The sequence below is a fragment of the Buttiauxella gaviniae ATCC 51604 genome (assembly GCF_001654835.1).
Lineage (GTDB): Bacteria > Pseudomonadota > Gammaproteobacteria > Enterobacterales > Enterobacteriaceae > Buttiauxella > Buttiauxella gaviniae.
On record NZ_LXEP01000007.1, the window covers coordinates 115,344 to 173,014 of the forward strand.

A 57,671-nucleotide genomic window follows, 5' to 3' on the forward strand; every position below is an offset into this window, starting at 1 on the left:
TCTTACGGGGGATTTACCAACGCCGGTGAAGTATTTCAACACGCAAATTGCTCATGAATACAAAGCTATCGAGAAAATAGCCCAACAGAAATTGATCGATATGGTGCCTGAAGAGTTACGTGACATCTGGGCACCACTGATTGATGAGCATCAGAGCAGCGACGAGGAGCGCGCCATCGTCAAGCAAGCCGATGCGTTATGCGCCTATCTAAAATGTCTGGAAGAGCTCTCTGCCGGTAACAATGAATTTTTACTGGCTAAAAGCAGGCTCGAGAAAACGCTGGCTGACCGTCACAGCGAAGAGATGGACTATTTTATGAATGTCTTTGTGCCAAGCTTCCAGCTTTCACTCGATGAGATTAGCCAGGATTCACCGCTTTAACCTATACCCAAAATAATTGGAGCTGCTTTGAGGCGGCAAGAGAGCAAATCCCCAGTCACTTATCAAAGTAAGTGACTGGGGTTTGTAAACGCTGCCAACAAAGATGCGGCTTCAAGTATGAAGGGTATTAAAACGGGAATAACATCGGCACCATCACCACACTCACCACCATCACAATCACGGTAAATGGCACGCCCATCTTCACAAAATCGCTGAACTTATAATTTCCCGGCCCCAGAACAAGCGTATTAACCGGCGATGATACTGGTGTCATGAATGCAGCGGATGCGGCTAGTGCAACGATCATCGCAAATGGATAAGGGGAAACACCCATCGATTTTGCCGCGGCTAACGCAATAGGCGCCATTAACACCGCAGTCGCCGTATTTGAAATAAACAAGCCAATCGCGGCGCACATCACAAACAGGCAAATCAGCATCATGTGCGGACCGTAGCCGCCACCCAGGCTCATTAACCCATTAACAATTAAATCCACCCCGCCCGTTTTTTGCAATGCAAGGGCGAAAGGCATCATGCCGACAATCAAAATAATACTCGGCCAGTGCACTGCTTTATACGCACTTTCCATATCAATACAGCGGAACTTGCCCATCAGCAAACAGGCAATAATAGCCGCGATGGTGTTAGGAATTTCATCGGTCAGCATCAGTGCAACCATCAACGCCAGGCAGAAAATAGCGTGCGGAGCCTGGCTATGCGCAGGCGAGGCTTCGCCCTCTTCCACGGGTAAGTTAAGCACCAGGAAATCGCGGCCTTTGAGTTGCAACTGGCTGATCAGTTTCCAGTCACCCACCACCAGCAAGATATCGCCAAGTTGCAAGGCTTCATCCACCAGCAAGCCTTCCATCGCTTCGCCATTACGGCGTAACCCGACGACATTCAGGCCGTAGCGCGTACGGAAGCCGATTTCGCGCAGCGTTTGTCCGATTAGCTCAGACTCAGGGATCAGCGAGACTTCGGCCATCCCCACATCCAGCGCCTGGTCTGAAAAATACTCACCGCGCAAAACCATCGGCTCAAGCATCTGCTCGCTACAAAACTCGCGTAAATCAACTTCAGAAGCTGACATATCAATCAACAGCACGTCACGAACGCGAAATTCAGTGACGCCAGTGACATTGACGATAACCCGGCGGAATTTGCGCCAGCGCTCAAGTCCTATGACGTTTGCACCATAACGCTCTCGCAGTTTTAAATCATCAAGACGGCGCCCAACCATCGGTGAACCTGGGCGAATTGCGAGACGACGCGCACGGCCAGTCAGCCGGTAATCTTTAATTAGATCGCGAAACGTACGGCGGCGCCAGTCTTGCTTGCCATCGTCTTTGTTCTGCCCTTTTAGTGCAAAACGCGCAATCAGCATATAGCCGATACCCAGCAATAAGATGACCAGGCCAATAGGCGTAACGCTAAAGAAATGGAAGCCCTGCAACCCTTCACGCAGCAATTCGCTATTTACGACCAGATTGGGTGGTGTTGCGACTAGCGTCATCATGCCGCTAATTAACCCGGCAAAACTGAGAGGCATCATTAAACGCGATGGCGAGGTTTTCATGCGCATTGAAACACTGAGTACCACTGGGATAAATATTGCGACCACACCCGTTGAACTCATAAATGCGCCAAGCCCCGCAACGGTAAGCATCAGCAAAACCAGCATTTTGGTTTCGCTGCTACCCGCAACATCCACCAGCCACGAACCCATTTTTGTGGCTACACCCGTGCGTACAAGGCCATCGCCAATAATAAAGAGTGCGGCAATAAGAATAACGTTGGGATCGCTAAAACCTGAGAAGGCTTCGTTGAGAGTAAGTGTGCCACTGAGGACAAACGCAATAATGACAAGTAAAGCGATCGCATCCATACGCACTTTTCCAGTGGCGAATAACACCACCGCAATTGCTAATAGTGATAAGACCCAAATCAATTCTGAGTTCAAAACAAATCCTTTGTGGTTGTCTCAGGGGGAAAAATTTTGCCATAAAAAAGCCCCGCAATCGCGGGGCTAAATCATGTGTTTAGTGTTTTCTAAGCACTTCGACTGTGCCATCTGGCAGCTTCTGAACCAGAAGCTCAGTCAACGAATGCAGAGCATAGTCGACATGCTCAAGCCGTGGTGTATCGGCCGGTGCATTGACTGCGATAACATGGCAACCTGCAGCCAGACCAGAAAGTACACCAGCTGGCGCATCTTCTACGACAGCGCATTCTTCAGGCTCTAAACCTAATAATTGCGCACCGAGTAAGTAGGCATCCGGTTCAGGTTTGCCTCGGGCGACACGTTCAGCCGTAACAAGCACTTCAGGCTCTGGCAATCCGCCTGCAGCACGACGAGCTGAAGCCACAGGTAATGAACCAGAGGTCACGATAGCCCATGGAATGCCCGCTTCGTTCAGATGAGTCAACAGCTCAACAGCCCCTGGCAATGCCACAATACCGTCGGTATCTTCAGACTCGATTTTCTCAAGACGGAAAAACTCCTGCTGGATCTCTTCTTCAGACGCTCCCGCCATAAAATGACGCAGCGAAGTTATCGCCTGCTTACCATGAATGAAGCCTAATACTTCTTGCGGCGAAATATCGAAACGCTTAGCCCAGTTAATCCATGCACGCTCAACCGCTGGCAGGGAGTCAACCAGAGTCCCATCCAAATCAAACAAGAAACCTTTGCACTTCACGACGCGTCTCCCCTCAGGCATTAATAATCTGCGCGATCTCATTCACACTTAAATGATACTGACGTGGGCAGGACTGCCACACTTTCAACATACGCTGATATTTTTCCCACATTGGAGTCTGCGCGTTAAAGCCATGAGTACCCGCGTCAAAATGCGCGTAACGGCCTTCAATATTGACCATAAATCGAACATATCCCAGGAACCGAGCTTCAGTTGCTGCATCGAAGCCGAGGAATGTGACACGGCGTTCGTCAATTTCCTGGTTATCCTTCAGGTTCGTCCAAGAGACATGCAGCGCGTGGTACATCTCCATAATGTCGATGACAGTACGGCAAGTTTCTTCCGTCAACTCACCGAACTCACGGTCCAGCTCGCGCATTTGCAGGCCGTAACCGCGCTCAATGATCGTTTGCAGGCGACGATAACGCTCGGCGTTGTCTGGATCGAGCATGGTCATCATTTTGTACTGATTAGATAAAATCAGACGCTGGGCGTTAGTCATTTCCATTTCTTAGCTCCTGTTGCGCAGAATCACTCCTGCGAAAAAATATCCTTCTATATATGCGTAACGGCAGGGATTTTACAAATCATCAAGAAAAGTTTTATCCAACTGCTTAAACGCACGTTTCAGTACTTCAGCGAGCGCCTGGTAATCTGGCTTGCCTTCAATCGGTGTTAGCGCCTGCCCTGCTTCCTGTAATTTGCCGCGCACTTCGTAGAACCAGCTCAAAATGGTCGGCGGCAGTGGCGTAACTGAGCGCTTTCCTAGCCACCATAAACCCTGCATTGGTAAGCTACAGGCGAATAATGCGGTTGCGACTGCGGGGCCAAGTTGGCCGCCAAGGGCAATCTGCCAGGTAAGCGTAAACACAGCAAGTGGGGGCATAAAGCGGATGGCAAAACGTGTGGCGCGGATAACACGATTTTCTACAAAGACTGGCGCGAGGCGTTTATCGACAGGCCAGGTCTTAGAATAGTGTTGCCCACGGCTGAATATGCTAAACCAGCTGGCGTGGCTTTTTAGGGGTGTCGACATGGCTTTACCTCAACTTCACATATAAAAAATAAAATTTTTGTGCAAAACAACAACTCTAAATTACATGGTTCAAAATCTTTTGTCTTTAGCTGCTGCAATCGGGTATCCTGTGCCGGCCTTGATGGCCGTAGAAGGGAAACCGCAGGTTGTCAATTTTTTGCTCAGTCAGCCGTTGCCGAAAAATCGCGCAACATGGCGTAAACTCTAGAGTATTTATTCGTCATGCCAAAAAAACGCTTCTGGCATGACGTTAATCATAAATGTCAGGCTCATCATGCGCTACGCTGAGAGACTAACTGACGTTTTTTTAGCCACATATTAATAGTAGGTACTTCCATGTCGAGTAAGTTAGTACTGGTTCTGAACTGCGGTAGCTCTTCACTGAAATTTGCAATCATTGATGCAGTAAACGGTGACGAGTACCTTTCTGGTTTAGCCGAATGTTTCCATCTTCCTGAAGCACGTATCAAATGGAAAATGGATGGCGGTAAACAAGAAGCGGCTTTGGGTGCAGGCGCCGCTCACAGCGAAGCTCTTAACTTTATGGTTAATACCATTCTGGCACAAAAACCTGAATTGTCCGAGCAGCTGACTGCTATCGGCCACCGTGTTGTTCACGGCGGCGAGAAGTACACCAGCTCCGTCGTTATCGACGAGACCGTGATTCAGGGTATCAAAGATACTGCTTCTTTTGCACCACTGCATAACCCGGCACACCTGATCGGTATTGCTGAAGCACTGAAATCTTTCCCTAAACTGGCTGATAAAAACGTTGCTGTGTTTGACACCGCGTTCCATCAGACCATGCCAGAAGAATCTTACCTCTATGCTCTGCCGTACAACCTGTACAGAGAGCATGGCGTTCGTCGTTACGGCGCACACGGCACCAGCCACTTCTATGTGACTCAAGAAGCCGCGAAAATGCTGAACAAGCCAGTGGAAGAAGTGAACCTGATCACTTGCCACCTGGGCAACGGCGGTTCTGTTTCTGCTATCCGTAACGGCAAGTGTGTTGACACCTCTATGGGTCTGACTCCGCTGGAAGGTCTGGTAATGGGCACCCGTTCTGGTGACATCGATCCAGCTATCATCTTCCACCTGCACGATTCCCTGGGCATGAGCGTTGACGATATCAACAAAATGCTGACTAAAGAGTCTGGCCTGTTGGGTCTGACTGAAGTCACCAGCGACTGCCGTTATGTCGAAGACAACTACACCACTAAAGAAGATGCTAAACGTGCAATGGACGTGTTCTGCCATCGTCTGGCGAAATACATCGGTTCTTACACTGCACTGATGGAAGGTCGTTTGGACGGCGTTGTGTTCACTGGTGGTATCGGTGAAAACGCTGCAATGGTACGTGAACTGTCTCTGGGCAAACTGGGTGTTCTGGGCTTTGAAGTTGACCACGAACGCAACCTGGCTGCTCGTTTCGGCAAATCAGGCTACATCAACAAAGAGGGTACCGTTCCTGCGATGGTCATTCCGACCAACGAAGAACTGGTTATCGCTCAGGATGCATCTCGCCTGACCGCTTGATTCTCCTTACCGCCAGCCTTCGCTGGCGGTGTTGTTTTCTGAGCCCTGAAAAGGGCTGTACCCAAAATAATTCGAGTTGCTGCAATCCTCTGCGACCCGAACTATGCCGGGTATATACAAAGAGGTTATACCGTGTCCCGTACTATTATGTTGATCCCTACCGGAACCAGCGTCGGCCTGACCAGCGTCAGCCTTGGTGTTATCCGTGCTATGGAACAAAAAGGCGTTCGCCTTAGCGTTTTCAAACCTATCGCCCAACCGCGTACCGGTGACGATACTCCAGATCAAACCACCAGCATTGTGCGTGCTAACTCCAACATCCCAACGGCTGAGCCGCTGCACATGAATCACGTTGAGTCGCTGCTGTCGAGCAACCAACAAGACGTGCTGATGGAAGAGATCATTGCCAACTTCCACGCCAGCAGCAAAGACGCTGAAGTGGTTCTGGTTGAAGGTCTGGTTCCTACTCGTAAACATCAGTTTGCGCAGTCTCTGAACTACGAAATCGCAAAAACGCTGAACGCTGAAATCGTCTTCGTTATGTCGCTGGGCAACAACTCCCCAGAGCAGATGAAAGAGCGTATCGAGCTGGCACGTAGCAGCTTCGGCGGCAGCAAGAACACCAACATCACTGGCGTAATCATTAACAAACTGAATGCCCCAGTTGATGAGCAAGGTCGTACTCGCCCTGACCTGTCCGAGATTTTTGATGACTCCACTAAAGCGAGCATCGCTAACATCGATCCTAAAGCACTGTTTGCCGACAGCCCGCTGCCAGTTCTGGGCTGTGTGCCATGGAGCTTTGATCTGATTGCTACTCGTGCAATTGATATGGCGCGTCACCTGAACGCAACCATCATCAACGAAGGCGACATCAAAACTCGTCGCGTGAAGTCTGTGACTTTCTGTGCGCGTAGCATTCCGCACATGCTGGAACACTTCCGTCCAGGTTCTTTGCTGGTGACTTCAGCAGACCGTCCAGACGTGCTGGTTGCAGCGTGCCTGGCTGCAATGAACGGTGTGGACATCGGTGCAGTTCTGCTGACCGGCGGTTACGAAATGGACCCACGCGTGACCAAACTGTGTGAGCGTGCATTCGCAACTGGCCTGCCGCTGTTCATGGTTGACACTAACACCTGGCAGACTTCCCTGAGCCTGCAAAGCTTCAACCTGGAAGTCCCAACTGACGACCATCAGCGTATCGAGAAAGTGCAGGAATATGTGGCAAGCCACATTGATGCAAACTGGATTGAATCTCTGACCGCTACTTCCGAGCGTAGCCGTCGTCTGTCTCCTCCAGCGTTCCGTTATCAGCTCACTGAGCTGGCACGTAAAGCGGGCAAACGCGTTGTTCTGCCAGAAGGCGAAGAGCCACGTACCGTGAAAGCGGCATCTATCTGTGCTGAACGCGGTATCGCAACTTGCGTACTTTTGGGTAACCCGGATGAAATCACCCGTGTTGCTGCGGCACAAGGTGTTGAGTTGAGTGCTGGCATCGAAATCGTTGACCCGGAAGTGGTTCGCGAGAGCTACGTTGCACGTTTGGTTGAGCTGCGTAAGAGCAAAGGCATGACCGAAGCCGTTGCGCGTGAGCAACTGGAAGACAACGTTGTGCTGGGTACTTTGATGCTTGAGCAAGACGAAGTTGACGGTCTGGTTTCTGGTGCTGTTCACACTACCGCGAACACCATTCGTCCACCGTTACAGCTGATCAAAACTGCACCAGGCAGCTCTTTGGTTTCTTCCGTGTTCTTCATGCTGCTGCCAGAACAGGTTTATGTTTACGGCGACTGCGCGATCAACCCGGATCCAACTGCTGAGCAACTGGCAGAAATCGCTATTCAGTCTGCGGATTCCGCTGCTGCATTCGGTATCGATCCACGCGTTGCAATGCTGTCCTACTCCACCGGCACTTCTGGTGCAGGTAGCGACGTTGAGAAAGTACGTGAAGCTACACGTATTGCTCAAGAAAAACGTCCTGACCTGGTCATCGATGGTCCGTTGCAGTACGACGCCGCAGTTATGGCTGACGTTGCTAAATCCAAAGCGCCAAACTCACCGGTTGCGGGTCGCGCTACCGTGTTCATCTTCCCAGACCTGAACACCGGTAACACCACCTATAAAGCGGTACAGCGCTCAGCAGACCTGATCTCCATCGGGCCAATGCTGCAAGGTATGCGTAAACCAGTCAACGACCTGTCTCGTGGCGCACTGGTAGACGATATCGTTTACACCATCGCTCTGACTGCGATTCAGTCTTCTCAACAAGACTAAGTTCTTCTGAGAAGCAACAAGGCCGCATTTATATGCGGCCTTTTTTATTATCTTTCACCCCTCCCGATCCAGCTTATCGTCGTACCCTCCCCACTCTTCTATTCTGCTGTTAATCACAAAAATCACATCGCTTTTCTGAGTTATCTTGACAACCTAAATGAGTAGTGGCAATTCTGCTTCACCGATTGAGCAAATGTAAATCAGATGATAAATAAAAGTTTAATTTCTGGTTTCACGGTAGCAAGATGGGGATGTTCAGCATAATTCTTGAGTGAAACAGTGATAAAGGAAATTTACCTTATATTGCAATAAGTTAAAACATACCCTTCGCCTCAGCGATGCCGTACAGAGGCGATTATCGTGTTCGGATCAGCGAGGAGCAGAAAGATGCAATATCGTACTATGTTCAAAGCAACCCTTATGGTCGTATTAGGTTTTACTGGCGCAGTTCATGCTCAGGAAGCGGCAACCGTCGCCTTTTTAATGCCTGACCAGGCCTCGACCCGTTACGAACAACATGATTTCCCCGGCTTTAAAACCGAGCTAAATAAGATTTGCCAGCAGTGCAAAGTTATCTACCAAAACGCCAACGCCAATGCCTCGTTGCAACAACAGCAATTCAACTCAGCGATTGCCCAGGGCGCGAAAGTCATTGTGCTTGATCCTGTTGATTCATCCGCCGCCGCGGGCCTGGTAGAAATTGCGCACTCCCAAGGCGTCAAAGTGATTGCCTACGATCGCCCTATCCCCGCAAAACCTGCCGATTTTTATATTTCGTTTGATAACGAAGGAATCGGATATGCCATTTCCAAATCGCTGGTTGAGCACATGAAAACATCCGGCGTTCCCGCAGGCGCAGGCGTGCTTGAAATCAACGGTTCGCCGACGGATGCCGCGGCGGGTCTGATTCGCGATGGTATTCATCGTGGGCTTAAAGACTCGGGCTATAAAACACTGGCAGAATTTGACACGCCAGAGTGGGCTCCGCCAAAAGCGCAGGAGTGGACCGCAGGCCAAATCACGCGTTTTAGTGACCAGATTAAAGGCGTTGTGGCGGCAAACGACGGCACTGGCGGCGGTGCCATTGCCGCATTCAAAGCGGGTGGCGTGCAGCCGATTCCACCGGTTACCGGTAATGATGCGACCATTGCCGCACTACAGTTAATTATCGCAGGCGATCAATACAACACTATTTCTAAACCATCGGAAATTGTCGCCGCGGCTGCCGCCAATGTTGCCGTGCAATTAATTAACGGGCAGACACCGAAAGCGACTTCGACTCTCTATAACACGCCTTCGCAGCTATTTGTCCCGGCAGTTATTACGTCCAAAAATATCAAAGCAGAAATTTTTGATAAGAAAATCCAGACCCCGGAACAGGTTTGTACGGGTGAATATCAAGAGGCCTGTAAGAAATTAGGTATTACTCACTAAGTCACGACTCATGCGTCCGTAAATCTTCTTACGGACGCACTGACGATATTAAGGTTCTGGCTATGTTAATTGAAAATGACCTCGCGCCTCGCACTGATAAGCCGCTGCTTAAATTAAGTAAAATCTCTAAAAACTTTGGTGCAGTTTCTGCGCTAACCGATATTGATCTTGATGTTTACGCCGGGGAAGTCGTCGCCCTGGTGGGTGATAACGGCGCGGGAAAATCAACGCTAGTAAAAATATTAGCGGGGGTTCATCAACCCACTTCCGGCACGGTTGAATTCGAGGGGGAATTAATCTCTCTCGATACGCCAGGAAAGGCGCTGGAATATGGTATTTCAACCGTCTTTCAGGATTTGGCGTTATGTGAAAATTTAGATGTGGTGGCGAATTTGTTTCTCGGGCACGAATTATCGGCCTGGCAGCTTGATGAAGTGACGATGGAAGTCCGCGCCTGGACGCTTTTAAAAGAGCTGGCTGCGCGCATTCCTTCGGTACGCGAGCCGGTCGCTTCGTTGTCCGGCGGCCAGCGCCAAACTGTGGCGATTGCCCGTTCGCTTCTGCTTAACCCGAAAATCATCATGCTGGATGAACCAACTGCGGCACTTGGCGTGGCGCAAACAGCCGAAGTACTTAACCTGATTGAACGCGTTCGCGAGCGCGGTCTGGGGGTCATTATCATCAGTCATAATATGGAAGATGTGCGGGCCGTCGCAGACAGAATTGTCGTATTACGTCTGGGCCGCAATAAAGGCATTTTCACACCCGAATCTACCAATCAGGAATTAGTGGCGGCCATTACCGGAGCGACAGAAAATTCCGTCTCACGTCGGGTGGAAAGAAAAACAACCGAACATACGTTGGGGGCGAATTAAGCGATGACGACCAATAAACCACTGCTTCCCGAAACCCGGTTAGATCGCAGCGATGAGCGCGTCGACCATCAGGATAATATCTTTGGCTTGCTGCGCGCTTATATTACCCGGATTAAAACGGGCGATTTAGGGATGATTCCCGTGGTGCTAGGGCTGATTATAATTTCGATTGTTTTCACCCTTCTCAACCCGATTTATATGGCCCCGAATAATCTCGTTAATATGTTATTTGACTGTGCGACCGTCGGGTTTATTTCGCTGGGGATTGTTTGTGTATTGCTGTTAGGTGAGATCGATCTCTCGGTCGGTTCGATGAGCGGCCTGGCGTCGGCAATTATTGGCGTGCTGTGGGTGAATCAGGGTTGGTCCGTAGTTGGCGCTATCGCCGTTGCACTCGCGGTTGGCGCAGTGGTTGGCCTGATTTATGCCGAGCTTTACAGCCGTTTAGGGATGCCGAGTTTTGTGGCGACGTTGGCCGGGCTTCTGGCGCTGCTCGGGATGCAACTTTATATTCTCGGGCCATCAGGCAGTATCAACCTCCCCTATGTTTCGCCGCTGGTGCGTTTCGGCCAGGTCTTAGTTATGCCCGGCTGGATGGCGCATATTTTTGCGCTGTTACCCGGTATCGTGATGCTCGCCCAGGGTTTTCGCACCCGCACACGCCGTGCCGCAGCAAATTTGTCTTGCGAACCGCTCAGCTCTTTGTGGGCTCGCAGTCTGTTTATGACCGCTGTTTTTGAATTTATGGTGTTTTATCTCAACATCGGTCGCGGTGTGCCATGGGTTTTCGGCTTGTTTATCCTCGTGGTCGTCGTGCTTAACTACGCGCTCAAAAGAACAAAATGGGGCCGGTCGATGTTTGCCGTGGGTGGCAACCGTGAAGCCGCTCGCCGTTCAGGTATTAACGTGCGCGGTATTTATATTAGTGCATTTATGATTTGCTCTGTGCTGGCAACCACCGGCGGCATTCTTGCCGCATCACGCCTGGCGTCCGCCAGCCAACAAGCCGGTACCGGAGATGTCAATTTAAACGCCATTGCGGCGGCGGTTATTGGCGGTACGAGTCTGTTTGGCGGCCGAGGAAGCGCCTATTCCGCCCTGCTGGGTATTATTGTTATTCAGTGTATTTCTAACGGGCTGACGCTACTTAATTTGCCTTCGTCGCTGCGATATATGATTACAGGCGGCGTACTTGCGATTGCCGTCATCGTCGACTCCGTGGCCAGACGTTCACGCGTAACCCATGGGCGCGCCTGACAGACGTTAGATTAAGAAAGTTAAAGGAAGCGCAGAAACCAGGATGTCAGACCGTTCACTCCCCTGGATGATTTCTGCGCTTCCGTATTAGTCAGCAACTGGCTCTTAGCGCCGGTTCGCTGTGAAGATTTAGAGCATGACTAAGTTCAGTTAGCGTTGAGTAATGCCCAGCTGCCGAAGCGAATTTTGGTTCATGGCAATCAGGGGCAACAACAAAGGTTTTAATCTCAGCCCGCCGGGCGGCGGTAAAGCCATTAAGGCTGTCTTCAATGACCCGACATTGAGCGGCTTGCAGGCCCAGTTTTCGCATTACGGTCAGGTAAACGGCGGGATGCGGTTTACCAAAGCTCTCTTCATCAGCGCTACAAATCACGCCAAACCATTGCCAGAGATCTAATTTATCAAATACAGCCTCGATAACTTCCGGGCTGGATGACGTTGCCAGCGCAAGGCGATAACCCTTGCGATGAAAACATTCTAACACCTGATATAACCCATTCATTGCCATCCCTTTTTCCCGAATAGCATTACAGACTCGCGCAATGATTTGTTTCTCAAGCCATTGTGGTTCAACCGTCAGAAATTGCTTTTCACACCAGATGCGCGCAATTTCATCAATGCGCTTTCCTTTGGTGAGTTCTTCGCATTCTGCGGCGGTTATAGCAACGCCCTGGTCTGCCAGCATTTCGATTTGCGCATCCTGCCAAAAACCTTCGGAATCAATAATGACGCCATCCATATCAAAAATAATCGCTTGCAAGCTCATTGCTGTTCCATTTGGATTAGGCTGGCGCAGCACGCCAGCCGTAATGTATTAAGATGCCCTTACCGTCACGTCATCAGCGACGCGAACCGCGCTTTCAAAGCCTGGCTGTTCGACACGGATAAAGTGGCAAAGGAAGAAGGCGATAATATAAAGCGTGGTATACGCAATAACGACGCCGATAGTGCTGAAGTAAGGCAGCAGCACCACCGCAATGGCCGGAGCCAGAAAGTTGGACAAGCCCGCAGAGAGGTTGTAAACCGAAATCGCTGCCCCTTTGTGGCGAGGCTCCAGCGCCGGGAATACCGCCGCCATTGGCACAAACGCTGCCACAAAAATACCTAAAGCAATTGCCGGGATCAGCGCCATACCGAAGTTATGGCCAAAGTATTGCGGTACGTAGTAAAACGCCAGGCTTGATGCCGCCATACCCAGACATCCAAACCAACGCACCACGCGCATCCAACCTAGCTTTTCCGCGACGATACCCCAGAAAATATTGGAGAAAATGGTGGTAAAGAAAAACGCCGCCCATATCTGTAACCATTCAGATGTCGTAAAGCCCAGCTCGTCCACAAACATCAGCGGCATAATCACGGCAAAACCGAATAAAGAAAGAGTGTTGATGATACGAACCATGCTCGAATACATAATGCTGCGGTTGGTATAGAGCAAAGTGATTGCACGACCTAGCTCATTGAACTTCTCTTTGGTGGTCAGGTTATGCATGTGCGTTGGGGTCTGTACCTTACGCAGCGAAATCATCGCTATCAACCCGCCAGCCAGGCAGAAGAACAGCGCCATCCATAACGTCCCTAACTCCCCAACAAGTGGAATAGTAAAACTTGGAATATAGCTACCCGCTACACCGATGCCGATGGAATATACTGCCCAGTACCAGCCAAGTGCTGAACTGGCATTTTCACTCTTAACGTTATGAATAATCACCACAATGAAAGAGTAAAGGAACAGTGGGTAAGCAAACCCACGGATTCCGTAAAACAGCAGGATCAGCGGATAGTTTGCGTGCCCCAGACCAAAAACCAGGAAAAGGACATGGAATACGCACCACAGCACAAAACCGATAAACATGGTTTTCTGCGGTGTAATAATTTCAGCAACTACGCCAGATACCCACGCAGACAGTGCTGCGGCAAGGCCATAAAGCGTAAAGGCAAAAGAGGCTTGAGCGGGAGAGAATCCCAACTCTTTGATGTAGTGGGATAAGAATGCCAGCTCAAAACCGTCTCCGGTCATAAACACAGCAATAGCGATGTAACCCCACAGCAGGTGTAGCGGTAACCCAAACCACTGTTTATTAGTAATAGACATAGTGACCTCATTTTTGTGTACAGGGTATCCCCCGGCCTTCGCCGGGGTGTTTTTTTATTATAAAAATCAGTGAGTTCTAAAATGCAGATCGTTCAGATATAGAGACTTAAATTGTGTGTATCTTTTCATCAAACTCGTGTGTTGCTCAGGGCGAGCAATCCATGTCTGGTAGATTTCTGGTTTCTTGCAAACCGTTTCCAAATCTTTACCTGTAGCCAGGCATGCCAGCCGGGCAGCACCGAGTGCACCACCCGTTTCCCCTCCCTTATGTGTCACGACGGGCATATTGAGGACATCCGCCAGTAACTGTGCCCAAAGCGGGCTACGCGCACCGCCACCTACTAAAGAACATTGGTCGATATGGGTGCCACTTTCCTGCAACACACGCAGACCATCGGCGAGACCAAAACTGACACCTTCCAGCACGGCATAGCCCATAGTGGCGCGATTGCTGGCATGGGTCAGACCGTGGAACATTCCTCTTGCATTCGGGTCGTTATGGGGCGTTCGTTCGCCAGACAGATAAGGTAAAAACATCGGCGCGTTAGCTTTTTCGCTGTCGCTTAATTGCGCCACTTCTTCCAGTAATGCCAATTCAGTTACGCCCACCAGTCGGCAGAACCATTGCAGGCAACTTGCAGCACTGAGCATCACGCTCATCTGGTGCCAGCGTTCAGGCAAAACGTGGCAAAATGCGTGTACGGCAGAAGCTGGTGCCGGGCGATAAGCCTCATTCACCACAAATAAAACCCCGGAAGTACCGAGAGAAATAAACGCATCACCTGGGCTTACAGCCCCTACGCCAATAGCACTGACTGCGTTATCACCCCCACCACCGGCTACGACTACCGACGGGTTTAATCCCCAGCGTTTCGCTATTTCTGGAGCAAGCGTTGCGGATACTTCGCAGCCTTCAACCAGCGCAGGCATGTTGCGTCTTGAAAGCCCACATTTTTCCAGCAGGGCGTCGGACCAGTCGCGTTTCGCCACATCAAGCCAGAGCGTGCCTGCGGAGTCAGACATGTCAGAGATTTTTTTATCTGTCATGCGAAAGCGCAGGTAATCTTTCGGCAGTAGAACCGTGTCGATACGTTTGAAATTCTCAGGTTCATGGCGGCGAACCCACAACAGTTTCGGTGCGGTGAAACCAGGCATGGCGAGGTTCCCGGCGATCGAATGTAGTTCTGGAGCGATCTCTTCCAGCTCAGCACATTCAAGTGCGCTGCGGGTGTCGTTCCATAAAATCGCCGGACGGATGACCACGCCCGCAGCGTCGAGCAACACTGCGCCGTGCATTTGCCCAGAAAGACCGACCGCTTTGATCGCAGACCAATGCTTTTCACATTTGTCTTTAAGCGTGGTCATCAAATAATCGGTGGCATCCCACCATGCCTGAGGGCTTTGTTCTGACCAGTGTGGATGAGGCCGCTGAATGGTCAGCGGCACGCTGTGGCTAGTGACTATCTCGCCATCTTCATTGATAACCAGCGCCTTAACTTCAGAAGTTCCAAGATCGATGCCTAAAAACATGGTTCACCTCTTAGCGAATCAGTGTGTAAACAGCCTGAATTTTTTCACGCAGCAGCGCGGCGAAATCATCACGAGTCGCTAATTCCCCAAACAGGGCTTTGTCGCTGGCAAAAAGCGCAATCGGGTCTTCGGCGTTAAACATGGCATGAACCGCGTCGGCATCCAGAATGCCGTCCTGGTATTCATAAGGCAGTTGGCCTTTGTGCCACTGTTCCATATAGACAAAGAACAGCGCAGGCAACATTGCCGTGGCATGCGGGACGGCACCGCGCTGGTAGCATTCAAGCATCGTTGGGGTAATCATCGCCGGGATTTTGGAGAAACCATCGGCGGCGACGCGCTGGTTGGTATCTTCGATATACGGGTTGGTGAAGCGCTTGAGCACCACGTCACGGTATGTCGGTAAATCGATGCCGTTATTCCCAAGGCTTGGGATCACATCTTCGGTGACATAGCGGTCAGCAATAGCGTAGATAGCGTCGGTCAGGGTGCTTTCATGGATAAACTGTTTACCCATCAGTGTTCCGGCCCAGGCAATGCAGCTGTGGGAGGCGTTAAGAATGCGGATTTTTGCCTCTTCGTAAGGAATAACCGATTCGACCATCTCCACGCCGACCGCTTCCAGATCGGGGCGCACATCGCGGAAATTGTCTTCGACGACCCACTGAATAAAGGTTTCACCCATCACCGGAGCTTTGTCGTCAGTACCGGTTTTCTCTTTAATACGCGCCGGCAAATCTGCCGCCGGGCGTGGAGTGATACGGTCCACCATGGTATTCGGGCAAGTAGCATTGGCCTTCAGCCATTCAATTACCGCCTGCTTTCCGGTCAGAGTCAGGAACTCAACAAGACCATCATGGAAGCGTTCGCCGTTGTGACGCACGTTATCGCAGTTGAGCAGCGTTAACGGTCCGGCATTGTTGGCCATGCGTTGCTCAAGAATGCGGGTAATCACGCCGTAAATCGTTTTATTACCACCCTGCAAATCACAGGCTAAATCTGCGTTATTCACTTCTAATTGATGAGTGGTATTCAGGTAGTAACCCCCTTCCGTGACGGTAAAGGCGATCACTTTCGTTTCAGGCTTCGCGCCCTCTGTAATCAGCGGTTGTAAATCAGCCTGCCATGGCAACAACTTCTGAATAGATGTTATTTCTTCGTATACACGCTCACCTTCTGGGCTGACGGTTTCTAACACGTAGCGGCCCTTTTGCGCGGTGAGTGCGGCAACCACATGTTCTGCATCATTACGGATGTTACCTGCGGCGATATGCCAGCGAGCATCACCCTGCGCAATCAAGCGGTGTAAGTACCAGGCCTGATGAGCGCGGTGAAAAGATCCCAGACCAATGTGTAACCAGGTATTTTGCGTAGCCATAACGTTGCTCTCCATTTCAGTTTGTGGTGAAGAATGTAATGGAACAATTAACCAAATTAAGAGCTTTACGTCACAAAAGAGCAAATGACCGTAAAAATTACAAATGACCACAAACAAATAAAATAGAGTTGCCTGCATCGCCTGCACACGCCAAAATGCAGGGATTCGCTGGGGGTATTAAACATCTCCGTAAAAACTTAAGGTGCTGAATAAATTGATAACTGAAGAAGATATACGGTTGGATCAGAAAGTTCGCGCCGCGTGGATGTACTACATTGCCGGGCAAAACCAGAGCGAGATAGCCACCCAACTTGGTACTTCACGCCCGGTCGTTCAGCGCCTGCTAGCGGCTGCAAAAGAAGAAGGCATCGTTTCTATTGGGTTGAATCACCCTGTCGCCACTTGCCTGAATTACGCCCAGATGCTGAAAGAAAAATACGGCCTGATTGAATGCAATGTGGTACCCGCCTTTACCAGCGATATGACGCTCGACAGCGTTTCCTTCGGCTGTTATCAGCTGATGGAGAAATACCTGCGCAGCGATAACGAAAAAGTTATCGGCATCGGCTCAGGGCTTACGTTGAAAAAGACCATCAAGCGGATTGATTTCGACAGCCCGAACACGCGCTGCGTGGCGTTAATCAGCGCCATGGATGCAGACGGGAAATGTAACTATTACGACGATGTGCCTTTGCTATTGGCAAGTAAAATCCAGGCCAATTATTACCAATGGCCCGCGCCACGCTACGCACAAACGTCCCTTGAGCACCAGATGTGGTGTTCGAATCGCCTATTTAATAATGTTTCAAATGTCGCCCTGCAAGCGGACGTTATTTTTGTCGGCATCGGCGCGCTCAACCAGGAAAGCCCGATTTTCAAAGATGGGTTTATTACTTTTGAGCAGCTCGAAATGCTGACGCGGCAAGGTGCTATCGGCGAAGTTTTGGGGCGTTTTATTGATGAGAACGGCGATGTTGTCGAGAGCGATATAAACAATCTCATCACCAGCTATGATATTCGTCGCAGCGATTGCCCGCGCATTGCAGCGGCCTGTGGTGAAGATAAGCGCCCGGCGATTTTTTCAGCGCTCAAGGGCAAATGGATTAACGGCCTGGTCACCGATGAACACACTGCCCGCTGGCTGCTGACCCGCTAATTAGGCGGTTACAATGGTGTTCCGCAACTAAGCGTGGGCGGAATTTCGATACATTGAATCTTCGTGTCGCCCGAATCAATGATTGAAAAAGCCGCTTCCAGCATGGCCGGAACATCCTGCCTGATCATATCAATATCATGCCCAAGCAGCGGCACAAACGGGTCCCAGTCAAAACATCCCATCGGCGGCTGTCTCTCGCCTGTTTGTCCTCGCGCAGACAGCCACTGGACGACACCTTCCAGTGAAATGGTGGAGTTAACGAACAAACCGTAGAGGCCATCTTCTGGCGGCGTAAATTCCGCAAGCGTCTCCTGAACATGTTTTGGCGAATAACCATCGATATAAATGTTCTTCGCTGACACCACCAGCCCCGCTTCCTGATGGGCATCTCTAAACCCACGCAGGCGTTCACGTGTGTTGTGATCGTTGCGCCGCCCACCAACAAACGTCAGCGAAATTTTTTGCCCAAGGCGTTTTTCCGCATTGAGCAAAATACGCTCGGTAAGTAGCTTTGCGCCGCCATAGTTATCAGAAATAACCGACGGAGCCAGCGTGCCAGGTAAGTCGAGGTTTAAGGTATGGACGCCTGCCTGAGAGCATAGCTCGGAGATTTCATCAGGCCGGGTCGCCCCGGTGGCAATCACCCATTCCACCTGCCACGAAAGCATGGTGCGCACGGCGTCAATTTCCAGTTCTGGGTTACGACGGGTGCAGGTAATGATCGGGAAAAGACCGCGTTCACGGGCCATCTCTTCAAATTTTTCAACGATTGAACCGAAATAACGGTTGTCGTATTTCGGCACAATCATGCCAATAACCCGCGATTTTTCTTTGCGCAGCAAACTGGCCTGCCGGTTCACGGCGTAGCCCTGCTCCTGCGCGACTTGAGTGACCTTTTCCGCCAGTTTTGCGCTGATCCGGCGCTTCTTCCAGTTGCCGTTCAGAATTGCGCTTACCGCACTCGCTGAAACGCCTGTCAGTTCCGCCAAATCGTAAATGGTAATTTTCTTCGTTTTCCTGGCGCGTATCACAAATTTTTCTCTCCGTTTTTAATCATGCTTGCTGCAAATTTCATCTGGTGCTAAATCTGCTCTATCGATTGAGCAAAAATGATTACATCCCAAAATTCTGACCCACTGAAAAGGATTATAAAATGAAAAACGCCGTACCCTCTATGAATAGCTCTCTTGACGGAAAAGTTGCTGCGATTACCGGTGCCGCTTCTGGTATTGGTCTTGAGTGTGCCAGAACTTTACTGGCTGCTGGCGCGAAAGTTGTGCTGATTGACCGCGACGGCGAAAAGCTGCAAAAACTGACCGCTGAAATGGGTGAAAATGCCTTTCCGCTGGTGGTCGATTTAATGCAACCACAGCAGGTCGACAATATTCTCGACGGCATTTTGAAACTCGCCGGGCGCCTGGATATCTTCCATGCCAACGCCGGGGCATATATTGGCGGCCCAATAGCTGAGGGCGATCCGGATGTCTGGGATCGCGTCCTCAATCTCAATATTAATGCCGCATTCCGCAGTGTTCGCGCAGTTCTGCCTCATCTTATCGCACAGAAATCGGGTGATATCATCTTCACCAGTTCGATTGCAGGCGTGGTGCCTGTGATTTGGGAGCCGATTTATACCGCCTCAAAATTTGCCGTGCAGGCATTTGTTCACTCAACGCGTCGCCAGGTTGCGCAATATGGTGTGCGTGTGGGCGCAGTGTTGCCAGGCCCGGTGGTTACCGCTCTGCTCGATGACTGGCCGAAAGAAAAAATGGAAGAAGCGCTGGCAAACGGTAGCCTGATGCAGCCGATTGAAGTCGCTGAGTCCGTGCTGTTTATGGTCACCCGCAATAAAAATGTGACCGTCCGTGATTTGGTCATTCTGCCAAACAGCGTGGATTTGTAATCCCAGGGGAACGGGTGACAAAGATGAGAAATGAAACTGTAGAGAAAAATACCATTATCGGCGTGGATGTCGGATCCGGAAGCGTGCGCGCCGGGATTTTCGATCTTTCAGGCCATTTACTTGCCCATGCGACGCAACCGATCACCACGTTTCGAAGCTCCGGTAAAAAAGTTGAGCAGTCGAGCAATGAAATCTGGCGGGCCGTGTGTCAGACCATTCGTGAAGTAGTAAGCGCTGCGGGTGTATTGCCTACGAGCGTCAGCGGCATTGGCTTTGATGCGACCTGTTCGTTAGTGGTGTTGGGGAAAGATGGCGCGCCGCTGCCCGTAAATGATGCGAACGAAGCCGAACGCAATATTATTGTCTGGATGGATCACCGCGCCACCGAACAGGCCGAACGCATTAACCAGACGCAGCATCCAGTTTTACAGTACGTCGGCGGCAAAATTTCACCGGAAATGGAAACGCCAAAAATCCTCTGGCTGAAAGAGAATCGTCGGGAGATTTACGACAACGCCTGGCAATTCTTTGATCTGGCGGATTTTCTTACCTGGCGTTCCACGGGCGATCTGGCACGATCGACCTGCACCGTGACCTGCAAATGGACCTATCTGTCCCATGAAAAACGTTGGGATCCAGATTATTTCCGCACCATTGGGCTTGATGAACTGGCACAGGAAGATTTTTTACGAATCGGCCAGGAGATCAAAGAACCGGGCACGCCATGCGGCCAAGGCCTAAGTGCCGCAGCAGCGGACGAGATGGGTTTACTGGTTGGGACACCTGTTGCTATCGGCATGATTGACGCCCACGCCGGGGGCATCGGAACTGCGGGTGTCGACAAAGGCGCTTTGCATAATCTGGCGTGGGTGTTTGGTACTTCCGCCTGCACGATGACTTCCACGCAAGATCCCGTTTACATTCCAGGCGTCTGGGGGCCGTACTACAGTGCAATGGTTCCGGGAATGTGGCTAAGCGAAGGCGGCCAAAGTGCTGCGGGTGCGGCAATCGATCAGCTTGTCACTTTCCATCCTGCGGCGGCGGAAGCCAAAAAACAGGCGCAAGCGCTTGATGTGCCGCTACCGGTTTACCTTGCGGATTTGGCGCTGGCTAAAATCACCGATCCTTCCCGCGCGATAGAAATGGCTCGCGGCCTGCATGTGGTGCCAGAGTTTTTAGGCAACCGCGCGCCGTTTGCCGATCCGCAAGCTAAAGCTGTTATTGCCGGGTTAGGTATGGAGCGTGACCTGGATAACCTGATTGCCCTGTATGTCGCCGGGCTGTGCGGGATTGGCTATGGCCTGCGCCAAATTGTTGATGCGCAGCGTCAGCAAGGCGTAAAGACCGATAAAATTGTGATTAGCGGTGGCGCAGGCCAGCACCCGCTGGTGCGTCAGTTGCTGGCAGATGCCTGCGATTTGCCGATCATCACCACAAAATGCAGCGAGCCGGTACTGCTGGGGTCAGCCATTCTGGGAGCCGTTGCCGGAAAAGTGGCGTCAACCGTACAAGAGGCCATGGCCTCCATGACGCAATTAGACAGGCAATTTGAACCGCAAGAGGCGTATCGCCAGACACACCACGCCCGCTATGAAAGTTATAAACTTTTGCAGCAGACCGCTAAGGCGATTCGGGATAACTGATTGAGTGCTGATTTAGTACAGATACCCGCCCCGGATAAACATTCTCCGGGGCGGGCTGACGCGAGATGAATTACTCAGTCGCAGCAGCGTGCTGAGATTCATTCTTCGCATTGCGGGTCATCCACAACGCCAGTGCTTTAAGAGAGTCCGGCGTAAAGTCGTCACAGCGAGCTGTAATCTCTTCTGGCGACATCCAGCATACTTCGCTGACTTCTTCTTCCTGCAACGCAAACGGGCCATGAGAAACGCAGCTAAACAGGCTTCCCCATACGCGGCAGTTGGTGTCCTCAAAGTAGAACTGACCATGCTCGGCAAATGGCACACCGGCAATACCCAACTCCTCTTCAGCTTCACGACGTGCTGAGTCCAGCAGTTGTTCATCCGCCTGGACTACGCCACCAGCGGTAGCATCCAGCATGCCCGGCATAAAATCTTTGGTTTCGGTACGACGCTGCACCAAAATCTTCCCCATACCATCATGCACAACGATATAAGTCGCGCGATGGCGCAAACGCTGCGCGCGCATTTGCTCGCGGCTTGCTTGCGCGATTACTTCATTGTCTTCATTGACAATATCTACCCATTCCATGCCAACAAAATGACTCTGTTCCGCCATTGGGGAAACCTTATTCAGGGCGCTCTTTGGCGCGTTATGTTCAACAAGCGGTAAGTTACGGGGTAATCTCGACCTGTGCAATAACCCCAGCGTTATTCAGTGCGTGAACGCTCAGAACACCGTCGTTTAGCATGCCGTAACTCGCTTCAAAGCCGCCTTTAGGGATACTCACCGAGCCCGGATTAAAGAGATAGACAGTGTCTTGCTTCTCAGCCAGTGGAAGATGAGTATGACCAAAAACCAAAACATCGTTTTCTGCCAGTGGTGGCAATTTATCCGGGTTATACAGGTGACCGTGCGTCACAAATAAACGCTGGTCCTCCATCAATATTTGTTGCCAGGGTGCAGTAATCGGAAAATGAAGCAGCATCTGGTCAACTTCACTGTCACAGTTACCACGAACCGCGATAATTCTGTCTGCAATGCTGTTGAAGCACTCTGCAACAGCGCCAGGATTGTAGCCCACCGGTAGCGCATTTCGCGGCCCATGATTCAGCACATCACCCAGCAATATTAACCATTTAGCACCACTGCGCTCAAAATGCGTCAGCACCTGCTCTGTTGCGGGTAACGATCCGTGAATATCCGAGGCAAACATCAGCTTCATAAAGCCCTATTCCTGTTAATGGTAAGCGGAATTATCATAGCGAATTATGGGGCTAATCAGCCAGAATGCTTTGCGGAAAGTGCCAGAAAACGCTGCACAGAAGCACGCTGCCACTGGAAGGCTGCATACTCTTCCAATCGCTCTGGGACATCATCGCCATTGAGAATCAAACGATTAAGCATCAGTGCCAGGTCGGTATCGGCGATCGACCACTCGCCAAAAATATTTTGTTGGCCGACAGGCAACAAATTTTCAACCGTCGTTATAAGCTTTTGAGTCGCAATCTGTCCTTTCTCCGTCAGCGGTGGTTTCTTCACGCCTGCGAAAACCACGTCGGTTGAACGCTCTTCACGAATTGGCATTAAATCGCTGCGGATCCAGGCCTGGATTTGCCGGGCACGGGCACGTTTTTCCAGGTCATGCGGATAAATCCGTTCCCAGGTTGGCGGAGCAAAACGCTCTTCAAGATATTCAGTAATGGCCGAGGATTCACTTATTAGAAAATCATCGACTTCTAAAGTGGGAACGCGGCGCGTCAAATCATAGCCTTTCCAGCCAGGTTGCAGGTTTTGCCCGCTATTCAGATCAATCGTTTGCAGGTTAAAGTTCAGGCCTTTCTCTTTGAGTGCAACGTAGACAGACATTACGTACGGGCTAAAAAAATTCGCATCGGACCAAAGTGTTATTGTCGGCTGGCTCATAATATCCCCATAATTTCGTTTCCCAGGCTATTGAACATATAGCGGAAAATGGCAACTGTCACCTGAGCAAACCTCATCTACGAAGCACTTTTTCCAAAAAGTCTATACTCCATAGGTTTAAGAAAAATACTGATATCAGGATGGGAATGACATGATTGACCTCTACTACGCACCGACACCAAACGGCCATAAAATCACGCTATTTCTGGAAGAGACGGGCCTGGACTACGCCATTCATCGTATTGATATTGGCAAAGGAGATCAGTTTCAGCCTGCCTTTTTAGCAATTTCTCCGAACAATAAAATTCCGGCGATTATCGACAACCACCCTTTGGATGGCGGCGGCCCACTAAGCTTGTTTGAATCCGGTGAAATCCTGCTGTATTTAGCGGAAAAGACCAACGAGCTATTAAGCAAAGACCTGCGCGAACGTGTCCACACCCTGCAATGGCTATTCTGGCAAGTGGGTGGCTTTGGCCCAATGCTTGGTCAGAATCATCACTTTAACCACTTCGCCCCACAGCCCGTACCCTACGCCATTGAGCGTTACCAGGTTGAAACCCAACGCTTGTACGGCGTTCTGAATAAGCAGCTTGAGAAAACTCCATGGCTGGGCGGTAACGAATACAGCATTGCTGATATTGCGACTTATCCATGGACGGTTTCCCATGAACGCCAACGCATCAATCTGGCGCACTTCCCTGCCGTTCAAAATTGGTTTGAGCGTATCCGCTCGCGCCCGGCAACCGAACGCGCCTATGAGAAAGCGCAGCAAAACTAAACCCTGCGCGCCCGACATGGCGCGCAATTTTTTTCCTCATCTAATTTGGGTATAGTCTGCGATGGAAAATAACTACATGGAGCACACCTGCAATGTCCCCACAACCAGACGCGATTATTCGAATCAAAAATTTACGCCTGCGCACTTTCATTGGGATCAAAGAAGAAGAAATTGCCAATCGCCAGGATATTGTCATTAACGTCGCCATTCATTACCCAGCGGACAAAGCCCGCGCCAGTGAAGATATCAACGACGCGCTGAATTACCGCACTATCACTAAACAAATCATCCAGTTGGTCGAGAACCATCGCTTCTCATTATTGGAAAAATTAACTCAGGATGTGCTCGACATCGCATGCGACCATCCGTGGGTATCTTATGCTGAAGTAGAAATCGATAAACTTCACGCGCTGCGGTATGCCGACTCGGTATCAATGACCATGAGTTGGTGCAAGTAAGCGCAATCAACTGGAGACGAGCATGCAGATACTGATTACCGGCGGAACCGGTTTGATTGGCAGCCATCTGGTACCACGCTTGCTGGAAGTAGGGCATGATGTCACGGTCGTCACCAGAAATCCCGACAAAGCGCGAACGCTTTTTGACCCCAAAGTCACATTCTGGAAAAGGTTGAACGACCATCAGAATCTTGATGGATTCGATGCGGTGATCAATCTTGCAGGCGAACCGATTGCCGATAAACGCTGGACCGAGTCGCAAAAACAGCGCTTGTGCCAAAGCCGCTGGCAAATCACCGAACGCCTGGTTGAGATGTTTAAAGCAAGTCAGACGCCGCCATCGGTGTTTATTTCCGGTTCTGCCGCAGGGTATTACGGCGATCTCGGTGAAGTGGTGATTAACGAAGATGAACCGCCACACAACGAATTTACCCATAAGCTGTGTGCCCGTTGGGAGCAAATTGCCTGTGGTGCGCAGAGCGAGCACACGCGAGTCTGCCTGCTGCGTACCGGCGTAGTGTTAGCCCCCAAAGGCGGGATTCTGGCAAAACTGCTGCCGATATTTCGTTTAGGTTTGGGTGGGCCAATGGGTGATGGGCGGCAATATCTGGCGTGGATTCATATCGACGATATGGTGAACGGCATTTTGTGGCTGTTGGATAACGACCTGCGCGGGCCGTTTAACTTGGTTTCGCCCTATCCGGTTCGTAACGAACAGTTCTCTCATGCTCTCGGCCATGTACTGAATCGCCCGGCATTTATACGCGCACCTGCAACAGCCGTCAGAATGATGATGGGTGAATCGTCGGTGTTGGTATTAGGCGGGCAACGCGCGTTGCCAAAGCGGCTCGAAGAATCCGGGTTTGGCTTCCGTTGGTATGATCTGGAAGAGGCACTGGGGGATGTAGTGCGTTAATATTCAAGTCCCGCCGCAACGGCGGGACTTTCAGTATTATTTCAACGAGCCCGACAAAAACTGCTGCAAACGGGCGCTTTTCGGGTTCCCGAATAACTCCTCCGGCGTCCCCTCTTCCTCGATTAAGCCCTGATGCAAGAAAATTACATGGTTGGAAACGTGGCGCGCAAAATCCATCTCGTGCGTGACCACTACCATCGTTTTCCCCTCTTCGGCCAGTTTCTGCATAATACGCAGCACTTCGCCTACCAGTTCAGGATCAAGCGCAGAAGTCGGTTCATCGAACAACAACACTTCAGGTTCCATCGCCAGTGCGCGGGCGATAGAAACACGCTGCTGCTGGCCGCCGGAAAGATGCACCGGGTATTTAATCTGCTGGCGCTCGTCGATACCCACTTTCGCCAGATACTTAATCGCACGCTCTTTCGCTTCTTGCTTGCTCAGACCCAGCACCTGAATCGGCGCTTCCATGACGTTTTCCAGCACCGTCATGTGGCTCCACAAGTTGAAATGTTGGAACACCATCGTCAGGCGTGTACGTAGCAAACGGAGTTGATTTTTATCGGCAACTTTCAGCTGCCCATCGGTATCGCGCACCAGGTTAATATTCTGGTTATTGACAACAATCGTCCCTTCACTCGGTTTTTCGAGGAAGTTAATGCAACGCAAAAAGGTACTTTTTCCTGAGCCCGATGAACCAATGATGCTTATCACATCACCAGCATTAGCCTGTAAAGAAACGCCTTTGAGCACTTCATGTTGGCCATAGCGCTTGTGCAGGTCGGTAACGCTTAATTTTTTATCAGTCATCGTTGAACACTCAATGTGTTGAGCTTGGTTTAATATGCTGCAACCAGCGTTGCTCAGCCTTACGGAACAATCTAATCAGCACATAAGAAATACACAGATACAGCACTGCTGCAATCCCAAAAGCGGTAAACGGCTGGTAGGTTGCGGAGTTGATATCGCGGGCGATTTTCAGCAAATCCGGCACCGTGGCGGTAAACGCCAGTGCTGTGGAGTGCAGCATCAAAATCACTTCGTTGCTGTATGCAGGCAGCGCGATACGCAGCGCAGAAGGCAAAATAATGCAGCGGTACATTTTGAATGGCGAGAAGCCATATGCGCGCCCGGCTTCAATTTCACCATGCGGTACAGCACGGATAGCCCCGGCAAAGATTTCGGTGGTGTACGCACAAGTATTCAGCGTCAGCGCCAGCACCGTACAGTTCAGGCCGCTGCGGAAAAACTCATTGAGCAGCACAGTGCCTTTCACCACTTCCAGTGTGTACATGCCGGAGTAGAACACCAGCAACTGCACATACAGCGGTGTGCCACGGAAAATGTAGGTGAACAGCCAGATTGGGAAGGCGATAAATTTGTTGCTTGAGACGCGGCCAATGGCCAGAAACAGCGCCATAATCCCGCCCATCACCACCGAGGAAATCAACAACCACAGCGTAATGGCAACCCCTGTAAACCGATAGCCATCAGTCCACAGCAGCGCCTTCCAATATTCGTGGAAAATATCCATCATAGCTCAGCCCTCTTCACGCCAACCGAGTAACGGCGTTCAAGCCAGAGCAACACACCATTCGATACCGTGGTAAAGAACAGGTAAATGATCCCGGCAACAATCGCAAAGTAGAACGGCTGCCAGGTGCTTTTCCCGGCAAGCTGCGTGGCTTTCACCACATCTTCCAGCCCTAACAAAGAGACCAGCGCGGTAGCTTTTAAAATAACCTGCCAGTTGTTACCAATGCCCGGTAGCGCGTAGCGCATCATGGCCGGGAAGAGAATGCGGCGGAAAGTTTGCGAACCGGTAAAACCAAAAGCAGTTGCCGCTTCAATGTGCCCTCTCGGAACAGCCATAAAAGCACCGCGGAAAGTTTCGGTAAAATAGGCACCGTAGATAAAACCGAGCGTAATGATACCGGCAACCATGGGGTCAATATCAAACTGAGCAACGCCAAGCGAGTCGGTTAACACATTGAGCGCCATTTGCAGGCCATAGAAAATCAGCAGCATCAGCACAAGATCGGGCACGCCGCGAATCAGCGTGGTGTAGCCTTCAAACAGAATGGCTAACGGGCGATTTTTGGACAACTTGGCACCAGCTCCCGCCAGGCCAATAATAACGGCGAGGATAACGGAGCTTAGCGCCAGTTCCAGCGTGACGACAGCCCCTTTAAAAATGACTTCTGAAAAACCGTACAGCATGGTGCGTATCCTGTCGTCAGTGTCTGCACAAACTTAACCTGCCCGTGTCGGGCAGGTTTAACCACTGGTGACTGTTAACCACCGTAAACATCGAAGTCGAAGTATTTCTTCGCTAACTTCTCGTAAGTTCCGTCTTTGCGCATTTCAGCAAATGCTTTGTTCAGTGCTTCACGCAGCTCGGTATCGTCTTTACGCAAACCCATACCGGTGCCAACACCAAACAGTTTGTCGTCTTTAACTGATGGGCCACCGAACTGGTAATTAGCGCCTACCGGTTGTTTCAGGAAGCCTTCGCTTGCGGCCACTTCATCCTGGAATGCGGCGTCAATTCGGCCTGCCGTCAGGTCAGCGTAAATAGAGTCCTGGCCTTGGTAAGAGACAATTTCGATGCCTTTCGGTGCCCAGTGCTCATTACCGTAGGTTTCTTGCGTAGTACCTTGCAGCACACCGACACGCTTACCTTTCAGAGACTGAAGAGTGGGTTGAATCGGCGAACCTTTCGCGACCACTAAACGCGAGTCTGCAGCGTACAGTTTGTCAGTGAAGGCGATTTCTTGCTGGCGTTTTTCAGTAATAGAAAGCGACGACATAATCGCGTCGATTTTTTTCGCTTTCAACGAGGGGATCAACGCATCCAGTGGGTTTTCCACGAAGGTACAATTAGTTTCGATGCGTTTGCAGAGCTCTTTTGCCAAATCGATATCAAAACCGACTAATTCCCCTTGAGCGTTTTTCGACTCAAACGGTGCGTAAGTTGGGTCAGTACCAATACGTACATTTTTAGGAATTGCGGCGAAAGCTGTGGAAACACTGGAAAATACCAGTACCAAAGAAAGAGCGATGATCTGCTTGTTCATAATTATCCTCGAGTAGACCGTATATTTTGCGCGATTGCTTTTTAACCGGATAAAATTGCATGTTTCATGCCAATTTATGCATACCAATATAGTGTTTTTTCAAGCGGATGGCGCGCCCTGTTTCAGGAGAACTTTCACTTGAAAAGCATGCCGCACCAATAGGATGCAAGTAAAACACCATTTTGGTGCATCAGCAATAATTTGCACTAACGGAGTGCAAGCAGCTTCAGGTTAGATTGCAATTCTATTCAGCCCGACTATGAAAGCCATAACCGGGCTACAGACTACGGGATAAGGTTATTCACCGTAAACATTAAAATCGAAGTACTTCTTAGCAAATTTGTCGTAAGTACCGTCTTTCCGCATTTCTGCCAGCGCTTTATCGAAGGCCGCTTTCAGCTCTACGTCATCTTTACGCAAACCAATACCAGTACCGTCACCAAAGTACTGTTTGTTTTTCACAGATGGGCCAGCAAACTGATAGCCTTTACCCGCAGGCAGTTTCAGGAAGCCTTCGCTCGCAGCAGTTTCATCCTGGAATGCCGCATCAAGGCGGCCAGCAGCCAGGTCGGAATAGATCAGATCCTGGTTAGCGTAAGGCACCACATCAATACCTTTGCTACGCCATTCAGCGTTGGCATATGCTTCTTGTGTAGAGCCTTGCAACACACCAATGTGCTTGCCCTTGAGTGACTCAAGAGTTGGCTGAACCGGAGAGCCTTTAACGGCAATCAGGCGTGAATCAGCAGCGTAAAGTTTGTCTGAAAAGGCAATCTCTTTCTGGCGCTTTTCAGTAATGGAAAGCGAGGAGATGATACCGTCGATTTTCTTCGCTTTAAGCGATGGGATCAGTGCATCAAAATCGCTTCCTACCCACGTACATTTAGTATTGATGCGTTTACACAACTCATTGCCGAGATCGATATCGAAACCAACAAAATCCCCTTTCGCGTCTTTAGATGAGAACGGTGCATATGTGGTGTCCGTACCAAGACGAATGCTCTGCGGAATGGCTGCGAAGACACTTGCGGTGGCACTCAGGCCAAGCAGTAATGACAGAGCGAGAACTTGCTTTTTCATACATAACCCTCAGGTGGCTGATCTTATTATGTGTAACGTCGTGTTGTGTTTGCTTTGTGTTGCAGACCAGAGTTGCAGTTCCCATGCCACTTTTTCTTGCGTGGAAGAAAGTGCGCGGTTTTGTGTTAAATAAAAGTTACAACTCTGTCACGAGAATGAAAGATAGCAGGTCTGGTATGAGGGAAAAGCATTAACGGTGGAAAATAGCGGATAAATGTTCTGGAAGTGATCGGGGTTACAAAATCGCCCCATTTTGAGGCGAAGGGTTTTGTGATGCACCACACTGGCGCAATATTTATGCGCCGTTCCAGCGGGTGAACAAGTCCTGTGGTAGCTCAATATCAAACTGGTCGAGTACCCGATTGACCGTCTGGTCGATGATGTCCTGCACGCTTTGCGGGCGATGATAAAACGCCGGCATTGGCGGCATAATCACAGCACCTAATTCGGCGGCCTGAGTCATTAAACGCAAATGACCAAGATGCAGCGGCGTTTCGCGCACGCAAAGCACCAGCGGGCGGCGCTCTTTCAGCACCACATCTGCCGCACGCGTCAGCAGGCCATCGGTATAGCTGTGGACAATGCCAGAAAGGGTTTTAATCGAACAAGGTAATATCACCATGCCGTGGGTCTTAAAAGAGCCTGAAGAGAGGCTGGCGGCGATATCACGGGCGTCATGAACCACATCAGCCAGAGCCTGAACTTCGCGCAGGGAAATATCGGTTTCTAAGGCAAGAGTCTGGCGAGCAGCGTTACTCAGAATGAGATGAGTTTCGATATCGGGTAATTGTTGCAGTACCTGAAGTAGTCGCACACCGTAGATTGCACCACTGGCACCTGAAATTCCAACAATTAACCGTTTCATATTTTAGTTCGCCCGAGGAGTTTATCTGGGCTGACTTTGCCGCAAGATGGGCAGGGATGCAAGAAATGGTAACCCTCTCCTTCCGGGAGAGGGTTAAGGTGAGGATGGCTTTAACCCTCGTTGTGCATCTCTAAGTTTTCCACTTCGTTCTGACGGGCAATCGCTTGTGAATCGTCATTACGCAGTGACTCAAGATATTCAAGGTATTCGTGATCCACATCTTTGGTCACATAGATACCGTTGAACACCGAGCATTCAAACTGCGTGATATCCGGATTCTCAACGCGTACAGCCTCAATCAGATCGTTCAGATCCTGGAAAATAAGACCATCGGCGCCAATCAACTGACGGATCTCGTCAACTTCACGGCCGTGAGCAATCAGTTCGTTAGCACTTGGCATGTCGATGCCGTATACGTTCGGGAAACGAATTTCCGGTGCCGCTGACGCGAGGTAAACTTTCTTCGCACCGGCTTCACGTGCCATTTCGATAATTTGCTCAGAAGTGGTACCACGCACGATGGAGTCATCCACCAGCAGAACGTTCTTATCGCGGAACTCAGCACGGTTAGCGTTGAGTTTACGACGTACAGATTTACGACGCAGCTGCTGGCCCGGCATGATAAAAGTACGGCCAACGTAGCGGTTCTTCACGAAGCCCTGGCGATATGGCTTGTCGAGAATACGCGCGATTTCGAGCGCGATATCGCAGGATGTTTCTGGAATCGGGATAACCACATCGATATCCAGATCTTCCCACTCGCGGGCAATTTTCTCACCGAGTTTTTTGCCCATCTCAACGCGTGCGCTGTAAACGGAAATCTTGTCGATAAAGGAGTCCGGACGCGCGAAGTAGACGTATTCGAATAGGCAAGGGTTGCTGGTTGGGTTATCAGCACACTGGCGGGTGAACAACTGCCCTTTCTCAGTGATGTATACCGCTTCACCCGGTGCGATATCACGCAGGAATTCGAAGCCCAGGGTATCAAGCGCAACGCTTTCGGAAGCCACCATATATTCAGTGCGACCGTCGTTCAAATCACGCTTGCCCATTACGAGTGGGCGGATGCCGTTTGGATCGCGGAAGGCAACCATACCGTGGCCGATAATCATCGCAACACAGGCATAAGCACCACGAATCTGGCGGTTAGTCGCGGCAATGGCGGCAAAAATGTTGTCTGCTTCCAGAGGATAGTTGCGGAAGTTATCCAGCTCACTGGCGAAAATATTCAGCAGGATTTCAGAATCGGAAGTGGTGTTAATGTGACGACGCTTTTCTTCGAACAGCTTCTGGCGCAGTTCGTGGGCGTTAGTCAGGTTACCGTTGTGTGCAAGGGTAATGCCGTACGGAGAGTTAACATAGAAAGGCTGGGCTTCAGAAGCGCTGGAACTACCCGCTGTAGGGTATCGCACATGACCAATGCCCATGTTTCCTTGTAAGCGTTGCATGTGAATGGCACCAAATACATCACTCACCAGTCCATTAGCTTTGCGTAGACGAAAACAGTTTAAAGCATCAATGGTGACGATGCCTGCGGCATCTTGTCCACGATGCTGAAGCACCGTTAACGCATCATAGATAGACTGGTTTACCGGCATGAAACCGGCGATACCGACAATACCGCACATGTTGTCTTTTCCTCATCGTGAGTCTGTTTTTCTGGCGTTAATTGAAAATAAAATAGCCAGAAAAATCAGACTCTAAGCCATAACCCCCGCCCTAAGGCCGAGGCAAGAAACTTGACGAGCTTTGCAGATAGTCAAAGAACCATCTGATGATGAAACTGAATTGCGGGATAAGCTGCGACTTTTGCCAGTCGTCACTCTTCGAAAAACCAGTAAACGTATCAAGAAAGAACAGAATGGCGGCGACGATCAATGCTCCACGTAAAGCACCGAAACAGATCCCCAACACCCTGTCTGTACCCGACAGGCCGGTTTTCTCAACCAATGCGCTAATCACATAATTGACTATCGCACCGACAATGAGTGTCGCGATAAAGAGTATCGCGATAGCTATTCCATTACGTACCAGTTCGTCTTCAAAGCCTGTGAACCAGACTGACAGGTAAGTGTAGTAATGACTGGCGACAAAGAAAGCACAACCCCAGGTCACCAGCGATAACGCTTCACGCACAAACCCACGAATAACACTAATCAGAGCCGAAAAACCGATGACTGCAATAATGGCGTAATCTATCCAGACCATGAACAAATCTCACGACAAATCGCCCTGACGTCCAGTTCGGGGCGCATTCTAACAGAAAAAGAAAACGTTTGCGTAGGGATTTCCTTCCCTCGCGTAAATAAATAATGGCGTTGAAAAAATGCTCAACGCCATTAAAAACTTGCCCTAAATCCCGCCGCTCTGCGGGTTTATCTGGCCGTGTAAGTCATGACCACACCGTTCAGCCCGGAAAGCGAATTCAGCTCGCCCAAAGACGACTTAAGTTTGTCTTTCGAAGCGTCCGGTCCCACCAAAATACGGGTAACTTTCCCCTGCACTGGTGTCGACGGTGACGTGTAAGCACGGAACCCAGCGCCGCGTAGTTTACCAACAATTTCATTCACTTTGTCGGCATTCTTTAATGCACCTAGTTGCACGACGTAAGCTTTGCCGGTTGGCGCTTGTTCGGTCGTTTCTTGCTTCGCAGGTTTCTCAGGTGCTGGCGGTTCTTCGTTCATCATCGCCAGACGTTCTGCCGTTTGATCAATCTCAGCCTTACTCTGCGGTTTTTCGACCTGCTTAGGTTTCGGCTTTTCAACGACAGGTTGCGGTTTTGGTTGAGCACGGGCGACCGGAACTTCATCAATACCCGCACCACCATCACTTGGCAGTGAGGCGATATCTAATCCTGGTGCTGCTGCCGTACCCGCTCTCACCTCTTCTGCGGCACCTTCAGGTGGCTGAGAAGGGAGTGCCTGAGTTGCGACAGGCAACATATCCGGCTCAGCGGTATCCCCTGGTTTTGGAACCAGAGGAATGGCTGCGAATTCATCCTGATAATGCTTTTTCTGACCATCGAGCAGCCCTGGCAGGATAATGACCCCCAGTGCGACCAAAATGATGGTCCCTACTAATCGATTTTGAAACTTACTCGCCACCTGTTTTCTCCGCGTCCAGCGCTTCCATTACGTGGGCTACTGTATGAAATGAACCACACACCAGCACGGTATCATCCTCTGTTGCTGCACTCATCGCAGCATTCCAGGCTTGCGCCACTGTGCCGTAGACTTCACCCTGGCCCAGATGCTCAATCAGTTGCTCGGCCGTCGCACCGCGTGGCCCTTCCAGAGGAGCACAATACCAGCTATCAACTTGATGAGACAAATTTGCCAGCGTACCGGCGATGTCTTTGTCATGGAGCATGCCAATTACCGCCAACACTCGCCCACGCTTGGGTAGCTGCGCAAGGCGCCCGGCAAGATAGGCCGCCGCATGGGGATTATGCGCCACATCGAGAATAACCAAAGGGGCCTGCGAAATAATCTGGAAACGGCCCGGTAGTGCCGCCTCTTTAATCCCTTGAATAATAGCTTCAACACTGACATTTAGCTGGCTTGCACGCAACGCGGCCAATGCGGTCGCCGCATTTGGCTGTGGGACTAACGACATAGGCAGCTCGTTGAGTTCACCCTGTGCGTCTTTAAAGCTCCAGCTGTTCTCACCCACTTGATAAGACCAGTCGACATCACGGCGCAGCAGATGAGCACCCTTTTCAGCCGCTACATCAGCAATAGTGTGTGGCATATCTGGCTCGCCCACCACAGCAGGTTTACCACCACGGAAGACCCCAGCTTTTTCACGTCCGATACTTTCACGGTCTGGCCCCAGCCAGTCTGTGTGATCAAGGGCGATACTGGTGACAACGGCTACATCGGCATCGACAATATTGGTCGCATCCAGGCGACCACCCAGGCCGACTTCAAGAATCACCACGTCCACAGCCAGTTGCTTAAACAACAATAGCGCTGACAAGGTGCTGTATTCAAAATAGGTCAACGATGTTTCGCCACGCGCGGCTTCAATTTGTGCAAATGCCGCCGTGTGGTATGCCTCGTCCAGCTCTTCACTTTGTACGCGCACGCGCTCGGTGTAACGCACCAGATGCGGTGAACTGTAGACACCAACGCTATATCCCGCCGCCATCAACACCTTTTCCAGGGTGCGACAAGTAGTGCCTTTGCCATTGGTTCCAGCCACGGTAAACACCGTCGGTGCAGGTTTTAAGACATCAAGCGTCGCTGCAACTTTTTTTACGCGGTCAAGACCAAGCTCGATAGTTTTTGAGTGGAGATTTTCCAGATAACAAAGCCACGTGGCCAGAGGCGACGTGGCTTGAGGAGTTTGAATTTTTTCCATGATGCCCGTTCTACTTACCGAGAGGATCGGTTCAAGAAAAAAGGCAGTTCCGCGAGCGGCCCTGCCTTTATTGACTATCAGGCCTCGTGACCTTCTTCCGGTGCTGCCGGAACCACAATCGGTTCACGCGGCGCTTCAGGATTCGGCGCGGGCTGATTTGTCAGCTTTGCCAGAACGCTTGCCAGTTTGAGGCGCATTTCTGGACGACGGACGATCATGTCGATCGCCCCTTTTTCTATCAGGAACTCACTGCGCTGGAAGCCCGGCGGCAATTTTTCGCGAACGGTTTGCTCGATAACACGAGGGCCAGCAAAGCCGATCAATGCTTTTGGCTCAGCGATGTTGAGATCACCTAACATTGCGAAGCTTGCAGACACGCCACCCATTGTTGGGTCAGTCAGAACCGAGATATACGGCAGACCGCGTTCCTGCATTTTTGCCAGCGCCGCACTGGTTTTCGCCATCTGCATCAGCGACATCAGCGCTTCTTGCATACGTGCGCCACCGGAAGCGGAGAAACAGATCATCGGGCAGTTATCTTCCAGAGCCTGTTCCACAGCACGAACAAAACGCGCGCCGACAACAGAGCCCATAGAACCGCCCATAAAGGCAAACTCAAACGCCACAGCGACAACTGGCATGTTATAGAGCGTGCCTTTCATGACCACCAGCGCGTCTTTCTCGCCGGTTTCTTTCTGGGCAGATGCCAGACGGTCTTTGTATTTTTTAGAGTCTTTAAACTTGAGTATATCTTTTGGCTCAAGCTCACTACCCAATTCAAACATCGAGCCTTCATCTAACAGGCTGTGCAAGCGATCGCGCGCGGACATACGCATGTGGTGATCGCATTTTGGGCAGACTTCGAGATTGCGTTCCAGCTCGGCACGGTACAGAACCTGGCCACAGCTATCGCACTTCGTCCACACCCCTTCAGGGATACTCGCCTTACGGGTAGGGGTGATATTGCTCTTATTGAGAATTCGTTCAATCCAGCTCATTGATGACCTTTCTGCTTGAACCTGGTCGATGCCAGTTTTTCTGTGGCAGAACTAGCTGCCCCAGACCATAAATGGTGCTCATTAAAACATAACGGCCCGCGACTTTGGATAAAAAAGTGGTCGAACCGCGCGATGGGGTTACTTTTGCAGGCGTTTGGCCGCGCGTTTGTGGCGAATAATTTCAACCACACCAGGCAAGACCGACAACACGATTATCGCCACAATCAGTAATTTCAGGTTTTCCTGCACAATTGGCAAATCGCCGAACAGGTAGCCTGCGTAGGTAAATAACAATACCCACAGCAACGCACCGGCAACGTTATACATCGCAAAATGGCGATAGGACATATGCCCCATCCCGGCGACAAACGGTGCGAAAGTTCGCACAATCGGTACGAAGCGCGCGAGGATAATCGTTTTTCCACCATGACGCTCGTAAAAAGCGTGTGTTTTATCAAGATAACTACGGCGGAAGATTTTTGAATTCGGGTTACTGAACAGCTTTTCACCAAACAGCCGCCCAATAGTGTAGTTCACCGCATCCCCAACAATAGCCGCGATGATCATTAAAATCACCATGGTATGAACGTTCAGATCGTTAGTCGGCAATGCCGCCAGCGCACCGGCAACAAACAGCAGTGAATCACCCGGCAGGAACGGCGTCACCACCAACCCTGTCTCGCAAAACAGAATCAAAAACAGAATGGCATAAACCCAGACGCCATACTGCGCGACCAACTCCGCTAAGTGCACATCAATGTGCAAAATAAAATCAATAATAAAGCGGATAAATTCCATAGTTATCTACCTTTCTCGACTGGCGTCAGTCTGCCAAAAAAAGAGGCCCCATCGGGGGTTTAGGCAACGCAAAATGTTCAGGGTAATCAACAGAAACTAAGTACAAGCCTTCTGCTTTTCCGGTCGCCGCTGCAAGCTTGCGATCTTTCGCAGCCAGCAATTGGGCCATCCAGTTCTCTTCTTGATTGCCACAACCGATTTCCATCAGGCTGCCGACAATGTTTCGCACCATGTGATGCACAAACGCATTGGCTTTGATATCCACCACCACGTATGAGCCATAACGCGTGACGTTGATGTGCATCAGATTGCGCCACGGGGTGCGCGACTGGCATTGCACAGCACGGAACGACGTAAAATCGTTCTCACCCAGCAAACATTGCGCTGCACGGTGCATGCGTTCAGCATCAAGCGGGTGATAAAAATGCGTCACCCCCTGCCCCATCACCGCAGGACGCAGCCGCTCGTTATAGATGACATAACGATAACGACGCGCCGTCGCGCTGAAGCGTGCGTGAAAATCATCGGGCACAGCTTTAACCCAACGCACCGCAATGTCACCAGGTAAATTCGCATTTGCACCAAGCGTCCATGCTGCATCTTTACGCTGCGCGCGCGTTTCAAAGTGCACAACCTGGCCGGTGGCGTGTACGCCTGCATCGGTACGCCCGGCGCAGAATACATTTATTGGCTCATCAGCCACTTTAGAGAGCGCTTTTTCAAGCTTCTCTTGCACGCTGCGCACTTCATTCTGGCGCTGCCAGCCGTAATATTTGCTGCCGTCGTATTCAATGCCGAGTGCAATCTTGTTGAGTGGTGTTTGGTGCAACTCGTCGGACATTAGTACATATACTCCTGCACTAATTTCTCAGCCGTTTTCACCGCCATCAATGCACCACCGAAACGAACGTTATCGGCAACTGACCAGAATTGAATCTGCTCAGGCATTCCGTAATCGTTATGGATACAACCGATGGAAAGATGCGCACTGCCAGAGGCGTCAGCAACCTGAGTCGGGAAGTCCCCTTCTTCGGAAAGCGCGATATCTTCAAATTGGCCAAACGCATCACGCGCTTCTTCAGCAGCCAGCGGTCGCATTGCTTCAAAGTTGACCATTTGCGCATGCCCGTAAAACACCGGAGCCTGAACCATGCTGGCAGAGATCATCACACCTTCATCCTGCAACACTTTACGCACTTCGTTCACCAGGCGACGCTCTGCAATAACGCTACCTTCAGCATCAGGCACCAGTGGCAGCATGTTGAATGCTAATTGGCGACCAAACAGATCCGCGTCTTCAATTGGCAAACCATTAAGCAAACGTGCACTTTGACCGGCCAGCGCGTCTACCGCACTTTTGCCACGGCCAGAGGCTGCCAGTAAATTGGTGACCTGAATGCGTGATAAACCACCTTGTTCGATAAGCGGCTTCAGGGCTGTCAGGAGTTGGCTGGTCAGGCTATCAGCAACAGCAACCAGGTTACGATTACGGTATTCACCCAACACAAAAGGATTCACGTCAGGTACTACCAGCGGGACATCGTGTTCCATGGCGAACAGGCCACTGGAGTCGATAACCAGGCAACCGGCATTCGTGGCTTCTTCAACATAACGCGCAGAAGCTTCAACACCCGCAACGAAGAACGCCAACTGAACCTGAGTCCAGTCAAATGATTCAGCATCCTGAACCATCACGTTTTTGCCTTCATAACGAATATTTTCACCGGCGCTTTCATTGCGCGCCAGGGCATACAATTCACCAACCGGGAACTGGCGCTCGGCAAGCAGTTCAATCACAGCTGCGCCTACGGCACCCGTGGCACCTAAAACGGCAATATTCCAGCCTTCAGACATGTTGGTTTACTCCAGACTTAAATAGCAGTATCTCCCCGGTGTAACGCCGGGGAGATGAGAAGGATTTTTTAACGCGCAGTGTGATAGGTGGCGCTAAAGCCTAGCTTTTGCAGCATTGTCGCTGCCGCTTCATCATCACACTGGATATACAGCGATGACCATTCACGGCGTTCCTGATAATTTTTGCGCAACTTGTCAAACTCACCAGGAATTCCCGCCACTTTACGCAGCGGGGCATCATCGCGGCGCACATCATACACCAGATGAACCAGTCTTTTGAGTGTTGCCTGATCAAGCGGGCCATGAAGGGTAATACGACCAAATTCTGGGGCAGGAAGCAGAGTGTCTAATGCCACCTGTTGTTTCTGACCAATAAACTCGCTAAATGCTTCAAACACTTGCGTGGTGCCACGCGCTTTACCTTCCAGCGTATAGCCCGCGATATGAGCGGTACCGATATCAACTTTCTCGAGCAGAGCTACATTTAGTGCAGGCTCCGGCTCCCAGACATCAAGTACCACGCTCAGATGCTGACCATTCTCCAGACATTTAAGCAACGCCACGTTATCCACAACTGGGCCACGGCAGGCGTTGATCAAAATGGAGCCAGGTTTGAGGCTTGAAATCAGTTTCTCGTCAGCAAGATGCAGCGATTTGTACGCACCGTCTTTAAACAATGGCGTATGGAACGTCAGAACGTCCGCTTCGCGCACCAATTGTTCCAGTGAAACAAAATCACCTTTATCACCGCGGTCGGCACGAGGTGGGTCACAAAGCAGCGTACGAACGCCAAAAGCTTCGAGACGCGCCTGCAAACGCGAGCCTACATTACCGACACCAACAATACCTACGGTGCGGTCGGTAAGCTTGAAACCGTCGCGTTCTGCAAGCATTAACAGTGAGGAGAAGACATACTCAACTACCGCAATGGCGTTACAACCGGGAGCGGCCGAAAATGCGATACCCGCGCGCTCAAGGTAGTTTTCGTCAACATGGTCAGTGCCAGCCGTTGCCGTACCGACAAACTTTATCCCTTTGTCATCGAGTAAATCAGCATTCACTTTGGTGACTGAACGCACCATTAACGCATCGGCATCAGCCAGTTCGGATACGGGAATTGGGCGGCCAGGAACAGCGGTTACGTCGCCAAGGCGACTGAACAATTCACGTGCATAGGGCATGTTTTCGTCAACGAGGATTTTCACGTTAGCTACCTGTTCGGTTAATCGTCGAGAATAAGCCCGATAGTGTGCCATAATCTGGCGTCCTGGCATACTTGAGCCAGGGATCGACAAAGGATTTAAGCCTATGCAACCCATTCAGGGGGCGACAGCACGTCCTCCGGGGGAACCACCCTCCCCAACTTCAGCGGCAGGTGAGTTTCCGCTTTCTACACAGCAACGTACCGTTCTGGAACGTTTGATTACACGTCTTGTTGCGCTTAACCAGCAACAAAGTGCCGAAGTGTGGGCGGGATTAAAACATGACCTCGGGCTAAAAGGTGAAACGCCATTGTTATCGCGTCACTTCCCCGCGGCTGAACAAAATCTGAATCAGCGTCTCAATAATGCTCAAACAACCCATGCCACGCGTCAGGTTGTGCAACAGCTCAGCGAATTGCTATCACAGGGCAATAATCGCCAGGCTGTGAGTGATTACATTCGCCAACAGTTTGGGCAAACGGCCCTTAGCCAGCTCACGCCAGAACAATTAAAAAGCGTACTGACGTTATTGCAAAATAACCAGTTGGCTATCCCGCAGCCACAGCAGCGCCAGGCGACAGACCGCCCGTTGTTGCCTGCAGAACATAACACTTTAAATAAACAAGTCGCCAAACTCACAGCTGCAACGGGTGAGTCAGGAAAACTTATCTGGCAATCAATGCTTGAGCTTTCGGGGGTGAAAACAGGTGAGTTGATTCCTGCAAAACATTTCACGCTGCTGAGCACCTGGTTACAGGCAAGGCAAACCCTGAGCCAACAGCAAACTCCTACGCTGCATACCATCCAGGCCGCGCTAAAGCAGCCTCTGGAACCAGCAGAATGGAAAGAGATTACCGATTATTCTCAGCAACGTTTTCAGGCCTCACCGCAGTCGTTACTGACTACTGCGCAAGTGCAGGATATTTTGAACCAGATCTTTTTGAAGCGAGCAGAACGGCAACCGGCCTCGCCTGAAGTGCAAAATATTCAGCCCATCGCCAGCCCAATTTGGGCGCCATTTATTGAACCGATGAAGGTAATAAGTGCCCGCCCAGGCCTGGCACTTATCGCACTGATTGTGGTGATGGTTTTGTTCTGGATAGTGATTTAAACGTTAGCCACCCAGCCTCGGGTGGCTATTGTTACTTGCGAAAGGCGATGAGTGTAACCACAATCCCGACTACCGCAGAAATTGCTCCAGCTAAAAACACTGACGGATAACCCATCGAGGTTGCCAACAATCCGGTCAGCGGCCCTGCGACACCGTACGAGATATCCTGAAACGCCGCATAGCCACCAAGCGCCGTACCGCGTACCTGAGCTGGTACACGTTTCACTACTTCAACACCCAGTGCAGGGAAGATTAACGAGCAGCCACAACCCGTCAACGCAGCACCGATTAGCGCAACGCCTGCTCCCGGTGCCTGCCAGAGTAAAACCAAACCGGCAGTTTCAATCGCCAACGAGACCAGTGCCACTCTTACACCACCAAATCTGTCGGGCATCCAACCAAACAGCACACGCATCAGCACAAAAGCGCCACCAAAAGCGGTCAGCGTAAAGCCTGCCCAAGCCCAGCCGTTCGATGCAAAGTAAAGTGAGACAAAAGTGCCGATCACGGCAAAACCCACGCCTTGTAGTGCAAGACCCATCCCCGGTTTCCAGATAAGGCCAATCACAGTAAACAGCGATGGGCGCTCGCCTTTATGCGCAGGCACCGCACGAACGCGGCCATTAAACGCCCAGGCAACCAGCGGCAGTGCTATCGTCGATACACCCAACGCGACAAACCCCCAGTGGCTATTGAGCAGCAACCCAAGCGGTGCACCCGCTGCCAGTGCGCCATAAATCGCCATCCCGTTCCAGGACATTACTTTGCCGGAACGTGCCGGGCCAACCAGGCCCAGTCCCCAGGTAAGGTTACCGGTAAGCAACTGGCTTTCACCGAAACCGAGAATCAAACGGCCAACAATCAACAGGCCGAATTTCGCCAGCGGCTCAACGGGCAATAGCGCCGCCAGCAGATAAGCGACGCCAGCAAATGCGCATGCGCACATCCCCTGTAACGTCGAACGCTTCGCTCCTTGCTGGTCGGCCAGACGCCCGGCATAACCGCGGGTTAACACTGTTGCCAGGAACTGAATGCCTACGGCAATCCCTACCATGGTGTTACCAAACCCAAGCTCATGGTGAACAAAAAGCGGAATAACAGGCAACGGCAAGCCAACCGTCATATAGGTGAGAAACACCGCGAAGGTAATGCTGAATAAGGACTTATTTTCGGATTTGCTATTTTTAAGCTGAGAATCAATCAATGCAGACATGCTGCTTACTCCATTTATCGCAGAGTAAGGCGAGGTAACCACCCACGCCCTTTCCCTCTGAACGTTCAGATTAAGGGTGCGTTGGTTGACGTTGAACGCTTACGCATTATCAGAACGATAATGTTATTGCGCGAATAGTGCCTTCAGCCATTGATGCTGTCAATAATTGTGAACAGCAAAAAAAACGGGGCGCCATAGGCACCCCGTTCGTCATTCTCACTGTTAGTGATGAATTAAGCTTTAACTTTACGCATCACAAGTGTTGCGTTAGTCCCACCGAAACCGAAGCTGTTAGACATAACAGTATTCAGTTGACGCTCGGTAGTTTCAGTCACGATGTTCAGGCCAGCAGCCTGCTCATCCAGCTGTTCAATGTTAATGCTTGGCGCGATGAAACCGTGCTCCAGCATCAGCAGAGAGTAGATAGCTTCCTGAACGCCTGCGGCACCCAGAGAGTGACCGGTCATCGCTTTGGTCGCAGACATTGCTGGTGAGTTGTTACCGAAGACTTCTTTGATTGCGCCCAGTTCTTTCACATCGCCAACCGGCGTAGAAGTCCCGTGGGTGTTCAGGTAGTCAATCGGGGTATCAACACCGTGCATTGCCATCTTCATGCAACGCACAGCACCTTCACCAGATGGAGCAACCATATCTGCGCCATCAGACGTTGCGCCGTAACCAACGATTTCAGCGTAGATGTGCGCGCCACGAGCCAGAGCGTGCTCCAGTTCTTCAACCACAACCATACCGCCGCCGCCTGCGATAACGAAACCGTCACGGCTCGCATCATAGGTTCGGGACGCTTTGTCCGGCGTTTCGTTATATTTGGTAGACAGTGCGCCCATTGCATCGAACTCACAGGCCATTTCCCAGCACAGCTCTTCGCCGCCGCCAGCAAATACGATGTCCTGTTTGCCCAGTTGAATTTGCTCAACAGCATTACCGATACAGTGCGCAGAAGTCGCACATGCGGAGCTGATTGAGTAGTTCACACCGTGAATTTTGAACGGAGTAGCGAGACATGCGGAAACCGCAGAACCCATCGCTTTGGTCACAACATAAGGACCAACCGCTTTCAGGCCGCGCGGGCTACGCATTGCGTCTGCACCGAACACCTGAGATTTAGAAGAACCACCGGAACCTGCAATCAGGCCCACACGAGGGTTGCTTTGATAAACTTCTTCTTTCAAACCAGCATCTTCAATAGCTTGCTGCATTGAAAGGTAAGCATAGACAGAGGCATCGTTCATGAAACGGACGACTTTACGGTCAATCAGGCCGGTGGTGTCCAGTTTAACGTTACCCCACACGTGGCTGCGCATTCCAGAATCTTTGAATTCTTGAGAGAAAGTGATCCCCGGGCGACCTTCACGCAGAGATGCCAGGACTTCCTGCTGGTTGTTACCGATGCTGGAAACAATGCCCAGACCAGTAATCACTGCACGTTTCATTCAATACCTCTTCTACTGCACTATTAGGATTTCGACAGGCACAATAGCGTACACTTGTACGCCGAACAAGTCCGATCAGCCAAATCAGTCTGAAATTTGCACCGCTTCGCACACATCGTTATGATCGTTACACTGCCTGCCAGACGAGTAACTTACGTGAAACACTCCCCAATACAATCTGCAAACCTGGACTTTAATGAAGAGGGTACACCTGTATCCCGAGAGTTCGACGACGTGTACTTCTCTAATGATAATGGACTGGAGGAAACTCGTTATGTATTTCTGGGAGGAAACCGTCTAAATGAGCGTTTTGCTACCCATGAGCGTTCGCTGTTTGTAGTCGGTGAAAGTGGTTTCGGCACCGGTCTTAACTTTTTGACTTTATGGCAAGCTTTTGAAGATTTTTGCAAAAATCAGCCTCAAGCCACCCTCAAACGCCTGCACTTTATTAGCTTTGAAAAATTCCCTCTGACCGTAAAAGATTTACGTGCAGCTCATGCCCATTGGCCTGAACTTGCCGATTTTGCGCAGCAATTACAGCAACAATGGCCGCTGCCAATCGCAGGCTGCCACCGCATTTTGCTGGCGGAAGGCCGCGTTACTCTCGACCTTTGGTTCGGTGATATCAATGAACTGATACCGCAATTAGATGACACTTTAAATAATCAGGTAGACGCCTGGTTCCTTGATGGTTTCGCTCCGTCAAAAAATCCGGATATGTGGACGCCACAGTTGTTCAACGCGATGGCGAAATTGGCGCGCACGGGCAGCACGCTGGCGACATTTACCTGCGCCGGGTTTGTACGCCGTGGCTTAATTGATGCCGGTTTCGCGATGACCAAAACCAAGGGTTTTGGCCGCAAACGCGAAATGCTGGTTGGGGTAATTGAACGTGCGATCGAAACGCCAGCACGCACGCCCTGGTACGCGCGCCCTTCGTCACAAGCAAAAGAGGTTGCCATTATTGGCGGTGGCGTTGCCAGCGCCCTGCTGTCTCTCGCTTTGCTGCGTCGCGGCTGGCAGGTCACGCTCTACTGCGAGGATGCTGCTCCGGCGCTCGGTGCCTCCGGCAACCGCCAGGGTGCGCTTTATCCATTGCTCAATACACACAGCGCAACTCTGACAAACTTTTTCAGTGCCGCATTTACATTTGCCCGCCGCGTGTATGACTCATTGCCCGTCGATTTTGATCATGACTGGTGTGGCGTTACGCAACTTGGCTGGGACGAAAAGAGTCAGCATAAAATCGACCAGATGCTGAGCCTGGAATTTCCCGATGCTCTCGTTCATGCCGTCGACGCAGAAACGGCGACAAAACTTTGCGGTTTAGAAACCGGCCATGGTGGAGCAACCTACCCTCTTGGTGGTTGGCTGTGCCCGGCACAACTGACAGCCGGTGCACTTGGGATGGCCGAAAATTTGGGACTAAAAACACATTATCAGCATCGCGTTGAAGGACTCACCCAAACGCCTGACGGATGGGATTTATCAATTGCCGAGCAGGAAACAAAACGGCATGCGGCAGTAGTCTTAGCCAACGGTTTTAAAGTCAGCAAATTCATGCAAACCGAAAAATTGCCATTCTCAGCTGTGGGTGGTCAGGTCAGCCATATTCCCACCAGTTCGTCACTTTCAAAATTACGCCAGGTGTTGTGCTACGACGGCTATCTGACGCCGCAAAACCCGAATAATCAGCAGCATTGCATCGGCGCAAGTTACCATCGTGGCGTGGAAGATATGCGCTATAACACTGAAGATCAGCTGCATAACCGCCAGCGTTTGCTTAACTGCCTGCCGGATATGGAGTGGCCACACGAAGTGGATGTTAGCGCCACTGAAGCACGCTGTGGCGTGCGTTGTGCCACGCGCGACCATATGCCGCTTGTAGGAAGTGTCCCTCGCTACGATGACACGCTCGAAACCTACGCAACACTTGTTGAAAACCATGACAACGCCGAAACCGCTCCGGTTTATGACAATCTTTTTATGTTGGCGGCTCTGGGTTCAAGGGGATTATGCAGCGCGCCATTGGCGGCAGAAATTCTGGCAGCTCAAATGAGCGATGAACCGGTTCCGATGGATGCTGAAACGCTTGCGGCGCTCAATCCGAATCGATTTTGGGTGCGCAGGTTACTGAGAGGAAGAGAAGTTAAATAGATTTGAGATTAAGCCCTCTCCCAAAGGAGAGGGCAAAAGACTTAGAACTTAGCCTTCTGGTACAAATTGTCCCACATGCTCAATACTAAAGACTGATCACGCGGTGAAAGCTCACCTGCCTGAATCGCTTTTTCCAGACTACCTGATACCGCAGTATTAAGTGCTTCAGGGCTATGGTCTTCACCATGCTCCAGATCAGCTACCGCTAGAGTCAGATGGCCACGCAGATAACCGCTGGCAAACAGCTCGTCATCACTGGCCGTCTCAACCATTTCATCAATTAGCGCCAGAATGCGTGTCTCAAATTCAGCGATCATCGTACTTCCTCTTCAATATGCAGGTTTTTAGTTTAGGTCTTCCGGCCACGGAAAATGCTCTGCAGCCAGCGCTGGAGTTTTGTAATATTCCCGCAGCGCTTCAATCAGTTTTGCCGTACGAGCCGGGATACCTTCTTGCAGGTAAATCATCACCTGCGCATGCACACGGCGCTGGAACGCGATTCTGTCCGGGTCAACATCGCCGCTCAGGTTATCGCAGCTCACATTGAACGGGAAATTTGCTGCCACGCACAGTAACCATTCCTGCGCCTGCGGCTTCACTTCCACATCCTCAAATTTGCTTTGTGTTTCGGCATCACGCCCATCCGGGCAATACCAATAACCGAAATCCACCAGTTCACGGCGCGCTTTGCCCGCAATAAGCCAGTGAGAAATCTCATGCATTCCGCTGGCGTAATAGCCGTGAGCAAACACCACGCGGTGATAAGGAATTTCTTCATCTGCTGGAAGATAGATCGGTTCGTCGTCGCCTTTAATCAGACGTGTATTAAATTCGTCTTTAAAGCAGTTATCGAAAATATCGATAAGTTCCTGATAATGGTGTTCTGTCGTTATTGTCATATTTGCTGTCGTCATCTTAAGCTACCCCCAACCAATGGAGGATCTCCGGTCCGTGGCTATCAAATAAGAGTTTGGCGCTCATCACCGCCGACACGATAACTATCATCGGACGGATCAGTTTTTGCCCTTTACTCAACACGAGGCGTGATCCCATTCGCGCCCCTAAGAACTGCCCGGCCATCATTACAAAACCGGTTCCCCAAATCACTTTCCCGCCAATGATAAACAAAAGCAGGCCGCCGAGGTTTGATGTAGCGTTTAATACTTTGGCGTGAGCCGTAGATTTTGCGAGGTTAAAGCCACACAGCGTGACGAACGCCAATGCATAAAAAGAGCCCGCACCAGGGCCAAAGAAACCATCGTAGAAACCGACGCAACCACCTGCAACCAGCGCAAATGGCAGGCCGTATAAACGGCGCTGCCTGTCTTCTTCACCGAGTTTTGGCATCAGTAAAAAGTACAGACCAATGCAGATCACCAGCAGCGGCAAGATTTGGCGCAGCACGTCTGATTTGACGTATTGAACCAGCAATGCCCCGGTTGTTGAGCCGATAAAGGTCATCATAATATTAAGTTTCTGATCTTTCAGGCTCACCACTTTGCGGCGAATAAAATAAATTGAGGAAGAAACTGAACCACCACACGCCTGAAGCTTATTCGTTGCCAGTACATGTGCGGGTGACATTCCCGTCGCCAATAATGCAGGGACAGTAATCAAACCGCCGCCGCCCGCCAGTGAATCAATAAACCCTGCAAGCATGGCGACAAAAAACAGCACCACCAGCGTCAGGGGGGACACCATAAACCATTCCATGAACTTATCCGTTAGAGAACGTGCTCATCCAGCAAAGCCTTACAAGAGGCCGGTAAAGGGGGCGGAGTTTTCTTTTTCGGCACACTGCTGCCTGGAGGTGGTGGCGCAAACCAGCTTTGCAGTTCAGCACCACAGCCGTCGCCTGGCGGCGGTAATGGCTGATCTTCACACTCGAGGCTATCTGCCGGGCAACGCAAGCGAACATGCATATGCGCACGATGCGCAAACCACGGGCGCACTTTACGCAGCCAGTCGCGATCGGCACCCGCATCCAGACACAATTGTTGCTTGATAGCCGGATTGACAAAGATCCGCGTCACGTCGTTATCTTTGGCTGCAAGTTTAATCAGGCTGCTGATTTCTGGCTGCCACAAACGCGGCACCACATGCTGATTATCACTGGCGACTAAGTCCAGCGCTTGCGGTTTAAGAAGCTGAGCCGAGGTCCAGCGAGCTTTGGGGAGTTGCAAAAAAATATCAACATCCAGGCCGCTTTGGTGGCTGGCATGGCCCGAGCTAAAACGCCCACCCGCTGCCATTCCCATATCACCTATCAGCAACGTGCCAAGGCCCAGTTGTGTTGACTGGTTGCTGAGGCGCTGAATAAACATCACTAAATCAGGATGGCCGAAATAGCGACGTTGGTCCTGTCTCATCACCTGATAGCGAGGATCGTTGAGCGGCAACTCGTGGGCACCCACAATGCAGCCGTTAGAGAATGCACCAATAGATTGCGGGCTTCCCGCAATCGGATGACTAATTTTCTGCCACGGCGTCGCGGCGAAAGTAGCGGTACTGGCAAGTAATGCCAGCAGCCCCACGAGTGTTTTTTTCATCGCATTACCAGCGCGGCAAAGGGAAAGTCACGTCACCGTTTTGAGCACGCTGACGCAGCATATGATCCATCAATACAATCGCTACCATGGCTTCGGCAATCGGAACCGCACGAATACCCACACAAGGATCATGGCGACCACGCGTGACCATCTCAACTTCTTCGCCTTCGCGGTTGATGGTGCGGCCTGGGACCATAATGCTGGAAGTCGGTTTCAGCGCCATGTTAGCCACTATCTGCTGGCCGCTGCTGATGCCACCCAGAATGCCGCCAGCATGGTTGCTCTGGAAACCTTCTTTGGTGATTTCGTCGCGGTTCTGGCTACCTCGCAGATTTACCACGCCAAAGCCTTCGCCAATTTCCACGCCTTTCACAGCGTTAATGCTCATCAGCGCATGGGCGATATCAGCATCTAAGCGGTCAAATACAGGTTCGCCAAGGCCTGGCGGCACGTTATCCGCGACCACGGTAACTTTCGCACCAATGGAGTCGCCTTCTTTTTTCAGCGCACGCATCAGCTCATCAAGCGTTTCAATCTTGTCTGGATCAGGGCAGAAGAACGGGTTCTGCTCGACTTGATCCCAATCTTTGATTTCTAACGGCACGTCGCCCATTTGCGTCAGGCAACCACGAATAATAATGCCGTATTTATGCGCCAGGTATTTTTTAGCAATCGCCCCAGCCGCAACACGCATCGCGGTTTCACGTGCTGAAGAACGGCCACCGCCACGATAATCGCGCAGGCCATATTTTTGTTCGTAGGTGTAATCTGCATGCCCCGGACGGAACACGTCTTTGATAGCGCTGTAATCTTGCGAGCGCTGATCGGTATTTTCAATCAACAAACCGATGCTGGTGCCGGTAGTGACACCTTCAAATACACCGGAAAGGATCTTAACCTGATCGGGTTCGCGGCGTTGCGTGGTGTAGCGTGAAGTCCCCGGGCGGCGGCGGTCGAGATCGTGTTGTAAATCGGCTTCGGTCAGCGGGATGCCTGGCGGCACACCATCAACGATACAACCCAGTGCGACACCGTGGGATTCACCAAATGTCGTTACGCGAAATACTTGTCCGATAGAATTTCCTGCCATTTGTCACGGCTCCTTACCGTTGTCATTTTCATTGTGTTGTCAGCAAAAGAAGACGGGCCATAAGGCCCGTCTGCGCAGATTAATCTTTGTAAATGCTGAAGTGTTCACGCGCATCAATAAGCTGCGATTTGGTCAGCATAAACACACCGTCACCGCCGTTATCGAACTCAAGCCAGGTGAACGGCACATCAGGGTACTGGTCCATCAGATGTACCATGCTGTTCCCGACTTCACAAATCAGGATACCGCCATCGGCGAGGTAGTCAGGCGCACAAGCCAGAATACGTCGTGCCAGTTTCAGGCCATCTGTACCGGCAGCTAAACCTAATTCAGGCTCGAAGTGGAACTCACCCGGCAGGTCAGACATATCTTCTGCATCCACATACGGTGGATTAGTCACGATAATGTCGTACTGCACTTTTGGCAGGTCACGGAACAGGTCGGAGCGAATTGGCGTAACCTGGTTTTCCAGGCCGTGCTCGGCGATGTTTTGCTCAGCCACTGCCAGCGCATCAAGAGAAATATCAACCGCATCCACTTCTGCATTGTGGAATTCGTAAGCACAGGCGATAGCGATACAGCCGCTGCCAGTACACATATCCAGAATGTGAAGAGGTTCGTCGTTGAAAAGACCCGCGAAACGATTGGTGATCAGTTCACCAATTGGGGAACGCGGCACCAGCACACGCTCATCAACATAAAACTCATGGCCACAGAACCAGGCTTTATTGGTCAGGTAAGCCACCGGGATACGCTCGTTAACGCGGCGAATCACACGCTCAACGATGCGATGACGCTCGCTTGGTGTCAGGCGTGCGGTACGCATATCTTCAGGAATATCCAGCGGCAGATAGAGACTTGGCAGCACTAACTGAACGGCTTCGTCCCACGGGTTATCCGTGCCGTGGCCATACCAGACGTTGGCGGCGCTAAAACGACTAACTGCCCAGCGCAGCATATCCTGAATGGTGTGCAGCTCATTAACTGCCTCATCGACGAAAATTTTATCCACGTTGCCCTCCGCAGGCCGTTCGCGCTAGTTCAATAATCGGCTAGTTTGCCATGAAGACCACGACAAATCAGCATTTCAATAGCTGTCACAGCGGCTAAAATTGCGTTTTATTTAGTGATGGACGGCAAACCAGGTAAACTGACCGCAATACAGGTGCGAGACGATAAAGTCGAGACGAGAAATAGATGAAAAAGAAAACTCCGCTCAGCGTTGATGATCAGAACCTTTTCCGTGATTTGATGAGCGGCACAAAAAAATTGGCTCAGGACACGATTGTTCACCGTCCGATGCGTAAGAAAGTGCAGGAAGTGCCGGTGAAACGGCTATTGCAGGAACAGGTTGATGCCAGCCATTATTTTTCTGATGAATTCCAACCGCGCCTGGCAACAGAAGGCCCCACGCGTTACGTGCGCGAAGATGTCAGTCATTTCGAACTGAAAAAAATTCGCCGGGGTGATTATTCGCCAGAATTATTCCTCGATTTGCATGGCCTGACACAGATGCAGGCAAAACAGGAATTAGGCGCGTTGATTGCGGCATGTCGGCGTGAGCACGTATTTTGCGCCTGCGTGATGCACGGGCATGGTAAGCACGTGTTGAAGCAGCAAACGCCTCTGTGGCTGGCACAGCACCCGCACATTATGGCATTCCACCAGGCACCGAAAGAGTACGGTGGTGACGCAGCGTTGTTGGTGTTGATTGAAATCGAAGAGTGGCTGCCGCCGGAGTTGCCATAATCCTGAGTCCGCATCCCGGGCTTCAGAAATACAAAGAGCCGCTATATATAGCGGCTCTTTTTTTCATGCTTACGGCAATCAGATAGCTTTAGCTACCTTCAAATTACACGGACTCATCTGCCAGTTGAACACGCCTTTCCCGGTTTCAGGATCAAGTGTGACATTGGCAATAGCCGAAGTACTGAACATCGGTGGTGTTTCCTCTGGGCACAGCTCAGACACCAAATAACCGACTAGCGGTAGGTGAGAAATCACCAGCGCCGACTCAACCCCTTCATTGGCCAGGGCTTGCAAATAGCAGCTCACCAGACCTACATCGCCGCACGGCGTCAATTCCGGCAGAATGTCTTCTTTACCTGGAAGAGTCAGTGCTTCCCGCACAACATCCAGGGTTTGTTCGGCTCGCAGATAAGGGCTCACCAGAACACGTTCGATATCCACAACCTGACCTTTCAACCAGGTCGCCATTACTCGGGATTCATCACAACCACACTGGGTGAGTGGACGTACCGAGTCACTGGCGGCATCGAGAGCTGCGTCGCCGTGACGCATGATAAAAACTTGCATATTGCACCGCTTTTGTTAACCAGGAATGCTTGAATTCCCCTAAAACTTCGAAGGTGAAATTCAGCAGCCGGGCATTGTGCCTTATCCGTACATCGAATGAAACGCTGTTTTTTACCTCAATGGTGCAAGTATAGTCAATCACTGTTCGTTAAGTGAGCGACCAGCATCCATTCACCGAACCATATAATCATGATTCTTTGACTACATTTCCTTCACCAGGGTTCACTTTTCCCCAGAAATTTCGTTGCTCTTCCACCATTTGTAAAAGTCTTTCACAGGGAGTAAAACGCTCCCCGTACTGACTGGCCAGGCGTTGCAGTTGTGCGACGACTTCACCCGCTCCCAGGGTATCCATATAGCGGAACGGGCCACCGAGGAACGGTGGAAAACCAATACCAAACACGCCACCGATGTCACCATCGCGGGCACTGCGAACAACACCTTCATCTACGCAACGAACCGCCTCATTAAGCATCATCATCACGCAGCGTTGTGCGATTTCTTTTTCTGCCAGTTGCCCTTTAGGTGAAACACCAAGCAGGGTATAGATTGCAGGGTCAACCTGCTTTTTGCTTCTACTCCCTTTCCCTGAATAAAGATAGAAACCACGCCCGTTTTTTCTACCTTTGCGATCGTCATTCAATATTGCTGCAATTTCTGCCGGTGCGGCAAAACGATCTCCGTAAGCTTGCTGAAGTATAGGACTAATTTTAGTCCCCACATCAATTCCCACCTCATCCAAAAGTTGGATTGGGCCGACAGGAAAACCAAACGCCACCAGCGCATTATCAATCTTATCGACAGGCTCCCCTTCCACGAGGCAACGCATCGCTTCGTTAACATACGGTGCCAGAATACGGTTGACGTAAAACCCGGCGCTGTCGCCAACGACAATCGGTGTTTTGCCCTGTTTTTTGGCAAGCTGAACAGTTGTGGAAATGGTTTCCGCACTGGTTCGGGCATGCGGGATCACTTCGACCAGCGGCATTTTATCGACCGGGCTGAAATAGTGCAGACCAATCACTTGCTCCGGACGTGCGGCATTAGCCGCAATATCAGCAATCGGCAGCGAAGAAGTGTTGGACGCGAAAATGGTATGCGGCGCAGCGTTCTGTTCAATTTCCGCGACCATCTTTTGCTTGAGAGCGAGATCTTCAAAAACCGCTTCCACAACGATGTCTCGATTGTGGAAACCGTGATAATCGGTACCACCGGAGATACGCGCCATTTCACGCTGGCGCTCAGCCGCTTTCATATGTCGGCGGCGTACCTTTTTATCCAGCAAGTCCCAGCTATATTTCAACGCATGGTTAATACCATCGTTATTAATGTCTTTGATACGTACGGGCAATTTGCCTTTAGTCGCGGTGACAAAAGCAATCCCACCGCCCATCAAACCACCACCGAGCACACCCACGGCTTTAATCGGACGCGGTGGTGCATCAGCGCCGTGCTCTTTTTTAAGCTCCGTGCTAGCAAAAAATAACCCGCGTAATGCCGCAGATTGCGGACTCATCGCCAGCTCGCCAAACGCTTTCGCCTCTGATTCGTAACCGCTGAAACTCCCCTGCCCCAGACCGATTTTAATGACATCAATAATGCGCTGCGTAGCAGGGTAATTACCGCGAGTTTTTTGCTCAGTTTTCTTACTCACCATGCTGAACAATAAAGAACGCCCAAGCGGACCGGCTAAAATACGTTCACGAACCGGCAATGTGCGCGATGCCTGACGGCCTTTGCCCACCAGCTCAACTGCTGCCGTGAGCAGAATTGACTGCGGCACAACTTCATCCACCAGCCCCAGTTTCAGTGCCTGGCGCGGGCGTAATTGTTTGCCGGTCAGAATCATATCGAGGGCGTGACTGACGCCAATCAAACGCGGCAGGCGCTGCGTACCGCCAGAACCCGGCAGTAGACCGAGCTGCACTTCCGGAAGCCCCAGTTTTGTTTTCTCATCATCGGTACAAATTCGCGAATGACATGCCAGCGCCAGCTCCAGCCCACCGCCGAGACACGCACCGTGAATCGCAGCGACGACTGGGATCGGCAACGCGGCAATTTCCGCCATGATTTGCTGTCCCTGGTGTGCCAGTGCCTGCGCTTCTTGTGCACTCTTGCAGCTTGCAATCATGTTTATGTCAGCACCCGCAATAAAGTTATCCGGCTTGCCAGAGATAAATATCAACCCCTGCAATGCAGTGTTATCGCGAACCTGTTTGATGATGTTGTGCACTTGCGGGCCGAACGACGCTTTTAGCGTGTTCATCTTTTCGTCCGGCACGTCAATTGTCACCACCGCGATATTGTCGAGGCGGATATGTAAGTTGAAAGCAGAAACCTGTTCCATTATTCGGCCTCCAGAACCATTGCCGCACCCAAACCACCTGCCGCGCAGGCGGTGACCAGGCCAAATCCACCACCACGGCGGCGCAATTCATGCAAGGTTTGAGTGATCATACGCGCGCCCGTTGCAGCAAACGGATGGCCGTAAGCAATCGAGCCACCGAGTACGTTAAATTTAGAGTCGTCGACTTCGCCAGTAGCGTGAGCGCGGCCTAATACATCGCGAGCAAAACGTTCGCTGGCGAGCATTTGTAAGTTTGCCAGCGTTTGCGCGGCAAAGGCTTCGTGCATATCGAAAAGCGTCAGGTCATTGAGCGTGATGCCCGCGCGCTCAAGCGCCAGCGGAGTGGCCCACGCCGGCCCAAGCAGCATATCTTTCCAGACATCCACGGCGGTGAACGCATAGCTGCGTAAATAGCCCAATGGCTTCAGGCCCAACTCTTTGGCGCGCGATTCCGTCATCAAGATAATAGCAGCCGCACCATCGGTTAATGGCGTGCTGTTTGCCGCGGTAACTGTGCCGTGTTTACGGTCAAAAGCCGGACGTAGCTTCGCGTAATCAGCAATTGAGGAGTTTTGGCGAACGTTGTTATCTTCGTTGAAAGGCTGGCGATATGGCGGAATGAAGGCGGTCATCACTTCATCCGCCAGTTTCCCTTCCTTCCAGGCAATAGCGGCTTTAGTGTGGGAGCGATGCGCCAGCGCATCTTGTTGCTCACGCGTAATCCCGTGAGTTTTCGCCATTTGCTCGGCGGTGTCACCCATGCGTAAGCCCGTTGAATATTCAGCAACCGCAGGCGGCACCGGCAACAAATCACGCGGGCGTAAACGAGAGAATAATTTCAGGCGCTGGCCCAAAGTACGCGCCTTGTTCACATCCACTAAAGTGCGGCCTAACTTTTTGCTGACGCCAATCGGCAGCACCGACGAAGAATCAGCACCGCCGGCAATACCTGCACGAATAGTGCCCGCCATTAAACTCTCAGCGACATTTGCCACAGCCTGGAAGCTGGTCGCACAGGCACGGCTAACGCTGTAGGCATCGGTATGCACACTCATTCCGGTGCCGAGGACAATCTCGCGGGCGATGTTTGGCGCTTCTGGCATCTGGACAACCTGGCCGAAAACCAGCTGTTCAATCATTTCCGGGGGAATTTCGCTGCGTGCCAGCAGTTCGCTGACCACCATATTGCCGAGATCGACAGCAGGTATGCCGTGAAACGCGGTAGCCTGGCGGGCAAATGGGGTGCGTAACCCACTGATAATAGCAATACGGTCGCCCTGACGGGTTACCAGCGGAAGTGCCTGACTCATAAAACTCCCCTGTTCTTCCCGGCGTCTATGAATCTACAGCGATGTTGCTGTAACTGCATATTTCTGGGAATAAAATTGTAAACGACCAATAGTGGTCTGACCTGATCACAGTTTTAACTAAAAAGTTACAATCAGCCAACCGGGGGACTAAAAAATTGGGAGGGGGAACACGCTTTAAGAGAGGAAAATGACGCTCTCGGGGACGAGAGCGCCAGGAAATATTAACGCAGGCCGAGCTGGAAGATCATGGTTTCAGCCTGGCAGCTGAAAGTGAAATCGATATCCAGACGAACGCCATCAGCTTCTTCGGTGTAACGCGGAACAATCTGGCAAGGTTCTGATTCTGCGGCACGTGCTTTCTCGGTCAGCGCAGCCAGAGTTTCGTCAGCTTCAGCGCGGGTCGCGAACACGCGGCTGTATGTTGCTGTGCAGTCGGTGTTGTCGATGATAGAGCCGACATCAATACAGCAGCAAACCGGGGTTTCATCAGCAGTGTTCTTACTCATTTTATGATTTCCTCTGTATTTAAAAGGCAAAATGTTTTCAACGAATCTTGTCTATTTTACGCTCCCTGTTGAAGCGACTCCAGTCGTTAATCTTGTCAAAATCCGTAAGTGACCCAAATCACACTTAAAAATGATCTAAAACAAGATTCACCCATTTTGCTTAGTGACGAAGAACCCGATTTTGCCAGGCAGATCTCGTTTCGACGATCAAATTTGAAAATTCTTAGATACAAACTTGCAACATCCTATCTGGTCAGACCTATACTCTCGCCACTGGTCTGCTTTCTATGTAACAGAACAGACCCTACTATTCGCGCTCCTGTTACGGTATGTAACATTGTTTGTATAAAAATAAATCCATTATGAGGTTTTGGTCATGAGCCAGAAAAACCTGTTTACAAAGTCAGCCCTAGCGGTTGCAGTGGCAATTGTCTCATCGCAGGCCTACTCAGCCGGCTTTCAATTAAACGAGTTCTCTTCCTCAGGCCTAGGCCGAGCTTATTCAGGGGAAGGTGCAGTTGCGGATAATGCGGGTTCTGCAAGCCGTAACCCTGCAACTATCATGATGTTTGACCGCCCTTCCTTCTCCGGCGGTGCAGTGTTTATAGATCCAGACGTTAATATTTCTGGTAGCTCACCCTATACCGGACGTAGCACCGCAGCCGATAACATCGCGCCAACTGCGTGGGTACCTAACCTGCACTTTGTTGCGCCAATCAATGAGCAGTTTGGTTGGGGGGCTTCAGTTACCTCAAACTACGGCCTCGCTACCGAATTTAACAACGATTACATCGCTGGCGAATACGGCGGTAAAACCGATCTGACCACGCTGAACCTGAACCTGAGCGGTGCATATCGTTTAAATAACAACTGGAGCTTCGGCCTTGGTTTTGATGCAGTTTATGCAAAAGCCAAAATCGAGCGTTATGCAGGTGAACAAACTGCTGGAGCAGGTCTGGCAACCCCTGGAACACAAATAGCTCGCATGAAAGGTGATGAGTGGGGCTACGGCTGGAACGCCGGTATTCTTTATGAAATCGATAAAGATAATCGCTACGGCTTTACCTACCGTTCCGAGGTAAAAATTGACTTCGATGGCGATTACAAGAGCAATATCAATAGCGCATTCAACCGCGTACCAGGTGCTGGAACCAAGTTCCCATGGGGAACCAGCGGCCAGACTGTCCCTGGTTCTCTGACGCTGAACTTGCCAGAAATGTGGGAATTGTCTGGCTATAACAAAGTGGATCCACAGTGGGCAATTCACTACAGCATCGCATATACCAGCTGGAGCCAGTTCCAGGAGCTGAAAGCGACCGGCACCAACGGCCAGACGCTGTTCTATAAAGATGAAAGCTTTAAAGATGCGTACCGTATTGCTTTAGGTACGACTTATTACATGGATAAGAATTGGACCTTCCGTACCGGTATCGCATTTGATGATAGCCCGGTTCCAGCTGACAAACGTTCCATCTCCATTCCTGACCAGGATCGTTTCTGGATCAGCGCCGGTACCACTTACGCGTTTAACGATGATGCGTCTGTAGACCTGGGTGTTTCCTACATGCACGGCCAGCATGTTGAGATAAAAGAAGACAAGTATACCTTCCAGTCTGAAGGCAAAGCCTGGCTGTACGGTATGAACTTTAACTACGCATTCTAATAGTTAACGGATACAAAAAAGGCGAAACCGAGGTTTCGCCTTTTTTTATGTCTCACACCCGGAATAATTACTGCGAGTCGATATCTTTCAGATCATCCTGAATAGCAGATGCATTTGGATTCTCTTGCGGCGACAACTTGCCACCGTTAGCAATAAAGTCGTGGCTCTGGAAGTAAGCTTCACGAACCAAAATGTACGGATCGGATGACTGCTTGAGCAAACCGTCAGAATCCAGCAATTGAGCACGTGTTTCGATGCCTTCAATCGTCCATTTGCCGATAGACATCGGCCAGGTCAGCCAGGACAGCAGCGGATAGAGTGTATCGACATAATCGCCGCCATCTTCACGTAGCGTGAAACTGCCATAGAACGGCAACTGCACGTACGGGCCGTAACCGACGCCATAATGACCTAGCGTAGAACCAAAGCGGTGCGGCTCTTC

Annotated in this window: 56 protein-coding genes (2 of these 56 cut by a window edge); 16 read left to right on the forward strand and 40 right to left on the reverse strand. The window is 50.9% G+C overall.

Annotated features, from left to right (window positions below; genetic code table 11):
* On the forward strand, positions 1-382 hold the 3' portion of the coding sequence (gene yfbR, locus M977_RS04740) for a 5'-deoxynucleotidase (RefSeq protein ID WP_064512688.1). Its footprint begins 218 nt before the window's first position; the window shows 382 of its 600 coding nt (coding positions 219-600); its start codon lies beyond the left edge, outside the window; it ends in the stop codon at positions 380-382.
* A 127-nt stretch (positions 383-509) separates the two neighbouring features.
* Here the strand turns inward: yfbR and M977_RS04745 are convergent, their stop codons facing one another.
* The 4 genes from M977_RS04745 to yfbV all read right to left on the reverse strand — a co-directional run bounded on the left by M977_RS04745 (position 510) and on the right by yfbV (position 4,117).
* On the reverse strand, positions 510-2,342 hold the full coding sequence (locus tag M977_RS04745; protein ID WP_064512691.1) for an SLC13 family permease: 1,833 nt from the start codon (positions 2,340-2,342) through the stop codon (positions 510-512).
* Between the two features lie 79 nt (positions 2,343-2,421).
* A complete protein-coding gene (locus tag M977_RS04750) occupies positions 2,422-3,102 on the reverse strand; it encodes a sugar phosphatase (protein WP_134185153.1) in 681 nt (226 codons plus the stop codon).
* Entirely contained in the window at positions 3,095-3,589 is a 495-nt protein-coding gene (locus tag M977_RS04755) for a YfbU family protein (protein ID WP_034458818.1), read from the reverse strand. Before M977_RS04755 ends, M977_RS04750 begins: the two co-directional genes overlap by 8 nt.
* A 72-nt stretch (positions 3,590-3,661) precedes the next feature.
* Positions 3,662-4,117, reverse strand: a complete 456-nt coding sequence (gene yfbV, locus M977_RS04760; protein WP_064512695.1) for a terminus macrodomain insulation protein YfbV — start codon at positions 4,115-4,117, stop codon at positions 3,662-3,664.
* Between the two features lie 336 nt (positions 4,118-4,453).
* Between yfbV and ackA the strand changes: the two genes are divergently transcribed.
* The 5 genes from ackA (at position 4,454) to M977_RS04785 (ending at position 11,496) form a co-directional block, all read left to right on the forward strand.
* Complete coding sequence (gene ackA / locus M977_RS04765) at positions 4,454-5,656, forward strand: acetate kinase (RefSeq protein WP_064512697.1); 1,203 nt, start codon at positions 4,454-4,456, stop codon at positions 5,654-5,656.
* Between the two features lie 132 nt (positions 5,657-5,788).
* Entirely contained in the window at positions 5,789-7,930 is a 2,142-nt protein-coding gene (pta, locus tag M977_RS04770; RefSeq protein WP_064512699.1) for a phosphate acetyltransferase, read from the forward strand.
* Between the two features lie 387 nt (positions 7,931-8,317).
* Entirely contained in the window at positions 8,318-9,364 is a 1,047-nt protein-coding gene (locus M977_RS04775) for an ABC transporter substrate-binding protein (protein ID WP_064512701.1), read from the forward strand.
* A gap of 62 nt (positions 9,365-9,426) precedes the next feature.
* Positions 9,427-10,239, forward strand: coding sequence for an ATP-binding cassette domain-containing protein (locus tag M977_RS04780; protein ID WP_064512704.1), 813 nt, complete (start codon positions 9,427-9,429; stop codon positions 10,237-10,239).
* Positions 10,240-10,242: 3 nt separating this feature from the next.
* A complete protein-coding gene (locus M977_RS04785; protein ID WP_064512706.1) occupies positions 10,243-11,496 on the forward strand; it encodes a sugar ABC transporter permease in 1,254 nt (417 codons plus the stop codon).
* 91 nt (positions 11,497-11,587) lie between these two features.
* Here the strand turns inward: M977_RS04785 and M977_RS04790 are convergent, their stop codons facing one another.
* The 4 genes from M977_RS04790 to dalD all read right to left on the reverse strand — a co-directional run bounded on the left by M977_RS04790 (position 11,588) and on the right by dalD (position 16,499).
* Complete coding sequence (locus M977_RS04790) at positions 11,588-12,262, reverse strand: HAD family hydrolase (protein ID WP_064512708.1); 675 nt, start codon at positions 12,260-12,262, stop codon at positions 11,588-11,590.
* Between the two features lie 48 nt (positions 12,263-12,310).
* Positions 12,311-13,591 carry an RbtT/DalT/CsbX family MFS transporter gene (locus M977_RS04795; RefSeq protein ID WP_064512710.1) on the reverse strand — a complete coding sequence of 427 codons (1,281 nt, stop codon included), beginning with the start codon at positions 13,589-13,591 and terminating at the stop codon, positions 12,311-12,313.
* A gap of 66 nt (positions 13,592-13,657) precedes the next feature.
* On the reverse strand, positions 13,658-15,121 hold the full coding sequence (gene xylB, locus M977_RS04800) for a xylulokinase (protein ID WP_064512712.1): 1,464 nt from the start codon (positions 15,119-15,121) through the stop codon (positions 13,658-13,660).
* 10 nt (positions 15,122-15,131) lie between these two features.
* Positions 15,132-16,499: a D-arabinitol 4-dehydrogenase gene (gene dalD / locus M977_RS04805; protein ID WP_064512715.1), complete on the reverse strand. Its 1,368-nt coding sequence runs from the start codon at positions 16,497-16,499 to the stop codon at positions 15,132-15,134.
* A 214-nt stretch (positions 16,500-16,713) separates the two neighbouring features.
* Here dalD and M977_RS04810 point away from each other — a divergent pair, with 214 nt between their 5' ends.
* Positions 16,714-17,655: a sugar-binding transcriptional regulator gene (locus M977_RS04810; protein WP_157092036.1), complete on the forward strand. Its 942-nt coding sequence runs from the start codon at positions 16,714-16,716 to the stop codon at positions 17,653-17,655.
* A gap of 8 nt (positions 17,656-17,663) precedes the next feature.
* Here M977_RS04810 and M977_RS04815 read toward each other — a convergent pair whose 3' ends face one another.
* The gene (locus M977_RS04815) at positions 17,664-18,686 is read right to left on the reverse strand and encodes a LacI family DNA-binding transcriptional regulator (RefSeq protein WP_064512717.1); all 1,023 of its coding nucleotides are present in this window, start codon (positions 18,684-18,686) and stop codon (positions 17,664-17,666) included.
* 122 nt (positions 18,687-18,808) lie between these two features.
* On the opposite strand from M977_RS04815, the gene M977_RS04820 reads away from it, so the two are divergent.
* Together M977_RS04820 and M977_RS04825 are read left to right on the forward strand one after the other, a co-directional pair.
* The gene (locus M977_RS04820; RefSeq protein WP_166671975.1) at positions 18,809-19,558 is read left to right on the forward strand and encodes an SDR family oxidoreductase; all 750 of its coding nucleotides are present in this window, start codon (positions 18,809-18,811) and stop codon (positions 19,556-19,558) included.
* A gap of 23 nt (positions 19,559-19,581) precedes the next feature.
* Complete coding sequence (locus tag M977_RS04825; protein WP_064512720.1) at positions 19,582-21,201, forward strand: FGGY-family carbohydrate kinase; 1,620 nt, start codon at positions 19,582-19,584, stop codon at positions 21,199-21,201.
* 70 nt (positions 21,202-21,271) lie between these two features.
* Here the strand turns inward: M977_RS04825 and yfcD are convergent, their stop codons facing one another.
* The 3 genes from yfcD to yfcF are packed head-to-tail and all read right to left on the reverse strand — an operon-like array spanning position 21,272 to position 23,125.
* The gene (gene yfcD, locus M977_RS04830; RefSeq protein WP_064512722.1) at positions 21,272-21,817 is read right to left on the reverse strand and encodes an NUDIX hydrolase YfcD; all 546 of its coding nucleotides are present in this window, start codon (positions 21,815-21,817) and stop codon (positions 21,272-21,274) included.
* A gap of 55 nt (positions 21,818-21,872) precedes the next feature.
* Entirely contained in the window at positions 21,873-22,424 is a 552-nt protein-coding gene (gene yfcE / locus M977_RS04835) for a phosphodiesterase (protein ID WP_064512724.1), read from the reverse strand.
* A 56-nt stretch (positions 22,425-22,480) separates the two neighbouring features.
* On the reverse strand, positions 22,481-23,125 hold the full coding sequence (gene yfcF, locus M977_RS04840; protein ID WP_064512727.1) for a glutathione transferase: 645 nt from the start codon (positions 23,123-23,125) through the stop codon (positions 22,481-22,483).
* Between the two features lie 151 nt (positions 23,126-23,276).
* Between yfcF and yfcG the strand changes: the two genes are divergently transcribed.
* The 3 genes from yfcG (at position 23,277) to M977_RS04855 (ending at position 25,280) form a co-directional block, all read left to right on the forward strand.
* Positions 23,277-23,906: a GSH-dependent disulfide bond oxidoreductase gene (gene yfcG / locus M977_RS04845; protein ID WP_064512729.1), complete on the forward strand. Its 630-nt coding sequence runs from the start codon at positions 23,277-23,279 to the stop codon at positions 23,904-23,906.
* 92 nt (positions 23,907-23,998) lie between these two features.
* Positions 23,999-24,364 (forward strand): dihydroneopterin triphosphate 2'-epimerase, encoded by a 366-nt coding sequence (folX, locus tag M977_RS04850; RefSeq protein ID WP_064512730.1) that lies wholly within the window; start codon positions 23,999-24,001, stop codon positions 24,362-24,364.
* A 22-nt stretch (positions 24,365-24,386) separates the two neighbouring features.
* A complete protein-coding gene (locus M977_RS04855; RefSeq protein ID WP_064512731.1) occupies positions 24,387-25,280 on the forward strand; it encodes a TIGR01777 family oxidoreductase in 894 nt (297 codons plus the stop codon).
* A gap of 36 nt (positions 25,281-25,316) precedes the next feature.
* Here the strand turns inward: M977_RS04855 and hisP are convergent, their stop codons facing one another.
* The 15 genes from hisP to pdxB form a co-directional block, all read right to left on the reverse strand.
* Complete coding sequence (hisP, locus tag M977_RS04860) at positions 25,317-26,090, reverse strand: histidine ABC transporter ATP-binding protein HisP (protein ID WP_034458841.1); 774 nt, start codon at positions 26,088-26,090, stop codon at positions 25,317-25,319.
* A gap of 10 nt (positions 26,091-26,100) precedes the next feature.
* Positions 26,101-26,817, reverse strand: coding sequence for an ABC transporter permease (locus M977_RS04865; RefSeq protein ID WP_064512733.1), 717 nt, complete (start codon positions 26,815-26,817; stop codon positions 26,101-26,103).
* Positions 26,814-27,500 (reverse strand): histidine ABC transporter permease HisQ, encoded by a 687-nt coding sequence (locus M977_RS04870; RefSeq protein ID WP_064512735.1) that lies wholly within the window; start codon positions 27,498-27,500, stop codon positions 26,814-26,816. The genes M977_RS04865 and M977_RS04870 overlap by 4 nt, the downstream gene beginning before the upstream one ends.
* Before the next feature lie 74 nt (positions 27,501-27,574).
* Positions 27,575-28,357 (reverse strand): histidine ABC transporter substrate-binding protein HisJ, encoded by a 783-nt coding sequence (hisJ, locus tag M977_RS04875; protein WP_064512738.1) that lies wholly within the window; start codon positions 28,355-28,357, stop codon positions 27,575-27,577.
* Positions 28,358-28,654: 297 nt separating this feature from the next.
* Complete coding sequence (gene argT / locus M977_RS04880; protein WP_064512740.1) at positions 28,655-29,437, reverse strand: lysine/arginine/ornithine ABC transporter substrate-binding protein ArgT; 783 nt, start codon at positions 29,435-29,437, stop codon at positions 28,655-28,657.
* 295 nt (positions 29,438-29,732) lie between these two features.
* Positions 29,733-30,302 carry a UbiX family flavin prenyltransferase gene (locus tag M977_RS04885; protein ID WP_034458851.1) on the reverse strand — a complete coding sequence of 190 codons (570 nt, stop codon included), beginning with the start codon at positions 30,300-30,302 and terminating at the stop codon, positions 29,733-29,735.
* Positions 30,303-30,412: 110 nt separating this feature from the next.
* A complete protein-coding gene (gene purF / locus M977_RS04890) occupies positions 30,413-31,930 on the reverse strand; it encodes an amidophosphoribosyltransferase (RefSeq protein ID WP_064512741.1) in 1,518 nt (505 codons plus the stop codon).
* Positions 31,931-32,021: 91 nt separating this feature from the next.
* Positions 32,022-32,510, reverse strand: coding sequence for a colicin V production protein (gene cvpA, locus M977_RS04895; protein ID WP_034458856.1), 489 nt, complete (start codon positions 32,508-32,510; stop codon positions 32,022-32,024).
* A 167-nt stretch (positions 32,511-32,677) separates the two neighbouring features.
* Positions 32,678-33,406 (reverse strand): cell division protein DedD, encoded by a 729-nt coding sequence (gene dedD / locus M977_RS04900; protein ID WP_064512743.1) that lies wholly within the window; start codon positions 33,404-33,406, stop codon positions 32,678-32,680.
* Entirely contained in the window at positions 33,396-34,664 is a 1,269-nt protein-coding gene (gene folC / locus M977_RS04905) for a bifunctional tetrahydrofolate synthase/dihydrofolate synthase (RefSeq protein WP_064512745.1), read from the reverse strand. Before folC ends, dedD begins: the two co-directional genes overlap by 11 nt.
* 77 nt (positions 34,665-34,741) lie before the next feature.
* Positions 34,742-35,662 carry an acetyl-CoA carboxylase, carboxyltransferase subunit beta gene (accD, locus tag M977_RS04910; protein WP_064512747.1) on the reverse strand — a complete coding sequence of 307 codons (921 nt, stop codon included), beginning with the start codon at positions 35,660-35,662 and terminating at the stop codon, positions 34,742-34,744.
* A 138-nt stretch (positions 35,663-35,800) separates the two neighbouring features.
* Entirely contained in the window at positions 35,801-36,460 is a 660-nt protein-coding gene (locus M977_RS04915; protein WP_034458864.1) for a DedA family protein, read from the reverse strand.
* Between the two features lie 25 nt (positions 36,461-36,485).
* Positions 36,486-37,301: a tRNA pseudouridine(38-40) synthase TruA gene (gene truA, locus M977_RS04920; RefSeq protein WP_064512749.1), complete on the reverse strand. Its 816-nt coding sequence runs from the start codon at positions 37,299-37,301 to the stop codon at positions 36,486-36,488.
* On the reverse strand, positions 37,301-38,314 hold the full coding sequence (locus M977_RS04925; RefSeq protein ID WP_064512751.1) for an aspartate-semialdehyde dehydrogenase: 1,014 nt from the start codon (positions 38,312-38,314) through the stop codon (positions 37,301-37,303). The genes truA and M977_RS04925 overlap by 1 nt, the downstream gene beginning before the upstream one ends.
* Before the next feature lie 68 nt (positions 38,315-38,382).
* Positions 38,383-39,519: a 4-phosphoerythronate dehydrogenase PdxB gene (gene pdxB, locus M977_RS04930; protein ID WP_064512753.1), complete on the reverse strand. Its 1,137-nt coding sequence runs from the start codon at positions 39,517-39,519 to the stop codon at positions 38,383-38,385.
* 103 nt (positions 39,520-39,622) lie between these two features.
* Between pdxB and flk the strand changes: the two genes are divergently transcribed.
* Entirely contained in the window at positions 39,623-40,627 is a 1,005-nt protein-coding gene (flk, locus tag M977_RS04935; protein ID WP_064512755.1) for a flagella biosynthesis regulator Flk, read from the forward strand.
* Between the two features lie 31 nt (positions 40,628-40,658).
* Here the strand turns inward: flk and M977_RS04940 are convergent, their stop codons facing one another.
* On the reverse strand, positions 40,659-41,840 hold the full coding sequence (locus M977_RS04940) for an MFS transporter (RefSeq protein WP_064512757.1): 1,182 nt from the start codon (positions 41,838-41,840) through the stop codon (positions 40,659-40,661).
* A 233-nt stretch (positions 41,841-42,073) separates the two neighbouring features.
* Positions 42,074-43,291 (reverse strand): beta-ketoacyl-ACP synthase I, encoded by a 1,218-nt coding sequence (fabB, locus tag M977_RS04945; protein ID WP_034458876.1) that lies wholly within the window; start codon positions 43,289-43,291, stop codon positions 42,074-42,076.
* 156 nt (positions 43,292-43,447) lie between these two features.
* Between fabB and mnmC the strand changes: the two genes are divergently transcribed.
* Positions 43,448-45,448, forward strand: coding sequence for a bifunctional tRNA (5-methylaminomethyl-2-thiouridine)(34)-methyltransferase MnmC2/FAD-dependent 5-carboxymethylaminomethyl-2-thiouridine(34) oxidoreductase MnmC1 (gene mnmC / locus M977_RS04950; protein ID WP_064512759.1), 2,001 nt, complete (start codon positions 43,448-43,450; stop codon positions 45,446-45,448).
* 41 nt (positions 45,449-45,489) lie between these two features.
* On the opposite strand, the gene M977_RS04955 is transcribed toward mnmC, so the two are convergent.
* From M977_RS04955 to prmB, 6 genes are all read right to left on the reverse strand, one after another.
* Positions 45,490-45,765: a YfcL family protein gene (locus tag M977_RS04955; RefSeq protein WP_064512761.1), complete on the reverse strand. Its 276-nt coding sequence runs from the start codon at positions 45,763-45,765 to the stop codon at positions 45,490-45,492.
* A gap of 27 nt (positions 45,766-45,792) precedes the next feature.
* Positions 45,793-46,341, reverse strand: a complete 549-nt coding sequence (locus M977_RS04960; protein ID WP_157092038.1) for an elongation factor P hydroxylase — start codon at positions 46,339-46,341, stop codon at positions 45,793-45,795.
* A gap of 22 nt (positions 46,342-46,363) precedes the next feature.
* On the reverse strand, positions 46,364-47,161 hold the full coding sequence (locus M977_RS04965; RefSeq protein WP_064512763.1) for a sulfite exporter TauE/SafE family protein: 798 nt from the start codon (positions 47,159-47,161) through the stop codon (positions 46,364-46,366).
* A gap of 11 nt (positions 47,162-47,172) precedes the next feature.
* Positions 47,173-47,997 (reverse strand): penicillin-insensitive murein endopeptidase, encoded by an 825-nt coding sequence (gene mepA, locus M977_RS04970; RefSeq protein ID WP_064512765.1) that lies wholly within the window; start codon positions 47,995-47,997, stop codon positions 47,173-47,175.
* A gap of 4 nt (positions 47,998-48,001) precedes the next feature.
* Complete coding sequence (gene aroC / locus M977_RS04975; RefSeq protein ID WP_064512767.1) at positions 48,002-49,087, reverse strand: chorismate synthase; 1,086 nt, start codon at positions 49,085-49,087, stop codon at positions 48,002-48,004.
* Positions 49,088-49,166: 79 nt separating this feature from the next.
* Positions 49,167-50,099 carry a 50S ribosomal protein L3 N(5)-glutamine methyltransferase gene (prmB, locus tag M977_RS04980; RefSeq protein ID WP_064512769.1) on the reverse strand — a complete coding sequence of 311 codons (933 nt, stop codon included), beginning with the start codon at positions 50,097-50,099 and terminating at the stop codon, positions 49,167-49,169.
* Positions 50,100-50,284: 185 nt separating this feature from the next.
* On the opposite strand from prmB, the gene smrB reads away from it, so the two are divergent.
* Entirely contained in the window at positions 50,285-50,836 is a 552-nt protein-coding gene (smrB, locus tag M977_RS04985; protein ID WP_064512771.1) for an endonuclease SmrB, read from the forward strand.
* 78 nt (positions 50,837-50,914) lie between these two features.
* Here smrB and sixA read toward each other — a convergent pair whose 3' ends face one another.
* The 4 genes from sixA to M977_RS05005 all read right to left on the reverse strand — a co-directional run bounded on the left by sixA (position 50,915) and on the right by M977_RS05005 (position 55,566).
* Positions 50,915-51,403, reverse strand: a complete 489-nt coding sequence (gene sixA / locus M977_RS04990; RefSeq protein WP_064512773.1) for a phosphohistidine phosphatase SixA — start codon at positions 51,401-51,403, stop codon at positions 50,915-50,917.
* Positions 51,404-51,590: 187 nt separating this feature from the next.
* Positions 51,591-53,750, reverse strand: a complete 2,160-nt coding sequence (gene fadJ / locus M977_RS04995) for a fatty acid oxidation complex subunit alpha FadJ (protein ID WP_064512775.1) — start codon at positions 53,748-53,750, stop codon at positions 51,591-51,593.
* Positions 53,750-55,060 (reverse strand): acetyl-CoA C-acyltransferase FadI, encoded by a 1,311-nt coding sequence (gene fadI, locus M977_RS05000; protein WP_064512777.1) that lies wholly within the window; start codon positions 55,058-55,060, stop codon positions 53,750-53,752. Before fadI ends, fadJ begins: the two co-directional genes overlap by 1 nt.
* A 221-nt stretch (positions 55,061-55,281) precedes the next feature.
* The gene (locus M977_RS05005; protein WP_064512780.1) at positions 55,282-55,566 is read right to left on the reverse strand and encodes a YfcZ/YiiS family protein; all 285 of its coding nucleotides are present in this window, start codon (positions 55,564-55,566) and stop codon (positions 55,282-55,284) included.
* A 376-nt stretch (positions 55,567-55,942) separates the two neighbouring features.
* Here M977_RS05005 and fadL point away from each other — a divergent pair, with 376 nt between their 5' ends.
* Positions 55,943-57,229, forward strand: a complete 1,287-nt coding sequence (fadL, locus tag M977_RS05010) for a long-chain fatty acid transporter FadL (RefSeq protein ID WP_064512782.1) — start codon at positions 55,943-55,945, stop codon at positions 57,227-57,229.
* 67 nt (positions 57,230-57,296) lie between these two features.
* Here the strand turns inward: fadL and mlaA are convergent, their stop codons facing one another.
* Positions 57,297-57,671, reverse strand: the end of a protein-coding gene (gene mlaA / locus M977_RS05015) for a phospholipid-binding lipoprotein MlaA (protein WP_064512784.1). The gene runs 384 nt beyond the window's last position; only the last 375 of its 759 coding nucleotides appear in the window; the start codon falls outside the window, past its right edge; its stop codon occupies positions 57,297-57,299.

Excerpts from the sequence above, each read along its gene's own strand:
- M977_RS04775 (WP_064512701.1), top strand. The coding sequence starts at position 8,318 with ATGCAATATCGTACTATGTTCAAAGCAACCCTTATGGTCGTATTAGGT.
- hisJ (WP_064512738.1), bottom strand. The coding sequence starts at position 28,357 with ATGAACAAGCAGATCATCGCTCTTTCTTTGGTACTGGTATTTTCCAGT.
- fadL (WP_064512782.1), top strand. The coding sequence starts at position 55,943 with ATGAGCCAGAAAAACCTGTTTACAAAGTCAGCCCTAGCGGTTGCAGTG.
- M977_RS04790 (WP_064512708.1), bottom strand. The coding sequence starts at position 12,262 with ATGAGCTTGCAAGCGATTATTTTTGATATGGATGGCGTCATTATTGAT.
- sixA (WP_064512773.1), bottom strand. The coding sequence starts at position 51,403 with ATGCAAGTTTTTATCATGCGTCACGGCGACGCAGCTCTCGATGCCGCC.
- folC (WP_064512745.1), bottom strand. The coding sequence starts at position 34,664 with ATGGAAAAAATTCAAACTCCTCAAGCCACGTCGCCTCTGGCCACGTGG.
- M977_RS04940 (WP_064512757.1), bottom strand. The coding sequence starts at position 41,840 with ATGTCTGCATTGATTGATTCTCAGCTTAAAAATAGCAAATCCGAAAAT.
- M977_RS04855 (WP_064512731.1), top strand. The coding sequence starts at position 24,387 with ATGCAGATACTGATTACCGGCGGAACCGGTTTGATTGGCAGCCATCTG.
- M977_RS04825 (WP_064512720.1), top strand. The coding sequence starts at position 19,582 with ATGAGAAATGAAACTGTAGAGAAAAATACCATTATCGGCGTGGATGTC.
- fadJ (WP_064512775.1), bottom strand. The coding sequence starts at position 53,750 with ATGGAACAGGTTTCTGCTTTCAACTTACATATCCGCCTCGACAATATC.
- folX (WP_064512730.1), top strand. The coding sequence starts at position 23,999 with ATGTCCCCACAACCAGACGCGATTATTCGAATCAAAAATTTACGCCTG.
- xylB (WP_064512712.1), bottom strand. The coding sequence starts at position 15,121 with ATGTTTTTAGGCATCGATCTTGGAACTTCTGAAGTTAAGGCGCTGGTT.
- yfcG (WP_064512729.1), top strand. The coding sequence starts at position 23,277 with ATGATTGACCTCTACTACGCACCGACACCAAACGGCCATAAAATCACG.
- argT (WP_064512740.1), bottom strand. The coding sequence starts at position 29,437 with ATGAAAAAGCAAGTTCTCGCTCTGTCATTACTGCTTGGCCTGAGTGCC.
- flk (WP_064512755.1), top strand. The coding sequence starts at position 39,623 with ATGCAACCCATTCAGGGGGCGACAGCACGTCCTCCGGGGGAACCACCC.
- M977_RS04780 (WP_064512704.1), top strand. The coding sequence starts at position 9,427 with ATGTTAATTGAAAATGACCTCGCGCCTCGCACTGATAAGCCGCTGCTT.
- dalD (WP_064512715.1), bottom strand. The coding sequence starts at position 16,499 with ATGGCTACGCAAAATACCTGGTTACACATTGGTCTGGGATCTTTTCAC.
- ackA (WP_064512697.1), top strand. The coding sequence starts at position 4,454 with ATGTCGAGTAAGTTAGTACTGGTTCTGAACTGCGGTAGCTCTTCACTG.
- hisP (WP_034458841.1), bottom strand. The coding sequence starts at position 26,090 with ATGACTGATAAAAAATTAAGCGTTACCGACCTGCACAAGCGCTATGGC.
- mepA (WP_064512765.1), bottom strand. The coding sequence starts at position 47,997 with ATGAAAAAAACACTCGTGGGGCTGCTGGCATTACTTGCCAGTACCGCT.
- M977_RS04925 (WP_064512751.1), bottom strand. The coding sequence starts at position 38,314 with ATGTCTGAAGGCTGGAATATTGCCGTTTTAGGTGCCACGGGTGCCGTA.
- M977_RS05005 (WP_064512780.1), bottom strand. The coding sequence starts at position 55,566 with ATGAGTAAGAACACTGCTGATGAAACCCCGGTTTGCTGCTGTATTGAT.
- M977_RS04965 (WP_064512763.1), bottom strand. The coding sequence starts at position 47,161 with ATGGAATGGTTTATGGTGTCCCCCCTGACGCTGGTGGTGCTGTTTTTT.
- M977_RS04785 (WP_064512706.1), top strand. The coding sequence starts at position 10,243 with ATGACGACCAATAAACCACTGCTTCCCGAAACCCGGTTAGATCGCAGC.
- M977_RS04820 (WP_166671975.1), top strand. The coding sequence starts at position 18,809 with ATGAAAAACGCCGTACCCTCTATGAATAGCTCTCTTGACGGAAAAGTT.
- M977_RS04750 (WP_134185153.1), bottom strand. The coding sequence starts at position 3,102 with ATGCCTGAGGGGAGACGCGTCGTGAAGTGCAAAGGTTTCTTGTTTGAT.
- fabB (WP_034458876.1), bottom strand. The coding sequence starts at position 43,291 with ATGAAACGTGCAGTGATTACTGGTCTGGGCATTGTTTCCAGCATCGGT.
- truA (WP_064512749.1), bottom strand. The coding sequence starts at position 37,301 with ATGTCCGACGAGTTGCACCAAACACCACTCAACAAGATTGCACTCGGC.
- aroC (WP_064512767.1), bottom strand. The coding sequence starts at position 49,087 with ATGGCAGGAAATTCTATCGGACAAGTATTTCGCGTAACGACATTTGGT.
- accD (WP_064512747.1), bottom strand. The coding sequence starts at position 35,662 with ATGAGCTGGATTGAACGAATTCTCAATAAGAGCAATATCACCCCTACC.
- M977_RS04955 (WP_064512761.1), bottom strand. The coding sequence starts at position 45,765 with ATGATCGCTGAATTTGAGACACGCATTCTGGCGCTAATTGATGAAATG.
- cvpA (WP_034458856.1), bottom strand. The coding sequence starts at position 32,510 with ATGGTCTGGATAGATTACGCCATTATTGCAGTCATCGGTTTTTCGGCT.
- M977_RS04755 (WP_034458818.1), bottom strand. The coding sequence starts at position 3,589 with ATGGAAATGACTAACGCCCAGCGTCTGATTTTATCTAATCAGTACAAA.
- yfcD (WP_064512722.1), bottom strand. The coding sequence starts at position 21,817 with ATGGCGGAACAGAGTCATTTTGTTGGCATGGAATGGGTAGATATTGTC.
- fadI (WP_064512777.1), bottom strand. The coding sequence starts at position 55,060 with ATGAGTCAGGCACTTCCGCTGGTAACCCGTCAGGGCGACCGTATTGCT.
- yfbV (WP_064512695.1), bottom strand. The coding sequence starts at position 4,117 with ATGTCGACACCCCTAAAAAGCCACGCCAGCTGGTTTAGCATATTCAGC.
- M977_RS04870 (WP_064512735.1), bottom strand. The coding sequence starts at position 27,500 with ATGCTGTACGGTTTTTCAGAAGTCATTTTTAAAGGGGCTGTCGTCACG.
- M977_RS04885 (WP_034458851.1), bottom strand. The coding sequence starts at position 30,302 with ATGAAACGGTTAATTGTTGGAATTTCAGGTGCCAGTGGTGCAATCTAC.
- M977_RS04795 (WP_064512710.1), bottom strand. The coding sequence starts at position 13,591 with ATGTCTATTACTAATAAACAGTGGTTTGGGTTACCGCTACACCTGCTG.
- smrB (WP_064512771.1), top strand. The coding sequence starts at position 50,285 with ATGAAAAAGAAAACTCCGCTCAGCGTTGATGATCAGAACCTTTTCCGT.
- M977_RS04915 (WP_034458864.1), bottom strand. The coding sequence starts at position 36,460 with ATGGAATTTATCCGCTTTATTATTGATTTTATTTTGCACATTGATGTG.
- yfcF (WP_064512727.1), bottom strand. The coding sequence starts at position 23,125 with ATGAGCCAGCCGACAATAACACTTTGGTCCGATGCGAATTTTTTTAGC.
- purF (WP_064512741.1), bottom strand. The coding sequence starts at position 31,930 with ATGTGCGGTATTGTCGGTATCGCCGGTTTCATGCCGGTAAACCAGTCT.
- M977_RS04865 (WP_064512733.1), bottom strand. The coding sequence starts at position 26,817 with ATGATGGATATTTTCCACGAATATTGGAAGGCGCTGCTGTGGACTGAT.
- yfcE (WP_064512724.1), bottom strand. The coding sequence starts at position 22,424 with ATGAAGCTGATGTTTGCCTCGGATATTCACGGATCGTTACCCGCAACA.